The sequence below is a fragment of the Vibrio sp. SCSIO 43135 genome, assembly GCF_023716665.1.
GTDB classification, from domain to species: Bacteria; Pseudomonadota; Gammaproteobacteria; order Enterobacterales; family Vibrionaceae; genus Vibrio; species Vibrio paucivorans.
In genome coordinates this window covers 1,553,785-1,611,455 of record NZ_CP071860.1, presented here as the reverse complement: position 1 = coordinate 1,611,455, position 57,671 = coordinate 1,553,785, and the positions used below count along the sequence as shown (strand labels likewise).

The following is a 57,671-nucleotide window of genomic DNA, read 5'->3' as shown; positions in this document are numbered from 1 at the left end:
ATTTGAGATTTAGCCGTTTGGTGCTCAACGAAAACGGATTTTCCTGAGTCAAACTGCTCGAATGCAAGGTTTACTTGTTCAGTTAGCCACGCATCGTGAGATAATGTTTTTCTTTGTTGTTCAGCGAGTTGCTCAGTAAGCTCACGGCATGCGTCACTAAGAGTGCGACCTTGGCTCTCAGCCATTTGTTGAGCTAGGCGTTTTGTTTCTTCATCAACACGAAATTGAATTCTAGTGTCCATGATGTGCTCCATACATTGTGTGTGTACAAATGTTAGCTCTGGGTTTGTGGTTGGGCAACTTACAATCAATTTATCGGGTGAAGATCACTAACAAACGCTTGGCACTTTATAGCCAAGTGCACATCACCTTAATGCAAATATTTGAACTGAACCCACCATAAATTGGTGGGTTATGTACTTTTAGTTAAAGCGGTATTTAACGCCTAGGCTAGCGCTATCTTCTTCCAAGTTTATTTCGCCAGATTTCATTCCAAACAAGTGGTTGTAGTTACTCTGAACTTGAAACTGTTCATTGATGTTGTATCCAATGGACATGCCCACCTCGGGGCCGAAATCTGCTTTGTGATATGAGTTGTCGGAGTAATCTGCGTAAGTCATTCCAGCTTCAGGGGAAACGTAGAAATTAGACGCTTGGATCGGTATTGGCTTTTCTATAGCTAGGGTGTAGTAGCGATAGTCGATCGAGTTATCTGACAACGTTGCAGCAGCACCTTTGATATTTCCCCAAGGTAATTCGGAAGAAGCTTGAAACCGTGGTCCATTAACATGCGCGGTAGTGTTACCAACCTTTACGTTACTGAATTCGTAACTTAGCCCAACAGTGCTTGATACGGGTTGAGCATAAGATAGAGTTGGCAGCAGACAGGTTATCGCAAGTGAAAGTAGAGTGAGTTTTTTCATATTTGTGGCCCCTTTACAATGGATTTAGCCTATAAAAAAACACTGTTCATATTAAGTTGTATTTTTACAACTTTAGTTGTCAGAATTGTCTTACGGTTTAGGTAAAGTGGTTGCGTCACTCAATATTTAACAGAGCTTAGGCTCCAAGGGGTAAACAATGATTAGTCATATCGATCACCTTGTTCTTACGGTCTCCGACATAGAAAAATCAGTGGATTTTTATAAAAGGGTGCTGTGCATGGAAGAGGTCACTTTTGCAAATGGCCGTAAGGCGGTGAGGTTCGGAAATCAAAAGATTAACTTCCAGCTTTTGGGTCAAGAGCCGCGAAATATTGCCAATGTTGGCTCGGGTGATGTTTGCCTGATCTCTAACTGGCCGCTGGAATCTGTAATAGAACATTTGAGTAAAGAAAATGTGCAAATCATTGAGGGACCTGTCGAAAAGTCGGGGGCCATTGGCCCGATTCAATCAGTTTATTTTTTGGATCTCGATAAAAATTTAATCGAAGTCAGCGTATATCAATAAGCTTTGCGCTCTAATAACTGTTCAAGATTGAAGCCCAGCGCTTGGTATGTTTCCATTCCATTGTTGGGTTTTCTGTTCATTAAGCTTCGGTTTCGTGTAGTAACCGCGCAGTGTACTAACTGGGCGCGATGGCTTAGGAGGAACGGTGGATATTTTAAAAGCAGCAGAACGATTAATGTCTATGGATGAGTGCGCTTGGCAACGGCATTCAAGCCCGTTGAGCGTGTACTCTCGCTTTTCAATTCTTCCTCTTTTGAGTGCGGCTCTCGCGTTCAGAGATTCACTCGGCTGGTGGACGCTACCGGCATTAATTGTGGTAATACTTTGGATTTGGCTAAACCCACGAATATTCCCTGCCCCTAGAAAAACCAATAACTGGGCTTCAATGGGTACGTTTGGGGAACGCATTTATCTAAATCGCCATAAAGAAGACCTAATACCTCCGCATCATTTACGGATGTGCCGCAATATAATGGTACTTCAGGTGTTAGGTGTACCGTTTTGGTGTTTCTCTTTGTATACCCTGAGTTATGACTCAATAATTTTAAGCACGCTTTGGATGATGTTCACAAAGGTGTGGTTTGTAGACAGGATGGTTTGGGTATACCAAGACGTTAAGGATCTTAATCCAGTTTACCAATCTTGGTTGAGGTTATAGCAAGAGACCTCTTCACAGTTTATATGGCTTGGTTTCTCTCACTTTGTATGGCTCTAGATTAATTCCTATGATTAAAAGGTAGGCATAGCGTTTAAAGGAGTCACCAATATGAACCGGCAGCTATTGGTTAAGTATAATGGTGTCGCAGTGTCTCTTATTCCCATTACAATACTTGTTGTAGTGTTATGGTCTTCTTGTCATCGCTTGTTCTACTTCTGTATGCCATCGATTGGTGTGTTTTTCTGTTTCCTTATTTTCCATATTGCCAGCCACTCGCTAGTCGACTACTCCATTAGGGGAGTGCGTAGTGTAATAGGTATTGCTTCAAACTCGCTGCTAACCGTAGGAAGTGTAGGTTTATATTGGGGTGAAGATAAATCGTTTTATTTAATATTGCTTCTGTTTGTATGCTGTCTAAACACTGTTCTGGTATATGGAGGAAAGTCCATAAAATAGGGCATCATATTAGTGTTTATCGCACAATGGGTTAGGTAGGGTGTTATCGTTGCTTACACCTAAATTTCCCTAGACAAATTCGCTACACTTGCCGAACTCAACTCACAGTTTCATCTACGTGATTAAGGCACACTATCTGATTTTGTCGTATCACCTTGTCGCCAGTAAATAAGGCGTTAGGTTCTGTTGGAGTGATTTATGAATCAATGGTTTAGTTGGGTTAAAAGGCTTCAGGCTATCAGTCAAACGGGTCAAGCATACTCGAAAGATAAGTTCGACCTGGAGCGGTTTGATGAACTGGCGAGTATATCTCATCAAATGTTAGCGGCATTAGCCGATGCTCCGGTGTCTAAAGTCGAGAACTTGTTCATTCCTGAATCTGGCTACCCAACGCCCAAAGTGGACTTGCGAGCGGGTGTAATTAAAGACAACAAAATCTTGCTCGTTCGTGAGCGAGAAGACAATTGTTGGACGCTGCCTGGTGGCTGGGCAGATGTGTGCGAAACGCCTTCTCAAGGTATTATTCGAGAGGCGTATGAGGAATCTGGCTTTAACGTAAGTAATCCGAAATTAGTTGCGATTAAAGATAGGGATTCTCATCCCTATGTTCCTAAGTATCCTCAGCATATCTATAAGATGTTTTTCCTTTGTACTTTCGAGTCCGGCGTTCCTACTAGCAACATTGAAATCTCCGATATAGATTTTTTCGATCTCGGTAACCTACCTGAGCTGTCGAAAAGTCGTGTTTTACGTGATGACATTGAGTTAATGTTTAAACACTTTAACAACCCATCCAGTGATGTGTTGGTAGATTAAGAGATTAGATTGTTTAACCAATACCGGAAACGGGCATCACTATTTCTACGGGATAGGTAATGATTATTTGGCCATGCATTTTTAAATTGGACGGTGATTCTGAGCTTATGTTTTTAGGTTCAGAACATCAGCTCAGCATCGAATTGGACGACTTGATTTGGGATGGCTCAGATCGGCTTATCGACAGCGATGGACACTGTTACAGGGTGAGTGAAGAAGGAGGCAGCTACGTGTTTGAACCTGCGGATGTGCAGCTATCTTTGCAAGCTGTCACTCAGTTGATTCAAGAGCATGAATTCGCAAAAGCGGAAATGTGTCTGACCAAAATACAGTTCTCATCCATACAAGAAGCTATACAGTCGATATCGTAAAACTTAAGCATCTAGCGGCTTACTTGAAACGCCTTTTTAAACTAACTATTAAAGAACCCTTTCCCCTAATGCTGCCCGAGTCGTTAGGGGGGGGGGAATCTGTTAACTGGAGACTATCAACTTGGTTCAAACATACGGTTCTGAAAAGACAAAGGCGTTCTGCTGTAATTGCAAGCAGGTGACGCTGCACAAGTATGAAAGCTTCTCTAAACCTAAAGAATCTAATGAGACTGAAGTTAAGGGCTTCTTTTCTGGTTTGTTGGCCGGAATAGCAAGTGCGTTAATGGAAGGCGAGCCTACGGGTGATTACAAATGTACCGTTTGTGGAACGAACCTGCATACACCAGATTATCTTGATTAAGACCAGAACGGATTCGAGAGGCGTGTGCGGTTACTTTCGTCTAGGCAGGGAATTGACAACAACTTCGATTTATATGAAAGTGGCTGTATGAAATTTAATCTATCGCAACTAAACAACCGAATTATCATCATTCCATAGGAATGGTGGGATTTTTTGTATGCGTTAGATAAATCGAACCCACCCTAAAAGGTGGGTTTTCTGTTTCTACCTTTTAGGATTTCATCTCTAGGAGGGATTTAAATGAAAAAGGTAGCCGTTTTTGGAAAGCCGGGCAGTGGAAAATCGACGGTAAGCAAAGCACTAGCTCAAGCAAGTGGTTTGCCACTGCATCAACTCGATTCCATCGTTTATAAGCCCAATGGTGAGTTCGTCTCACGGGAAGAGTTTGATGCTGCGCACAAGGGGATTCTTCAATCCGAGTCATGGATCGTTGATGGTTTTGGTGGCCCTATCAGCTCCTTTAACGAGCGTTTAGAAGCTGCCGACACGCTTGTTTATATCGATTTGCCTTACTCGGTGAGTTACTGGTTTGTCACTAAACGCTTTCTGAAGGGGCTGTTTGTGAAACCAGAAGGCTGGCCAGACGGAAGCTCAATCTTGAAAGGCACACTGAACAGTTATAAGACGCTCAAGTTGTGTCCTAAATTCTGGAATGATGACTTTTCATCTCGATTGCGGGAATACTCGAGTAGTAAACAAGTCCACATAATTAAGACTGTGTCGGAGTTGAATGATTTCGCCTTGTCTCAAATTCAATAAGGAAGAACAGATATCAGGAGGATGATCATGAAACTGAATACATTAAGGATCCCGTGTGCAGACTTGAATGAGTCTGAAGTTTTCTATACGGAGAAGCTTGGGCTGACAAAGGTTTTTGGATCTGTCGCTGATGGGTTTATTGGCTATCAGCTTGAAAATGTACAAGTGATTATAGAGCCAGAGGAAAGTGGTGAGTTCGAGAGCGGTCGTTACCTTGGTTTCAGTATTGAGGTAGAAAACCTAGCGGACTTTTATGCTCGGTTAAGTGAGTGTGGTGTTGAATTTACTGGTGAACCAGAGCCTCAGTTTTGGGGCGGTTTAATGACACATGTTATCGACCCAAGTAAGAACACATTTTCAGTTGTGCAAATGACACCTGATGACTGACAAATCATTTGTTGAACTAGGAACCTGATCTGACGTACAAATTTTGCAGATGCGTTTGATGCTACTGAGGTTTTTAGTAAGTATGCCAGTAATCTTAATTCCTTTTTTCTGGGGGCTGAAATGAGTACAAGGTTTTGTGAAAGGTGCGAAAAAGAAACCGAGCATCGCGAGGCTATGAAGCAAAAGCCATCAAAATACGGAAAGAGTAAAAAGGAACAGTTTAAAGCTTTTCTAGACGGTTTTTTTAGTGGGCCTGCCGCTGCTTTGCCCGGAGGTGCTTCTTTAGAAGTCACAGACCGATATGTAATTTGCTCAGTCTGTGGCAAAGAAACCTTAGAGAATCATGGAGAAGAATTTCAATAACCAGCTCAGCATATTGCTGGCGCAGTATTCGTTGAGGCTGAGCGCTGAGTGACAAGTGTAATCAAAGATTGGAATGGGAAATGGAAAACCTAAACACGGTAGAAATAAAGTCATTCGTGCCTGCTAAGAACTTTGAAGTGTCTAAGCGTTTTTATCAGTCCCTCGGTTTTGAAATGGCCTCTGAATTTGAGGGCGTAGCGTACTTTAAATCTGGCTCTTGCTCATTTCTACTTCAAGACTTTTACGAACCCGCGCACAGTAACAACTTCATGATGCATCTGTTAGTTGAGGATGCCCAAAGTTGGTACGCGCATATTTGTAAGCTTAAGTTAGCTGAAGAGTTTAGTGTTCAAGTGACTGAGCTCGCTCTGCAGCCATGGGGCATGCTCGAGTTCTGTATCACCGACCCAAGCGGGGTGTTATGGCGCATTGGTGAAAACAAATAGCAGCGTAATGTTTTGTTCTCCATCAATCCTTTCTCCAACAGCTATTTGCCCGACATAAAAGGCCTGAATTGCTCAGGCCTTTTCTCTATTTATTGAAGAGGAACTACTGCCTATTGAAGCGGAATTACTGCAATTGCTCGCGAGTGGATTCAGCAGCGTCGTTACTTAGGTCGGACAGAGTTTGCTGCTCTAAGTCGATAAGGAATCGGTCGCTCGGTTCACCAGTAGAGAACTTCTTCATGATATTGAATAAAGCACTAAAGCGAGTTTTGAACAGCTCTGAAACTTTGATGTCATTGAGCTGATCATCTTGCGCACTGACTTCCACCTCAATTTGAGATAGCTGCTCGGTAAGCACCGAGTAGGATTCTAACCGCACCTCATCGATATCGCGTAGTGCTAGGCCATCGGCATTGCGTAGGCGGAAGAAATCCACAGCCAGTTCTTCAGCAGTCCAGCTCGCGAAATCATCAAGGGTTAGCCCTGCCTCTAGTGCTACAAGCTCAGCTTGCGCCTTAGCCGCTTCCCAATCTTCTTCAAATGTCGATGAGTAATTAGCTGGGTTACATTGCCCTAGTGGGTAACCTAAGTAGTCCGCCAGTTCACACAAGGTTGTGTCGGTTTGCAGCTGAGATAAGATCAGCATGTCGTCACCCGACATCATTTTGATCATCAGCTGCATGTCGAGCGGCCACTCATTGGGTACAAAGTTCAAACGAGTTAGCTCTTTAAGGTGCCAATCGGTGAACTCGTGATAGTTTGCTGAAGAAAGCACATCGATGTTCCAGATACTGTCGCGCTCTTCTGGCGTGCTTGCATTGTCAGTCAGATATTCGTGTTCCATGGTGTAGTAATCGAATAACTCATCGAAGCGAGGTACCTCATCAACGACCACCGTTTCGACTTCAATCTGGCTTTGCGGTGAAATGGTTAAGATCTTGTAGGCTGGGATGTACGCCCCAAGCGACGGTGCTTGAATATTGAATAAGGTGTATTGTTGGCCATCAATTTGGTAGCTCTTTTTGCCTGTGTCGTTAAAGTGCATGTGACCGCCAACGTGCACTGCCACACCAGTTTCGGCAAGAGCTCGGCTTACGTCATCTTCGGGCACGCGTGCTAATTGGTTAGACCCTTCACCGAACAAATCTTCCAAATCCTCTGATGCACCTTCATAAAAATCGGTCATCGGGAAATGGCTAAACGAGATAAGGATTTTGCCTTCTTCTTTGGCTCGCGTTGCAACGCTGGTCATCCAGTCAATGATGCGCTTTTTATGCGTGACCATTTTGTTGTAGCCAGCACTGCTCGCCGATCCAAAGGTCATTTGGCCATCTTGCTCACCTTCAGGAATATAAACGTTGGCATCTATCGCCAATACCCATATTCCCTTAATTGGTTCAACTAAGTATGACGTGTCGGCAATGTCGGTACAGTTGGTATAAGAAGATTCTTTATAAATACCTCCACTGCCTTCACTGCAAATCTCGATTTGCCTGTTGTTGAATCTCGATTCAATCAATGCGCGATCATAAGAGTAATCAGTGCGGCTTTCCTGTGAGGAAAAAGGGGTTTCGTAATATAAGTAATCCGGTTGCGGATAGAAGCCATCGTCAGCAAGTACTTCCATGATCCCTTCATAACCGTAGCCGCGAATGTCATCGGTACACACTGTTGGTAGACCGTCGGGTTGATCAACGTAACGAGGTTGGCCTTTGCTTCCATCGCTTTGGGCACATTCGTCTTTTGCTAAGCTTTTGATTTGTTGCTCTTGCCCATTTTCGCCTAGGTAGACGTCTCCAGCAGCTTCTTCGATTGGGTTAATTGGGTCGTGGTTGCCCGGCGCGGCATAAAACCTAAGACCGTGCTTTTCTTTATAGTGATTGATGATCTCTACAAAGCCGCGCATATGTACAGGTTGACCATCGTCGCTGAAGTCACCAGGTAGAGCCACGTGTTTGATACCACGCTCTACAACATCGTCTAGCGCTGCGATCAAAGCAAAGTAGTTTTCATTAAAGAGTCGAGTGGATCCTAGCTGTTCGGCCATTGAACGAATGTAAGCTGGACGTTCGGTACTGCCTGTTAGGCCGGGGTGCTCTGGAAAGTCTTCAAAATCACCGTAGACGTCATGGAAGTGAATGTCTGGCATAAATGCAATTTGTACATCGCTTTCTAAGCTTGGATTTTCTGTGTCGTCGTCACAGCCCATTAATGTCAAAGCAATGCTTGCAGTAAGCAACAATTTTTTCACTGGTTTTCTCTTCCCTAAAATATGGATTAACGAAGCAGAGTGTTAGAGGCTCGTAATATTTCAGAATGAAGAAGGATTTATTAACTTGTAATCTTAAGTAACTGAAAATAAAGGGTTAATTACCACGGTGAATGTTTTTGTTGCTGGGTAATATTGCGGGCTGTATACGATAGATAAGAATGATGAATCTAACTTTATTCATGTTTGCTTTGGTTCTGTCGACTATTCATGGAAAAGCGACGTGAAGGCTTAGATAGCTAACTCGTACATAAATTGTTTTCTGCGCTGAGATACCGCATGTGACCCTGTTCAAACTTCTATCAATTGGTTCATTTCTATCTGACTTGTTACCATTCCTTATTGTGAGTTTGTTTTGTTTTAATATATGTAACACTTATTGTAACAGTGTGATTTTGTTTCTGACTTACATTTGTAGTTTTAATGTGTTTGGCTTTGGTATTGATAATTTGGTGTGACTACACACATGGGGTTGTTAGCTATCTTATTGATATCTAGTGCTTGTGGCACATTTTTTGGTCTGATTAGTCATTTCTTATATTGCTCTTCTATATGTTTTAGTTTGATTGATATTGTAATTTTTATGCCTGTAAACGTTTACAGTGTCGTGAGTTGGATCACGGCCTGATAGAGCGCTAATCGTTAAGATCCTTTCCAGACGATTAAATGTTAGGTCATACCATGTACACAACGAATACCCGTATCTGGGAAACACCAGAAATCACTTCTTTTAATAGGCTAAATGCCCACACGCCTTTATCTAGCTGGCGTGACGAAGCGAGCGCACTTGCAGACCAGCCGAGTTCTTCAGTCAAGAGCTTAGATGGAGAGTGGGATTTTTCTTTATTTGCATCGCCTGAAGCGGTACCGGAAAACTGGGTAGTGGATGGGTTGTCGGATGCGAAGCCAATTACGGTACCGGGCAACTGGCAGTTACAGGGTTTTGATTACCCAATCTACACCAACGTAAAGTACCCATTCCCATGCAACCCTCCGTTTGTGCCACAAGATAACCCAACCGGTTGCTACCAAACCACATTTGAGCTGCCAGAGCAGTGGCAAACTGAATCTCAAACCCGCATTGTGTTCGATGGCGTGAATAGTGCGTTTTACGTGTGGTGTAACGGCGCATTAGTTGGTTACTCACAGGATAGCCGTTTGGCCGCGGAGTTCGATCTTTCCCCTTACCTGAAAGCGGGTGAAAACACTTTATCGGTGAAAGTGCTGCGCTGGTGCGATGGCAGTTACATGGAAGGCCAAGACATGTGGTGGATGAGCGGTATTTTCCGTTCAGTTCAATTGCTGAATAAGCCTGTTCAACACATTAAAGATGTAAGAGTTACCCCAGAACTGGACGCTGATTACCATAACGGTGAGCTGCGTATTGATGTCGATACCGCTAACGGTGAAGGGCTAAAGATCAAAACGGCTTTATTTGAAGGCGACACGCTAGTCGCTAGCCAGACACAAGCAGTTGGCACAGCTCCTGTTGATGAAAAAGGTGGCTACAGTGAGCGTTGCTTTACCACGCTTGAGGTATCGAACCCGAGCAAGTGGAGCGCTGAAGCGCCGAATTTGTACCGCCTAGTGGTCACTCTAATGACAGAAGCGGATGAAGCTCTTGAAAGCGAAGCGTATGACGTAGGCTTTAGAAAGATTGAAGTGCTTAAAGGCCAGTTATGCGTTAACGGCAAAGCGTTGATGATCCGTGGTGTGAATAAGCATGAACACGATCCAACAACAGGCCATGCAGAGAGCTTAGCGCGCGTTGAGCAAGATCTTAAGCTGATGAAGCAGCACAACTTCAATGCAGTCCGCTGCTCGCATTACCCTAACCAACCAGGCTTTTACAAACTGTGTGACCGCTTAGGGTTATATGTAGTGGATGAAGCAAACATCGAAACGCACGGTATGACGCCAATGGGGCGTATCGCTGATGACCCACAGTGGGGCAGTGCATTTCTAGAGCGCATGACTCGAATGGTTGCCCGCGATTTTAACCACCCAAGTATCATTATTTGGTCGCTAGGTAATGAATCGGGTTATGGCAGCAACCACGATGCAATGTATCAATGGACTAAGCGTGTCGACCCATCTCGTTTAGTGCAATATGAAGGTGGCGGCTCAGATACTGCCGCAACCGACATCATCTGCCCAATGTATGCTCGTACTGATGCAGACCAAGAGCAGGGCCACACTGATGAGCCTAAACTTGCGCTGAAAAAGTGGGTAGGTAAAGGCGACGAAAATCGTCCAATCATTCTATGTGAATACGCTCATGCCATGGGTAACAGTCTAGGAGGCTTTGCTGAATACTGGGATGCATTCCGCGCTCACCCTCGTTTACAAGGCGGCTTTATTTGGGATTGGGTAGACCAAGGGTTAGATAAATACTCAGACGACGGCGTTCACTACTGGGCGTACGGCGGTGACTTCGGTGATGAAATTAATGACCGTCAGTTCTGTATTAACGGATTGGTATTCCCAGATAGAACACCGCACCCAACGCTCTTTGAAGCGAAACGTGCGCAGCAGCCATTCGGTATCGAATTGATTTCTTCAACGCCGCTGACAATTAAAGTCACCAGTGAGCACCTGTTTACAGACACACAAGGTCACAGCCTAGATTGGACCGTTATCGATGACCAAGGTCTAGCGCTCAAAACCGGTGAACTTAACCTCGATCTGCAACCATCTCAGAGCGCAGTGATTGAGTTAGATGGCGAGTTCGAACTGGCTAATGTCGACAGCTTCCTGAACGTAGAAATTCGTCTGCAGCAACAAACAGCTTGGTCCGATGCGGGGCATGTTGTCGCGCAGCAACAGATGACACTAGGCAAGCGACTGACATTGAGTGATATCGAGAACCAAACTTTTGTTCCAGCGACATTTGAGCAAGTTGATAGCGGGCTCGTTGTGCGTGGCGGAGATAACCAATGGTTTATCAATGCGACCACTGGTGAAATCGAAAGCTGGAAGAAAGCCAACCAAGAACTGCTGCTTTCACCGATTCGTGACAACTTCTTCCGAGCGCCACTCGACAATGATATCGGTGTGAGTGAAGTCGACCGTCAAGATCCAAATGCTTGGATGGTTCGTTGGCAAAATGCAGGACTGTTCGATTTACAGCACCGTTGTAAAGGCGTTGAAGTGAATGCGGCGATGGGCGAAGTCAGCGTGAAGCACGCGTATTTCTCTCAAGATAAGTTAGTGCTCACTTCTATCTGGAATTACCGTTTTAACAATAACGGTGAAGCAAGCGTCTCCGTTCAAGTTGATGTTGATGATGCAATGCCACCAATGCCAAGAATTGGCGCGATGCTGCAGTTAGTGGATTGCCCAGATAGTGTTGCTTGGCTTGGCCGTGGTCCACACGAAAACTACCCAGATCGAAAACTGAGTGCTGATTTTGGTCGCTGGGCTCAAACGATATCGGCCATGCACACGCCGTACATTTTCCCATCGGATAATGGTTTGCGTTGCGATACTCAACAGCTTCAAGTCGGAGAAATGGAGCTTGAGGGTCACTTCTACTTCAGCGTGAGTCAGTACGGTCAACAGCAACTTGCTGCGGCGAAACATACTCATGAACTGACGCTTCAGGACGGCTTGTTCGTCTACTTTGATGGCTTCCATATGGGAGTGGGCGGCGACGATTCATGGACGCCAAGCGTACGACCTGAATACCGTTTGGTGCGCAATCAGTACCAATGGAATTTCAAACTTAAATAACAAAATGAGCTCACCTCCAATGAGGGGTGAGCCACTTTCTGTATCCCAATTTCGTTGAACACTAAAGGCTAAGGAGCCTTATATGTCTGAAGGTAGTATATCGATAAAAACGAAGTTTTCTTATGGCCTAGGCGCTTTAGGTAAAGACTTTGCGTGCTCCATTATTTACATCTTTCTCATGTTCTATTACACCGACGTAGTGGGTATTTCGGCCGCTTTCGTAGGTACTTTGTTCCTTGTTGCTCGCTTTGTGGATGCGGTGACTGACCCAATCATGGGTATGGTGGTGGATAACACTCGCAGCCGCTTTGGTAAGTTCCGCCCATGGATTGTGATTGGTACGTTGATTAACTCTGTGTTCCTGCTGCTTGTTTTCAATACGCACAACATTGAAGGCAATATGGTGTATGTCTATGCGACGGTAACGTACATCCTGTGGGGCGTGACGTACACCATCATGGATATCCCATACTGGTCGATGATTCCATCGATGTCTTCTAAGCGTGTTGAGCGTGAAAAACTGGTGGTTTGGCCACGACTATTCGCTAGCTGTGCGTGGACCATCATGGGGACATACGGCTTGTATTTAGTTGGCTTCTTCGGTGGTGAAGATAAAGGTTCGGGCTTTATCTACCTGAGTTTAGCGATCATCGTTGCCTTTATTGCTAGTGCGTTAATTACGTTCTTCAATGTGAAAGAGCGCATCAAAAACAAACGCGTGTCTACCGAGAAATTCTCGCTGAAAGACGTCATGGAAATCATCGGCAAGAACGACCAGCTTAAATCTCTGATTGGTGTGGTATTAACGTTCAATATTGCTATTCAGTTAGTCGGTGGCTTTGCGATTTACTACTTCAGCTACGCCATTGGCCGCGAAGACCTATTCCCAATGTTCGCATTGGTGTCGGGTATGGCGGAAATTGCCGGCGTATTCCTATTCCCGAAACTGTGTAACTTAATCAACCGCAAATTCATGTGGCTGGTGGCGTGTGCATTCCCACTACTGTGTAGCTTGATCTTGGCACTAACGGGCATCTTTGCGCCAGAAAACGGCATTTTGGTGGGTATTGCAGGGGCGGCATTGAAGTTTGGCGGTGGTTTATCGAATGGTCTATCGACCGTTATGTTGGCGGATGTTGTGGATTACGGCGAATACAAAACGGGTCATCGCAGTGAAAGCATCATCTTCTCTATTCAAACCATGCTGGTGAAATTTGCTGGCGCATTGTCTGGCTTCTTTGTGGGTATCGGATTAACCGCAGTGGGCTATGTGCCAAATATCGAGCAAAGCGAAGAAACCATATTAGGCCTGCGAGCGCTAATGATCGGTATTCCAACATTATTAGTTCTACTCAGTGCATATATCTATAAGAAAACGTATCGCCTCAACGGTGAATACCAAAATATGGTTTTAAAAGAAATTTCTTCTACATAATTACATCCAATAATAAAGGTCTAAAATGAAATTAAATAATAAGGCATCCTATTTGGCATGTGCAGCGTTAGCATTCTCGTCATCTACCCTTGCTGGATATATCGAGTTTGCCAATGAATACGAAGATTGGGGTGATCAAGAGCAGCGTTCTAATACCATGCCGTATGTTGCGTTTGAATTTAACCCAATTGAAGATTCATCGATGTTTCTTTACGCGAACTTCAGTTACCGCCACATGATTGAAAGCGACGAGCGCACATGGAACAACCGTGCGAGGCAAGATGTTGCTATTGGTTGGTCGGAAGGGTACAAGGATTTTTGGTGGGGACCAAAATTCCAAATCCGTAACGAAATGTACGCTAACGACACGCGCCGTACCGAATATCGTTTCTACAACAACATGGCCTACTACCTAACGGAAGATCACGACCTGATCTTAGACGGCTTCATTGCTCCCGTTGGTGTGCGTAATCGCCCACGTGGCGGAGACTGTGTAGGTGACAATGGTTGTCAGTCGGATGAAAACAACGATCTAAGAACCAACTACACCGATTACTACCACGAGATTGATTTTGGCCTACGTACTCGCCTTGCTTACGATAAAACGTTGCAAACCACTCTATACAGCGAAGTGAGTAAACAAAATGGCTACGATGGTGACAACCGTGCGTGGGAAGAAGAGAAGCGTGTGGAGTGGCAGGTTCGTGTTAACTATACGCAAACTTTCAACGACTTAACGGTAACACCATTTGTGCGTTACACCTTCTACCGCAACGCAGACAGTGTGGGTTACGGTGAAAAAGATGAGTTACGAATCCGTGCTGGTTTATGGGGCGATTATAAATTAGATGATAAATCTAAAATTGTATTCGAAACGTATTATCAAACCGAAGATAAAGAAAACTTTGAGCAAGACTGGAACCAGCAAACTTGGACCGATGATTATTTCTTCGTCAAGCTTGGCTACCGCCTATCGTTCTAATTTTATTTAAATACAGTTCGAGTTCTTTTCGATAATTCAACTATTAGTATCGAGATACAAAATGAAAAAAATATTATTATCTATGGCAGTAGCCTCTGTGCTGTCAGCCCCAAGTTTTGCCCAAACATTAGATGTTGAAATTAATAATACCAAGCAAACTATTCATAGTTTTGGTGCGTCTGATGCATGGTCGATTAACCCAACGATTAATAAATGGCAAAAAGAGGGCGACCAACAAGCGATTGAAAATCTGGCCGACTTACTGTTTTCCACTGACAACGGCATTGGTTTAACGGCTTGGCGTTTTAACATTGGTGCAGGTAGTACAGAACAAGGGGATGGCAGTTTCATCCGCGATCCGTTGCGCCGTGCTGAATTGCTTGTCCCAGAACGTGGCGGTGACATCGACCCAACGAAGCAACAGGGTCAGATTCGTTTTATGCAGGAAGCGCATCAGCGTGGTGTAGAAAACTTTGTCGCGTTTTCTAATAGTCCTCCGCACTACTTAACTAAAAATGGTTTAACGCATCCAACCGCTGCCGACGATTTAGGGTCAACCAACTTAAACCCTGATAATGTTGATGCATTCTCGGAGTTCCTCGTCAAAGTACTTGCGTACCTACGTAGTGACGAAGTGGGTGTGCCAGTGAATTACATCAGTCCAATTAACGAACCAACATGGGAGTGGGAAGGCCAGACTCAAGAAGGCAACCGCTACAACATGCAGGAAGTGAAAGCGGTTTATCGCAGCTTGGACAAGAAGTTGACTGAAGCGGGCATGCGTGAAGACATCCATATTGATGGCGGTGAAGTGGTTGAGTTTACGGCCGCTCTACGCGATTCGTATAAGCGTAATTTTGATGGCTCATCTCAAACCAACGGCATGAACTCTCGTGGGGTTGGACTTTACCGTAATTACATTGATGAGCTTCTCGGTGACCCTGAAATGCGCGATATCATCGGCAACCAAATCTCAGTGCACGGCTACTTCTCTGATGCGTGGCCAGATCGCTTAGGTAAGCTGCGAGATATGACTTGGGGCAACCTGCAGTCGGTCTCTCCGGGTGCTGAAATCTGGATGAGTGAGATGAGTATCCTTGGTGGTGCGGGCTATTCTCGTGACTTTGACGGCCATGGGTTTGACGTTAACGATATGGATTATGCACTGCATGTTGGCCGTATTATGCACCGCGACCTAACGCGCCTGAATGCATCGGCATGGCACTGGTGGTTAGGTCTAACACCATACGACTACAAGGATGGCATGATTAAGATCGCACCATCGCTAGACGCAGACACAGTTCAAGATTCGAAGATGATGTGGACAGTCGGTAACTACAGCCGCTTTATTCGCCCTGGTTACCAGCGTGTTGAGCTTGATGGCGTAGACAATCTAGATGGCTTGATGGCATCGGCGTATGTTAGCCCGGAACAAGACAAAGTCGTGATTGTTGCGGTGAATACTGGCGATGAGATTGAGAATGTCGAAATCAATCTAGAAGGTGCGAACGCAGCGGAATACACCGCGCACATCACTAATGCAGAGCACAACCTTGAAGTGATTGAGCTTGAGCGCGATGAGCAAGATTATCTGATTCCACCACGCTCTACGGTGACGTTTGTTGGTTCACTGTAACGAGTAAACTCACTAAAGAGCAAAGCAAAAGCCCCATGCCATCAGGTATGGGGCTTTTTTTATTTGTTTGGGGAGCGTTAGTTTTGCTGGTTCGGCGCTTTCACTGAGTCGCGCGCGACTAGAGTAGGCAAGTACAAATTACCACTGTGCTCGTAAGGGGAGGCTTCGGCTAAGTGAATGGCTAAACGCGCCGCTTGGCTTGCCATAATCTGTATTGGGTAGCGCACGGTGGTGAGCGTTGGGTGCAGATAGCTTGCGATGGCCGCATCATCAAAACCGATGACGGACACCTCTTCAGGCACACGGATATTGTTCTCTTTTAGAACCGAAATAGCGCCTGCAGCCATTAAATCGTTGTAGGTCGCGACGGCGGTAAAGGGCACGTTTTTCGCCAGCAAATTTCGCATCGCTTCCGCGCCACCAAGTTCGTTCGGCTCTCCAGACACCACAAGGCTTTCCGAGTAGCTTAGCTGGTGCTTCTCAAGCTCTGCACGGTAGCCGAGCTTGCGGTCTATTGAGTCATCGATGTTGTGTGAAGACGCAAGGTAGCCAATCTTCTGGTGGCCAAAGCGCAGCAAATGGTTCAGCGCAATGCTGCTGCCGCGCGTGTTGTCGAGAGCGATACAGCGCTCTGCGATGTCAGGAATAAATCGGTTGATAACCACTAGGCCGGGGATCTCTTTAGAAAACTTGATCAGTTCCTGATCGGTTAGGCCTTTACTGTGAATGACTAGCGCTTCACAGCGGTTATTGATCAGCAATTCAATCGCTTCCCGCTCGAACACCTCGTTGTGGTAGCCGTGGGTGATCAAAATATGCTTTTTGTACTCACGTGCTACCTCATCAATCGCTTGAACCATAGCACCGTAAAACGGGTTGGATACATCGGCAACCAACACCCCGATGGATGGAGAAGACTTATTCACCAAAGCGCGAGCGTTGGCATTTGGGCGATAATTCAGTTTCTCCATGGCGGCGTGAACGGCTTCGATAGCAGCGTCACTGGTATGAGGTAACTTATTGATTACGCGGGATACTGTTGCAACGGATACATTGGCTTCTTTAGCTACGTCTCGGATGTTGGCCATGGTTATCTTTATCGTGAGTGGCTGACGATGCCCGCCTTACATAGGACGTGTTCATCAGCGTAGTAATTGGAGTCAATGAATATGACAGTAAACTAAACGCAAAGTTTAGCTTACTGTCGATTTGAATGGAATGTAACTTAGTACCCCATCAGCTGCAGAAGGTTTTCTGCGGTGCGGATGGCCTCTTTGCGGTTGGCAATATTGAGTTTTTGGTACAAGTTGCGGATGTGCGTTTTGATGGTGGTACCTGCTACATCCAGTTCTTGTGCGATTTGCTCGTTACTAAAGCCAGAATAGATGAGGCCAAGTACTTGCCACTCACGTTGCGTAAGCGGGCTGGTACGAACCAACTCTGGGATATTTGGGTGATTCACTAGCTTTTCTACGAACTCTTCGTCGAAGTGTACAGAGCGGCTACGCTGAGTCGTTGAAATGTCCTTCATCAACTGTTGCGCACGGTGGCGCTCTAAGTCACCAAGTTCAGACTTGTTAGTTAACTTCTCTAATAAGTGACCAATCTTGCCGCCATCTACCAAAAAGTTCCCTAAAATGCCTGTTTGGTTGGTCATTTCAAGAGCTTGCTTGAGTAGTGTACGTGCTGACTCTTCATCGCCTTTGCTTACTGCCAATACTGCCTGCACGATCAAGTTACGATTTTGGTCGGTGATCAGGTTATTGGTATATGCCTCGGACTGCATAAAGTCGAGGGTTTCCGTCGCTTTATCGAACTCACCCAAATTAATGTAGGCACGAGCAATGTTACGCCACTGAAGTTGAGTAAAGTGGTTACACGCCTTTTCTGGGCGGGTAGTGGTTTCAAGCCACTGCTGAATCGACTCCATGTCGCCACGCGCTTGCCAGAATAGGATCAGAGAAAGCGAGGCATTCGCTGTCCAATCTACGTGGTAGCTTGACTGTTTCATCAAATGGACGATTTGGTCGATAAACTTAGACGCTTTATCCAGTTCGCCACGGCCAATGGTAATACGAGCCAGCATCGAGTAGCTGTGAAGGTGCATGCTTGAATAGTCTTTACCCAACACATCAAGGCCTTTGTAAGCACACTCTTCCGCTTCATCTAGGCGGTTCCAGCACCATAGGATCTGTGCGCGGATACGCAGTAGAAACTCGTGCATTGGCACTTGGTGTAGCTGCTGCTCTTCAATCAGTTTAAATGCGTTGTCTTGTACTTCGAAGGCGGCTTGCACGTAACCTTGAGCGATAAGGATTTCGCTCTGTTGCAGCATTGCCCACAGTGCTTGATGGTAAACCTGATACTGGCGAGCCAGTTTCTCAGTTTGCTGCATCATCGGTAGTGCGCGGCTTAGATGCCCAAGCACGTGATTGACCTCACCAACGACGGAAGTAGCCACAATTCGGCTGCGGTACACGGTGTGGTCGAGCTGGCTCAGCGCCAATTCTGCAAGTTCCAGTGCTTTTTCAGGTTCGTTCTGGTTAATCGCTACCTGAGCTCTTAACGCATTAAACTCACCTTGTTCGCGGCTGGTCGGCTTGATATTGAGCAACTTCATTTGCTCATCGGCGGTCGCCAATAGATCGCCGACGTCGTCATATCTGTGTTGGCTTTGCGCTAGCCATGCCTGCAGCATACAAAGTTTTGGCTCACTGTAGAGCTGTTTTGGCTCGAGCTTATGGATCGCCGTTTCTAGGCTGTCGAGTTCGCCTTGGTTAAACATCTTCCAGCCAAACTCAGTAAGAATGTTCGCGATCAGCTGAGTATCATGAGCAAGCTGAGCGTGTCTCAAAGCCTGATGCGGGGTATTCAAATCCAACCAAGCGAGCGCCGCTGAATAATGCAGCTCTTGCTCTTTTTGTGGGATACGCGCCATGCGTTCATGCGCAAGGAACTCGGCAAACAGGTTGTGGAAGCGATACCAGTTTTGCTCGCCCTCTAGCGGGTAAATAAACAAGCCAAAGCGATTGAGTGATTCAATCATACTGAGCGCGTCATCACGCTTGGTCAGAGTGGCAACCAGCGAGTCGTTGAAATGATCGAGAATCGAACATTGCAGCAGGAACTGGCGTGTCTCTTGATCGAGCAGATCAAAGACCTCTTCGACCAGATAATCCCACAAGTGAGCGTGATTAAACTGAGATACCGATTCGGCTGATTGCGCCAAAGTACGTTTTTGATGCTGGGCTTGCAGAGCGATCAATTGCAGCGCAGACGGCCAGCCTTCAACGTAAGTTCGTAGGCTGTTGGCTGTATCGTCATCAATACCATCAGCGACCCGTTGATTAAAGAATCGAGTGGTCTCTTCCGTATCAAACGCGAGTAATTCGTTACCGATTTCAATCATCAAATCGCGCACGCGTAAATTGGCGGTTCCAAGAGGAGGTGCAGCGCGGCTAGTGACCACGAGAGTGAGGTTATCAGGCATGTGCTTGAGGAAGAAACGCATTGCCTCGTGGATTTCGTCATCCGAGATTAAGTGGTAATCATCCAGAACCAAGTAGCATTCTTGGTGAAAGCTCGACATTTCGGCAAACACTTCACTAAACAAAGAATGCAGTGAAGAGAACTGGCGTTTTTCAGCCAACTTCTGCGAATTTGGGCAAGTATTATGCGTAGCTTTGTTAAGTGCTTGCAGCAAATAGTTCATGAAGCGAAACGGGTCGTTGTCGCTTTCATCTATGCTGTACCAACCAACATTGGGTTTGTCTGACAGCCATTGCGCGGCCATGGTGGTTTTACCGTAACCGGCAGGTGAGCGAAATAGCACTAACTTGTAGCAAGGTGCTTGTTGTAAGAGATCTAAAACTCTTGGACGTACGATTGCGTTATGCAAACGACCCGGACGAGTTAATTTCGAAGGAATCCACATCTTAGTAACCTGTTCCCCGTTTGTACATTTATTGGCCAAATGACCTTATGTCGCAGATGTTACTTTAAGAGCGGATATGCAGTTATTGATCAACCGCCAGTTTTTCGCTTGTTTCACATTTTGGCAGTATCTACGCCCTGTAATTGTGATTCTTGTCACCTTATGGTGTACTTAAAACTTTGCTATCAATGCTTTTTACACCAAATGTACTGAAATATATGCAACAAGTTAAATTCTTGTGTGATCTGACGTGCATATTCATCATTTGTTAATTCGCGCTTCCACATAAGTTTCATACAACAGAATTAGCGTGTAGAGGTGGGTGGTGTGATCTGACTCACGAGGGAAATGCCCGATGGGATGAGATATGAGAGTTTGATCACTGAGTGTCCTGTCGCTACTCCTCTACGCCCTCACTCCTCCTCCTAATAAGCCCCTTAAGTAGGAGGATGTTTTGCAAACCCTGTGCATGCACGATATGTCACAGATGGATTAAAACCAATAAGTGAGATTTCTCTAATGAAACCTACGCAACAGAAACAGTTTGATAAAGCTTCATTCCAAGAAAGCGTTAAAAAGCATTTGTCGGCGACTTACGCTACGACAGTAGAAAATGCAGATAGCCGAGCATGGTACCTAGCTATGGGGCGTGCACTGGCAGAAATTACTACTTTTGATCTGCTTGAAACAGAGCAAGATGAAAAGATCAAAAACGCGAAAAGCGTTAACTACCTATCTCTAGAATTTTTGATTGGTCGCCTAACAGGTAACAACCTGATCAGCCTTGGTTTGTACGAGCAAATCACCCAAGCGATGGAAGAACTAGGCCAAAACCTTACCGACCTTCTTGAAGAAGAGCGTGACCCATCACTAGGTAACGGTGGTTTAGGCCGACTAGCGGCGTGTTTCATGGACTCATGTGCTGCGCAAGAATTCCCAACAGTAGGTTACGGCCTGCACTACGAATATGGCTTGTTCAAGCAGTCTTTCCAAGAAGGTCACCAGCAAGAAGCACCAGACGCATGGCGTGGTGTAGAGGGTTACCCTTGGGAAGTTGCGCGCCCTGAACTGGCGCAAGAAATTGGTTTCTACGGCCACGTTGAGGTGTACCACGAAGAAGGCAAAGAAAAACGCCGCTGGGTACCGGGCATGCAAGTAAAAGCAATGCCATGGGATTTACCAATCGTAGGTTATGAGAGCGACACTGTTTACCCACTTCGTTTGTGGGAGTGTCAAGCAATTGCACCGTTTTCGCTAGCAAGCTTTAACAACGGTGATTACTTTGAAGCGCAGCACGCGTTGATCGATGCGGGTAACATCACTAAGGTTCTATACCCGAACGACAACCACGAAAAAGGTAAGACTCTGCGCCTGATGCAGCAGTACTTCCACAGTGCAGCATCGGTTCGCGATATTCTTCGTCGTCACGAAGAAGCAGGCCACACGCTAGCTTCACTACCAAAATACGAAACAATTCAGCTAAACGATACGCACCCAACGATCGCGATTCCTGAACTGATGCGTATTCTTATCGATGAAAAAGGCTTAGGTTGGGATGAAGCTTGGGACATCAGTTCTAAGACATTCGCTTACACTAACCACACTCTACTGCCAGAAGCATTAGAGACGTGGAGCGAGTCTTTGATTCAGCGTCTACTGCCTCGTCATATGGAAATTATTTACCATATCAACCATTTGTTCTTGCAAGAAGTTCGTGAGAAGTGGCCTGGAGACGTCGCTAAGCAGCAGAAGCTTTCTATCATCCAAGAAGGTTTCCACCGCATGGTACGCATGGCGAACCTATGTGTGGTTGGTTCATACGCGGTGAACGGCGTAGCAGCGTTGCACTCAGAACTAGTAAAACGCGACCTATTCCCAGAGTTCGATGAGCTATACCCAACGCGTCTACACAACGTGACAAACGGTATTACGCCTCGTCGTTGGTTGAAATTCTGTAACCCAGCTTTATCTGCTCTGATTTCTGAAAAGATTGGTACAGAGTGGCCAGCTCAGTTAGATCAGCTAGAAGCGATTGCACAGTACGCTGACGATGCTAAGTTCCAAAAGGAATTCATGGCTGTTAAGAAGCTGAACAAACAGCGTCTAGCAGACTGGGTATCTGAGAACATGGGTATCGAGCTAGACACTAACGCTATCTTCGACGTTCAAATCAAGCGTCTACACGAGTACAAGCGTCAGCACCTAAACATGCTGCACATTCTGTCTCTGTACCACCGTTTGCTGAACGATCCTGATTTCGATATGGCGCCGCGCGTTGTGTTCTTCGCAGCGAAAGCAGCACCGGGCTACCACCTAGCGAAAGAAATCATCTACGCAATCAACAAGATCGCAGAGAAAGTGAATAACGATCCACGCATCGGCAACAAGCTGAAAGTGGTCTTTATCCCTGACTACCGCGTGAGCATGGCAGAAATCATCATTCCTGCTGCTGACGTGTCAGAGCAAATCTCAACAGCAGGTAAAGAAGCATCTGGTACCGGCAACATGAAGATGGCACTAAACGGTGCATTGACTATCGGTACTATGGATGGTGCGAACGTAGAAATTCGTGAAGAAGTGGGCGATGAAAACATCTACATCTTCGGTTTAGAAGTGGATGGCGTTGAAGCAACTCGCGCTCGTGGTTACAACCCATTCGATTACTACAATGCAGACCCACTACTGAAAGCATCTCTAGATCTTCTACTGGGTGATGAGTTCACGCCGGGTGAGCACGGTAAACTTCGCGCGACGTTCGACAGCCTACTTGATGGCGGCGACCCGTACCTATGTCTTGCAGATTTCGCTTCTTACGTGAAAGCGCATGAAGACATGGACAAGCAGTACCGCGACCAAGCGGGTTGGGCGAAGAAAGCGATTCTGAACACCGCATTAGTGGGCAAGTTCAGCTCCGACCGCAGTATTCGCGACTACGTGAACAACATCTGGAAACTAGAAGCAGTAAAACGCTAATTCCATAAAAAGCCAAGGTACTTAGTACCTTGGCTGATTTGATTATAACTCTATATTAACCCTACATTTTGAAGGTTTAAGCAGTCCTTCGGAGAGAGCGATGAAAGACAATAACGCATTAAAACAAGTCGCTGAAATGGCCAAGTTGGCCGACAGCTATGTAAGCGCATGGGGAGATGAAGCAAAAGTTTCAGATGAGACATTGCTTCGCTTATTAGCGTCACTAGGTTATGACACAAGTAATGATCAGGCTTTACTTAAATCCGCAGAGAAAAAGCATAAGAAAGACGTACTAGACCCGGTTCTCGTATTGCGTGAAGGTGAACCCGCTGAAGTCGCCCTAAACCTTGGTGTGAGCGCTCGAGAGAGTGAATTCAGCTGGCGTTTAGAAACAGAGCAAGGAGAGGTACTTGAAGGCTATCTTCAATCTCAAATCGTTCGTGATGAACGTGCCGAGGGTGGCCCTTTAGTGTTTACATTGCCAAACGACTTGGCATGGGGTTATCACAAGCTGATCATTTCGCGTAAGCGTCGTAAAGCGCCATACGAAATGACACTGATTGTGACGCCAAAAGCGTGTTTCAAGCAGTCTGCAATGGAGCAGGGCAAAAAGATGTGGGGTCCGAGCGTCCAGCTTTACACTCTGCGTACTCAACATAACTGGGGCATCGGAGATTTTGGTGATCTGAAACAGTTGGTAGCAGATGTTGCATCACGTGGTGGTGACTTTGTTGGCCTAAACCCGATTCACTCACTGTTCCCAGCGAACCCTGAAGGTGCAAGCCCGTACAGCCCGTCTTCTCGTCGCTGGCTAAATATCTTATACATTGATGTAAGTTCAGTTCCTGAATTTGCATTAAGCGCAGAAGCGCAGCAAAAAGTAGGCAGTGCGGAGTTCCAGCAGCGTTTACAAAAAGCGCGTGATTCACACTGGGTGAATTACTCAGAAGTGGCAGAGCTGAAAAACAGCGTATTGCCGATGCTGTTTACGGAATTCAAAAAACGCCACTTAGACAAAAATACCGATCGAGCTCAAGCGTTCCTTAACTTTGTTGAACAAGGCGGTGATAGCTTAGTTCATCAAGCCGCTTTTGACGCACTGCACATCGACTTGCACTCACAAGATTCTAACGTGTGGGGCTGGCCTGTATTCCCTGAAAAATACCGTCGTTTCGATAACGCGGCGGTACAAAAGTACATTGAAGAACACCAAGACCAAGTGCACCTATACATGTACTTGCAATGGGTTGCCGATACTCAGATCAATGAAGCGCAAGAGCTGGCTGAAGAGAAAGGAATGTCGGTAGGCTTATACCGCGACCTAGCCGTTGGTGTAGCAGACTCTGGTGCAGAAACATGGGCTGATGATGGCAGCTTGGTTCTGGATGCAAGCATTGGTGCTCCACCAGATATTCTTGGCCCACTAGGTCAGAACTGGGGCTTACCACCACTCAACCCACAAGTGCTGCAAGCGACGGGTTACGATGCTTACATCAAGCTATTACGCGCGAACATGAAGCATTGTGGTTCACTGCGTATCGACCACGTTTTAGGTCTACTTCGCTTATGGTGGATTCCAAAAGGTGAAGATGCAACGCAAGGGGCGTACATCTACTACCCAGTTGAAGACATGCTAGCGATCTTGGCTCTAGAATCGCATCGTCACCAGTGTAGTGTGATTGGTGAAGATTTAGGAACTGTACCTGATGAGATTGTAGATATCTTGCGTGATGCCGGTGTTCACTCATACAAGGTGTTCTTCTTTGAAACATCTGAAGACGATGGTGGTTACATATCGCCTGCACATTACGCTGAGCAATCTATGTCGGCACTGTGTACGCACGATATGCCAACTTTGCGCGGTTTCTGGCACTGTGATGACCTGAAAATGGGCCGTGAAATTGGTCTGTACCCAGACGAAAAACAGCTAGAAGCACTGTTTGACGACCGTTTGAAGAGTAAGCAAGGGATTCTAGATTCTGTGGCATGGCATGGTTACTTACCTGAAGGGGTAGGTCGAGACGCGAGCCAAGTGCCAATGGATTCTTACCTGAGTGAAGCACTTCAACTGCATGTCGCGGCGGGCTCTTCTACCTTGCTCAGTGTTCAGTTGGAAGACTGGCTAGAAATGGACAAGCCGGTCAATATTCCAGGTACGGTTAATGAGTACCCGAACTGGCGACGTAAACTGTCGATGAACTTGGATGAAATCTTTGCTCAAGAATACGTAAACCGAATTGCTAAACGCTTAACTGAAGTGAGGTTGAAAGCGAGCAAGTAAGGTGCGGGGAATTATCGAGCTGGATTACTCCAGTTGCATAAAAAAGTTTAGACTCGGTCACTCTAAGTGTGGCCGGAGTCCGGTAAACTTAACAAGCTAATTTTGGGCCCGCTTTTTAGCGGGCTTTTTTGCTTGTAAATTATAAATTTAGAGAAGTAGGCTAGGGAGAGATAAGGTTGAAAAATACAGGGCTTAAAACAATAACGCAGGCGTATAGTCAGCTGTCACATGCGTCATTTTCCGACCCATTCTCGTTTATAGGTCCATTTATTCCATCGGAACAAGGAGCGTTGCGAGTATGGATGCCGGGAGCCGACAAAGTCGAGTTAGTGATTGATGGCGAAGCGCGTATCGAACTGGAGCGTGAATTCGACTCTGGGTTTATCTTGAAGCAAGAACGCGATCTTCGTTTTACTCATTATCAGCTGGCGGTAGATTGGAATGGTACCGAGCAGTTGTTGGATGACCCATACCAGTATCACGGTTTGTACGCAGAGTATGATGACCTTCATACACCTAAAGACATGTACCATCACATGGGATCGCAGTTTGTTACGATTGAGCGCGATGGTAAGGCAATTTCTGGTACTCGCTTCCTAGTGTATGCTCCACACGCATCGGCGTGTAGCCTTGTGGGTAACTTCAATAGCTGGGATGGTCGTCGTCATCCTATGCAGCGTCTCGACTATGGTATTTGGGGACTGTTTATTCCAAACCTTGAAGAAGGCGCGCAATATAAATTTGAGTTGAAAGGTCCTGATGGTGAAGGGCTACCGCATAAAGCTGACCCTTGGGGCTTCTACAGCGAACAGTATCCATCTTTCTCTTCTGTGACTTATGATCACAGTCGTTACCAGTGGCAAGACCAAGAGTGGCAAGGCCGCCCAGTTACCGAAAAGCGTAAAGAGGCGTTGTCGTTCTATGAACTTCATGCTGGCTCATGGAAACGCGATGCTAACGGCGATTTTCTAAATTACCGTGATTTAGCGGATCAGTTAGTACCTTACCTGGTCGATCTTGGCTACACCCACGTTGAACTGATGCCAGTTTCAGAGCATCCATTCTACGGTTCATGGGGTTATCAACCTGTTGGTTTGTTTGCACCAACTAGCCGATTTGGTTCGCCAGATGATTTCAAATATTTCGTTGAGCAGTGTCACCTAGCTGGAATTGGTGTTGTATTGGATTGGGTACCAGCACACTTCCCATCAGATGATCACGGTTTAGCGAATTTCGATGGTACACCACTGTTCCACGACCCGGATCCTCGTCGTGGTTGGCATCAAGACTGGAACTCGTACATTTACGATTTAGGGCGTGAGCATGTACGCCGTTTCCTAGTCTCCAATGCGTTGTATTGGTTTGAACAGTTCCATATCGATGGCATTCGTGTTGATGCGGTTGCGTCGATGCTGTATCTCGATTACTCACGTAGCCACGATCAATGGATTCCAAATGTGGACGGTGGTAACGAGAACTACGATGCAATCGCGACATTGAAGTGGATGAATGAGGAAGTGTACAAATACTTCCCGAATGCGATGACTATTGCAGAAGAATCAACCGCTTTCCCAGGGGTATCTGCTCCCACCTTTATGGGTGGTTTAGGTTTTGGCTTCAAATGGAACATGGGTTGGATGCACGATAGCTTGTCTTACATTAAAGAAGACCCTGTCCACCGTAAGTACCATCACGACACCATTACATTCCCGTTAGTGTATGCCCACAGCGAAAACTATGTGTTGTCGCTATCGCATGATGAAGTCGTTTACGGTAAAGGTTCCATCCACAATAAAATGCCTGGCGATGAGTGGCAGCAAACGGCGAACCTTCGTGCTTACATGGGTTACATGTATGGTCAGCCGGGTAAAAAGCTCAACTTTATGGGGGCGGAAATTGGTCAGACGGCAGAATGGAATCATGACGATCAGTTGCAGTGGTTCTTACTTGAGTTCGAACGTCACCAAGGTGTTCAGTCGCTTACTCGTGATTTGAACCAACTGTACCGTAATGAGCGCGCGTTGCATGAGCTTGATAGTGAACCGCGTGGGTTTGAGTGGAGACTACAAGACGCTTCTGAAGCGAGTATCTTAGCCCACGAAAGGATTAGTGATAACGGTGAGCGTGTGCTGGTGGTGACCAACTTTACTCCAGTGCCTCACGATGAATTTGTCCTTGGTGTCCCATTTGAAGGCGAGTATCAATTGCTGCTTAATACCGATGACGGGAAATACAATGGCAGCGACTATGAGGCCTATTCAGCAGCCAAGACACAATCAGTAGAGAGCCAAGGGTTATCGCAGTCGATTTCCTTACGCTTACCTCCTTTGAGCACGGTATTCTACAAGCTAAGCTGATTTACAGTGTGAATTGAAAGGGAGCCGATGGCTCCCTTTTAGTTTTTACTCATTATCAGCGGTTTTACCCACCGACCAAGCGTACAGCAATTCAAGTGCGATGGTGGCCCCTGCTAACGCGGTAACATCGCTTTGGTCGTACGGTGGGGCAACTTCAACCACATCCATGCCAACAATATTAACGCCGGCTAAACCGCGTAGGATTTTCAGCACTTTGTCGGAGTTCAACCCACCGCAAACCGGTGTTCCGGTTCCTGGTGCGAATGCTGGATCCAGACAGTCGATGTCGAACGTAACATACACTGGTTTATCACCAATGATGTCCTTTATTTGCGCGACAATTTCTTCTGCGCTTAGGTCATTGGCTTGCATCGCATTAATAACATTAAAGCCATGGTCTTCTTGCTCGTACTCAGTACGAATACCAATTTGAACCGAGTGCTTCGCTGAAATTAGCCCTTCGTTTGGCGCATGATAGAACATAGTGCCATGGTCATACGCACTGCCATTAGCATACGTGTCGGTATGGGCATCGAAGTGAATCAATGCCATCTCGCCATGGTGCTTAGCATAAGCGCGCAATATTGGCAGGGTAATGAAGTGATCACCACCTAGCGCCAACATGGTTTTACCGCTCTTTAGAATTTCAGACGTTGCTGCTTCTAATCGATAAGTAAAATCTTCTGCATCGCCACAGTCGAATACCAAATCGCCCGCATCAATCACGTTCGCGCGTTCGAATACGTTAAAGTCCCAAGGGAATTTTTTGCCTTCCCAAGCGAGGTTAACCGAAGCGCGGCGAATCGCATCTGGCCCCATACGAGCGCCAGGGCGTCCCGATGTCGCCATATCAAGCGGTACACCGAGCACTACTACATCGGCGTCGGCACTTACTGGATTTTTCACGTAAGGGCGGCGCACAAATGTCATTGCATTTGAGTACAGTGAATAATCAGTTTTGCTAAACAAATCATTCATTTAGAAATCCTCTAAATAAGTATAACCACTTAAGCCTTGCTCAAGTTCATCGAGCACGTTTTGTTGCTCTTCAATCGCAACTCGTTGGCTTACGAGCTCACGGTAATTGGTGCGAATTTTATCTACGTCAATGTGAACGTAGCGCATCATATCTTCAACCGAATCGCCTTCATTAATGGATTCGATCACTGCTTTACCGCTTTCATCGACGTTGACTACTGCGCTATGGGTGTCACCAAATAGGTTGTGCATGTCACCCAAGATCTCTTGGTATGCGCCCACTAGGAAAAAGCCCATCAGATACGGTTTGTCTTTATCAAACGCGGGTACTGGCAATGTGGTTTCGATGCCTTGACCTTCAACGTACTGCTCAATCGCACCATCTGAATCACACGTAATGTCGAGCATTACAGCGCGTCGGTCTTCTACGTTTTCCAAACCGGACAGAGGCAATACAGGGAATACCTGATCGATACCCCATGCATCTGGCAGTGATTGGAATAGCGAAAAATTCACAAAGAATTTATCGGCTAGTCGCTCGTTCAACTCATCCAAAATCGGTCGATGAAAACGATTTTTGTTGCTCATTTGGCGGCTGAGCTCGAAGTAGATACGCAGAGACAATTGCTCTGCCCACGCTCGTTGCTGGAGGTTTAGCAGCCCCATCGCAAACTGCGAGTGCACTTCGGCTAAGTCGCTTTGTGTATCGTTGTAAATCTCTATCAATGCACGAGCGTCAGTCCCGTCTTGTAAGTTTTCCCAATTGCGCCACATGTTTTGCAACAGCGTAGGAGCAGCTTGCTCTGGAGCAATCATTTCTTCTGGATGGTACGCTTCGTTACCAATCACATTGGTGATCAACACCGCATGATGAGCAGTAATAGAGCGACCCGATTCCGAGATAATGACCGGCATTGGCTGTTCATATTGCTGACACACATCGCCCACAGTGGAAACAATGTTTCTGGCGTACTCGGCGAGCCCATAGTTCATCGAGTTCGAAGACTGGCTGCGCGTACCGTCGTAATCGACGGCCAAGCCGCCACCAATGTCGAAGAAATCAATATTGGCGCCCATACCGCGCAGCTCACAGTAGAAGCGAGCTGACTCATTCACACCATTGCGCACATCGCGAATATTGGCCATTTGCGAACCTAGGTGGAAATGCACCAATTGCATCGCATCCAATTGTTCTTCACGCTTTAAACGTTCAATGACAGTTAGAACCTGAGACGCCGATAAACCGAACTTCGATTTTTCGCCACCACTGGCTTGCCATTTACCAGCGCCTTGAGAAGCAAGTCGGATTCGAATACCCAAGCGTGGTTTAACACCAAGGTTTTTCGCTTCTTTTAGCACTAAGTCCAGCTCAGATAGCTTTTCTAAAACGATGAATACTTTGTGTCCTAGCTTTTCACCGATTAACGCTAGGCGAATGTACTCTCTGTCTTTGTAGCCGTTACATACAATAACGGAGCTGGCTTGCTGAGCTAACGCTAGTACTGCGAGTAGTTCAGGTTTGCTGCCGGCCTCTAGCCCAAGCTGTTTGGTTTCAAGCTTTGCTTGGCTAGCTAAGATCTCGTCAACGACTTCTTTCTGCTGGTTTACTTTAATTGGGTAAACCAACAAGTAGTTGTTCTGGTACTGGTACTCTTCAATCGCTTGGTTAAATGCTTGGCAAACGTTATGCACTCGCTGGTGCAGAATCTGCGGGAAGCGAACCAGAACTGGTAGGTTTAGTTGACGCTCTTCCAGTTGATTGACGATGTTGCTAAAAGGCACTTGGTGCGTTTTGTCGCTGGTCGGTGATACATACACTTCACCGTTGTCATCAATACCGTAGAAGCCTTGGCTCCAGTGTTGAACATTGTAATCAGCGCGAACGCGGTCTAGTTTGGATACTTGTTCCACAGCTTATCTCGCAAGAACAGAGAGAAAAATCTGAGTTCAGAATGTTCTGAAATCACACCTGTTTTGGGCTAGGACAGCCTCAAAAGTCAGGCGCATTAACGGATAAAATGGGTGTGTAGTCTAATGAAAAATATTTGTCGTGACGATTAACGTAGAGCAATGAATCGGGTGGGGTAAGTCAGTGAGTTTGAATTGATGCTAACTCACTGACTTTAAAGGATTATGCGGCCATCATGTGAGCCGCCAAATCACGGCCATGCCCCTTAAATTGCTCGATGGTGTCGACAAATGAAGGTGGCACATTGAGTAGCCTTGCGTCGGGGTGTTGAGCCAAATACAGGCTTTTTTGTTGGGTGCTGGGTAACTCGTCCCAATGGGTATTGATGGTGCGAGCGAAATGCAAAATAACCGCAATTTGCGGTGACAGCTCTGCTTCTCTTGGTTCATTGAAATGCTCGATGGCATCGACCATTTCTTCGGGGAACTGCCAGCTTCGAGCCAACAAGGCACCCAGCGATGGCGCTGAAATATCAAGAACTTGTTCTTGCGCCGCGATAGGGTCTACGCCTTGTTCTATCAGTTGTTCGATCTTTACCGCTTCATCGGGGACTAGGGTGTGGATCATCAGCTCGCCAATATTGTGCAAAATACCAATGGTAAAGACCGCGTTAGGATCCAGCCCTGAAATACCGGCGAGTTTGCTCGAAAGTACCGACACTTCAAAAGTATTGGCCCAATACTCATCAAGGTTGAGTGTTTTCACGTTAGGGAACGTGCTTGTGAGTACAGATACCACGACTAAGGTTCGAACTGGCCCAATGCCTACCCTTGAAATAGCATCGTGGGCTGAAGATACTTGTCTCACTCCCCCAAAGTAAGCAGAGTTCGCCATACGAAGTAGTCGAGCGCTGAGCACTTGGTCCATTGAGATCTTGTTTGCCAAAGCGACAAAATTGACTTCTTCCTGATTGACCATATCCAGCAGTTCTTGCAGTACGCTTTCAATTCGCGGCAGCTCATTTAAGCGTGAAATAAGTGTAGATTGACTCATCCTTTGTCTCTCTTGTTATTGGTGAATTCACTTCCCACTGTGATATTCATATTTTCTGGTGACGAGCTTGCTTTAGCCGTCGCCAACTTTTCGTTGTGATATTTAACTATAGGCAATGATCGCCATTGAGCCCAAAGTCACGCTGAAATTGCGATGGGTAGCCAGAAACTAAATGACACAATGTAATGGCCTGGCTCGGAGCTGACTTCATAGCAGCGGAGCGCGGGCAATACCGTGATTTTTCCTCAAATTGACAGCAAATTGAAACTGTTAGGGTTGTGCTCAGATAAGATGCATCATCCCTAAATTGCTGTGTTGCGAATTCTTTAAATGACTGTGTTAAAACATAAAAACAAAGGTTTGGCTTTGCTGGTGGTATTGCTTGTGCTTATCGCACCTATGGTAATTTTTACCCCAAGCTCAGATTTGTTGTCACCTGTGACAGACACGACAGGTTTGTTTTTTACACTGCTTACTGATTCCGCTGGCAGTAAAGGCTTTTTGATCACTTTAGCTGTGCTTTGTGCGTTTATGCTGCACTTGAAGCTACCGGCTGATCAATTGCTGACGAAGTTGTTTCAGCTTGGCGTGATTTTGGTGATTGGTTTTGCAAGCAAAACTGGGTTGAAGCACATGACGGAAAGCCCAAGACCGTACACAGAATTGATTGCACAGCAGCTAATCATTCCTGAGCCCGCTCATTTCTATCGTCTAGATGATAAGCAAAGAGAGCAAGTCATTGACCGCATTTCTGACAATGTCAGTGAATGGCGCACCAGACACTGGCAAGGTGAGAAAGACTACTCGTTCCCTTCTGGCCACACGATCTTTGTCGCAATCTGTATCGCATTTTTTGGTGGGCTATTCCTACAACATAAACGTTACGTTTTGACCGCTGGGCTGTTGATTTGGGCGCTAGGGGTCGCATACAGCCGATTATGGCTTGGTATGCACCGACCAATAGACCTCATTGGATCGGTTCTGTTTATCTTTGTTGTATATGCGTTGCTGCCTAGCTTTAGTGTGGTGGGTACAAAACTGTTAGAAAAACTTCCGGAACGAGTCAGACATAGTCTATAACTATAATAAGTTGCTCTTAGAATAAGCATTTCTCAATGAAGACAGCGGGTTGGCTTACGGGTTTATCATTTATCAGTGTGGTTTTTATTTCAGGGTGTGCTCCTGAAGTGGAACACGCCCAGCCTAAACACTCTATCTGTCTACAATATTCGAAAAATCAGCCTGTTGCGGTTCTAGGCCATAGCCCACAATTAGAAGGCGAGTGGTATGCCGATTGGTCTTATCAACTGAATCAGTTTGCGGCTAACCACCCTGAAATCACCATTGTATCGAGCAGTGAGATAGACACGCTTAACGTGCCTGATTACACCTTGATTATGGCCAAACGTGGCTATGATGAATTTTGGCTGCAAGAGGCAGTGGAAACCCCTTACTACGATTTTGTAGTTGCCACCTATACTGATGCACCGATTGAAGGTGTCCTTCAGCACTTCACGCTAGAGCCAGCGCCAAATCAGCTTATTAGTGATTACTGCCAATAAATGTTTTAGCTCGCCGACAACAATCCATCGATTTCTTTAATTGCGATCGTAAGAATGTCTTGGCCTTGCTGGGCCACAAGTTTCTCGGCATCGGAGAGTTGGTGGAAGGCATTGTCTAGTTCAGTTTGATCAAGGCTATCTTGATGTAGCAGCACTTCTTTATAAGTCATCAATCGACGTTGACTCATCATCAGCTGGCTTTTGGGCGTGGACGTTGCAAGTGCTGAGTTAACGCAAGGTGTGGCTGCAATTAGGCGGCGAATTATTCTCATATTGGTATTGAGGCGTTCGCATTCTGCAACGGACAAATCCTGCGCTTTTTTCATGATTTGAAAACCCTTTGAAATTTAAGCTCTTTTTAAGCGGGCGACATCTTATATAAAGTTCATATAACGTAAATACCTGTAGGAAAACATGGACCGCTTTTTGCGTGATAAAGGACAAGCTTGTCCTGAGAGGAGAGATCTATGTCACATGAACCTATTGTGGGCGTATTGATTAAGCGGCGTAAACAAGCGGGCATTTCACGTGAAAAAATCGCATCAATTGCGGGTATGAGTGAAAAAACTTATCAGCGAATTGAGCGTGGTGAAGCGGATATGCGGTTGTCCCAGTACCGAGCAATCCTGCGCGCGTTGGAAATGACAGACCTTGATGTCGCGCTCGACATGATGGACGTGCAGCAGGTCAGTACCGAAGATGTTGCGTCTGCGAGTCGGATGCTTAACAACGAAGCTCGGCAGTTGTTGGTTAAGCTTATGGTGATGATATTTCTTGATAGGCAAGTGGACAAAAGCTAATTGGAAGTTGGGGTCGCACAGGAAACGATACAATAAAGGCCCGCAGAAACGGGCCTTAACGTCGTCTTATTAGAGATCGCGCATAAGGGTCTCGAATTCCTCATTTGCTTCTTGAATAAGGTGGTTGAGCTCGTCGGCATCTTGGCTTGCTAGGGTGACCTGCCAAGGTTTGGCTTGTTTGGCATCTCGACCCACCAATAGAGTCCTGCTCCCAGAGCGTTTGAACGACAGATTTTCAAAGTCGGTGTGGTGGTGCTTGTGTGTTTCTACAATTTCAACGTCAAGCTCTCCAATAGGGTTCACTTGAACCAACGCGTGGAGATTGGTTTTTCCTTGAACGATGTAGTTCCTTTGCTTTGCTAACATAACGCCTCCCTTACTGATTGAGTTCCCGCCAGCAATGAGTGTAGAACAAGGAATAATGTTCAAGCCTAAAATAATTAGTGGATTTGATGTTAAGCAAAAGAGTGGTGAAAAAACAGTAAAAAGCCCAGCGAAATCGCTGGGCTTTTTTGTTTGTGTGTGGCCGTTTTTAGCCAAACATAAAGCTGTAAAGGAAGCCTGCACCGATCGCCATGCTGAGAATCACAGTGAGGAACGCAGCAATCATTTGGTTCTTAAAGATGGATTTAAGTAAAATCACCTCAGTTAAACTCGCGCCCGCACTACCGATGATCAGCGCCATGACAGATCCAAGTGCCATCCCTTTTTGTACTAAAGCGGCGCTTAGAGGAATCACGGCTTCCGCACGAATGTACAGAGGGATACCAATAATAGCTGCGACAGGGATTGCATACCATTTGCCAGCGCCTGCATACTCTGCAATCAGATCCGTTGGTATAAATCCGTAGATGAAAGAACCAATGGCGATACCTAACATCAAGTATGGGAATACTTGTTTAAAGTCTTTCCATGTCGATAGCCAAATGCGCATCCAACGGCTTGGTTCTTTTTTCTCTACGATTGTCGCTGTAGCGCTACCGTCTGATGAGCAGCAAGAGACTTCTACGGTTTCCGATTTTTCGCCACAGCTAGATTCTTTAGCCATTGCTGGTTTTGCTTCTCCGCAGCTTGACGTCGCGCAACTGCTGGTTGCTTTCTCTACAGGTTTGCTGTCGCCACAGCTGGTGCCACAACTTGATGCTTCAGCGGCTTGGTATGCTTCTGGTTTAACGTAGCGTTCGAAGCCAAGTTTCTCTAATACATAGCCTGCTGCAACCGATACGAACATAGCAATTGCAAAGTAGAATACCGCAACCTTCCAGCCAAAGGTGATCACAAATAAACCAATGATCACTGGGTTGAGCAATGGGCTACCGAATAGAAACACCATCATAGGCCCAAACCCAGCTCGCGCTCTTAGCAAGCCCTTTAGGAATGGGATAGTAGAGCATGAACAAAACGGTGTTATTGCACCCAGTAAAGCCGCAACCACATATCCTTTACCGTTTCGAGAGCTCAAGATAGATTGGATTTTTTCCGGCGTTAGGAATTCTTGCAAAATCCCCACAATGTAGCTGATCGCAAGGAATAGGATAATCAGTTCTGTGGCCAAGAACGCAAACATGTCGAGCGCGTCTGTAGCCATGGTCATTAGTTCGTTACTCATAGTGTTACTCCAATTCGATACACTGAGATGATTGAAAGTGCTCTTGTGTTAGATCATCTCAGCGGCTAAGAAATGATTTTTCATTTCGACTTTTCTCGAATTATAGAAATGTTCACGAGTTGGTCAAGAAATTATTTCGATAAAATTCGAAATAATTTGTACATTCATTATAAATCAAAGTGTTAGTTAGGGAGGGTGAGAAAAATTTGTTTTAGTTATATATTTCGACTATTATCGAATTATTGATTCAAGAGGTAATGTATGGAACTGGAAACTGTCGCGAAGGCGCTGAAAGAACTGGGTCACCCAATCCGGCTTTCAATATACAAAAGCGTGGTGAAAGCGGGCTATCAAGGCACGGCAGTAGGACGCTTGCAAGAGCAGCTTGGAATTCCTGGCTCAACGCTTTCCCATCATATTTCGAGCTTGGCTTCTGCTGGGCTGATCAGTCAACGTCGAGAAGGACGCACCCTATACTGTGTCGCGGAATATCAGTGTCTCGAGGGTGTGATTGGTTTTCTACAAGATGAGTGCTGCGCTGATGAAAGCTGCTGATCCTATCCAATTAGAACAAGTTTGGGGCGAGTATCAGCAGTCGTTGAAGTCGTTCCTGTACTCTAAAGTGAACCACCATGAAGATGTAGAGGATTTACTGCAAGAGATACTTATCAAGACTTATCAAAACCTGTCTACGTTGAAAGATGCAGACAGTATCAAATCGTGGCTATTTCAGGTCGCTAACCGAACCATTATCGACTTTTACCGTAAGCGAGCGCGCAACCAGCGTGATCAAGAATTAGAAACCGATGACTTGTGGTTTGAAAATGGTGAACGAGAACTGGAACAAGAGATGTCTGCGTGCATCGCTCCATTTATTCAGGCATTACCGGAATCTAATGCGAGTTTGCTGTCAGCGGTCGATTTAGAAGGGCAAAGTCAGAAAGCGTTAGCGGAAGCTGAGGGGATAAGCTACTCCACGCTTAAATCTCGTGTACAGAAAAGCCGTGGTGAGCTGAAAGCCTTGTTTGAGGATTGTTGCCATTTCTCTTTGGACAAAAATGGCAGCGTCGTCGACTATGAACGGAAAGACGACGGCAAGTGTCGTCAGTGCTAAGCGGATTTAAATATATAGAGTGACACTCTGTTATTTTAGCGAGCTTTATTATTTGTAATGAGTTGTAAAAATACGGCTCAAACGGCTTTTATTGCAATTGGTTGTTTAAGCCTTATTTATATATTGTCCAAGGTCAAAATCCATTCGCTTTATTTCTTAGAAAATACCTTTAGTAAATTCACTTAGAGATAAAAAGGGAGCGATTATGGAGAGAGTGATCAATACCATCGGTTTAGGTGTGATTGCGAGTAAGTACACCATTGTCCTACTGTTTGCTGGGATTACCTTTAGCACAGGCGTTTTCGCAGCAGAGTTGCTCTGTACGGGGGTGGATGCATCAGAATAAAAATTAGGGGTTAAGCAAACGAAACAATAAATTGATGGGTATTAAAATTATTGAAGCGATTTAATGTCGTTATCCATTTTAATGAATATATTTTCTATAGCGTACTTTTATAATTATATATCCATCAATCTAAGCATGTGATTCTAACGAGAATAATAAACTTATCACCCGCGCTTTTTCTCATTTCATTTATCCTCAAACGGGAATGATCTCTCGATCTCGGTATTTTGTCATTGAACTCTCTAGTAAACGCATTCAGACTGATTGGGCGTTAACCACAAGGAGTTAAGATGACGTTATTTGCAAAATTCTGGGTTGCTCTAGCCGTTCTTTTGGCGGGATGTACCACTTCGACTCAAACGCCGTTACCTATCGATTTTGGTATTGTCGTCAGTGGTGACGAAGCCTCCTTTGCGGGTAGTCGCACATTTGCTTGGCACGAGAAATCAGGCGTGATTTCTGTAAAGAACAAACAACGCGCTCAACAAGCCTCTCAGCTGTATCATGCCTTGGTCGAACAGCAGCTTCTTAGTAAAGGTTACCAATTAGTTTCGACACCAGCTGAAGCTGATTTACTTGTCGGCATTGCCATTGCTCAACAATCACAGCTCAACGATAAAGATATTTTTGCTCAGACTCTACTTTCGACGGGCATTGAAGCGGTAGACAGCGATGGTGATACGGTGGAAAAAGGGTCGTTATATATCGCTATTTACCAACATCGTGTGGAACTCCCAATATGGAAAGCGCTTGCGCAGCGTCCATTAGACAGTGATGTTGATGAGGAGACACGCCAGTCGCTCGCAACTGACTTGGTTAAACGTATGATGAACTCTGTGCCAACTCAGCAGTAACTTATCGTTCTTGTTTACCTGTAAGCCACAGCATTTATGCTGTGGCTTTTTAATTGGTCGACCATACGTTACGAATGTCTGGCCAGCCCCAGTTGGTTAACGCAACGTCTTTGAGCACACCGTGAAAACGTAGCGTTTGCCTATGATGAAACAGTGGTGTGAGGTGATGCTCAGAAATTAAGGTACAAGCAATAGGCTCCAGCGCGTGTAAATACTCTTCTAGTGGCGTAGATGCCCGCAATGATTCTAACGATTCGGATAACCACTGTTGAGCTTGATCGCCAATCGCGTAATGCAGTACATCGTTACTAAACAGGCTCCCAAACGCCGATGCATGTCGGTTGTCGTCTAGGTTGATATTGGTGATGATTAAATCTTCGCTTAACTCTTTACGCTGCGCTTTACCTACCAAATCGCGATAGGAGTAGATATTGACTTCAACTTCGACGCCTTGTGTTTCCAAAAGAGTCTGAACGCATAAGGCGCAGTTGATGCCTGCAATGTAATCGTAGGTCGCAATGGAAAGCGACTTAGGTAAGGGAGCGACTTGGCTAAAGGGGCGCAAAACCTTATGCCAAATTGGTAGTAGATTACCGGCGAGCTCGCACCCAAACAGTCGACCTTGTTGATGCAACTGGTGGTGAATAGCCTCAGGTGAAAGCAAACTCGCTAGGTAGCGTCGCTGCTCTAAATTGGTCGGTGAGCTGCTTTGCTGGTTGAAGAGCACGAACATACAACCATCTTCGACATGGCTATGTTTGATATCGGAGTCGTGCTGTTGCTCACCTTCTTTGGCGATAAAGTGATTGCACCCCGTATCTAAGCCAGCGCCGGGCTGATTCGTTGTGATCAGCTGCTGTTTGTCTTTTTCCTTAAATAGCCAAATCGATACTTCATCGGTCAATGCTCGGCATTCGTAGTATCGGTCGAACGCTTGTAATTTAAGTCGCGATTCGGAGTGCTCGGCGACGGAAAAAGGCCCGCTGCCAATCACACTTAACGTTTGGGCGTTATTTACTTGGCTGGTTGGTTGAATCGAATAGCGAACCCCGGAGATGAGTCCACCAAAACCAAAATCTGGCTTTGATAGTGAAAACACAACCTTTAGAGGATTAGGTGCTGATACATTGCTTAAATGTCCTAGTTCAACTTGGTACTCCGGCAGGCTAGAAAGCTTGGCAAATAGACTGACTATGGCATCTGCATCAATAGCTGCACCATTGTGAAACGTTAGTCCTGGGCGTAAATAAAAGCTCCACTGGGTTGCTGATTCATCATGCTGCCAGTGATGAGCGAGTTGAGGGCACAATTGACCACGTTTGTTGCTTTGGACTAAGCAGCAATAGATTTGCCTCATTAGGTAGCGCTCACTGCTGCGATGCAACTGGTGAGGAACAAGACGTTCAAAAGAGCGTTTATAGGTGAGCTGTAAGTGCAAACGACCTTCGCGAAGCGAGGTTCCCGATGTATTTTGCAGCAGTCGACCAAATTCGGTTTCATCGTTGTCGAGTATTGCCAGCGCTTTCTCGTATTTACCTGCTGTGATGCGTTTTGTGGCCAAGTGGTGCTTGAGTTCAACCAAATCGTAGTTAAGCACTAAGCTTGAACGTTTATTACGGCCGACTTGTGGAGACCACGCAAGCCACTCCATATCATGCATTTGATTCATTAAGTTGCGCGCATGACGCAGGCTGGTAAATAGAAGCTCTGAAATGTCGGTAAGAGAGGTTTTGATCTCTTCGCCAACCCCTAGTGGGGTAAGTCGAGTGTAGTAACGCAGTAAATTTAAATCAGACATATATTGAGCCTCAACCAGCCTAGTATTGCTATTTTACCTCAATTTGCAGCAATAAATGCAGAAGTGATTGGATATGGATTGTTCCTCTTTTAGCTTAGGGGTGTCGTTATCAAGGGCTTACAAAGGGGTTTGGTAATATTGAGGAAGGTATTTTGATGTCTTTGTCTCAAGCTTGTTCCTTATTTAATGTTGGTCACTTTCCCCCAAATGTTAAATTCAATTTAGTGAATCTCTATAATTAAAACTGTCAATTAACTCATGGACTACCTAATGGTTGAATGTGAGTTCTCAGTGAGGTGATCGATACCACCAAGCAATCAGATCGCAATTTCAGATTTTGCTCCCAATAATTGTGTAACAAAGCATTTAAGTTTATCTAACACTTTCCTATACTGAATTCCTTCATAATTTTGGTCTAGGTATTATGCTTACTTTTGCTTTTGTCGTTATATCGATCTATATCGGCTCAATTGTTTTTATCCGTATCCGCAATAAGGACCGTTTTGGTTTAAAACGTCAGATGTCGGACTTTTCCACCTTTATGGTGCCGATGAATGTTCCTCTTTACTTGCTCTCTAAAGTTCCATTGACCCCTTTTGTCGATCGTAAACACTTTCCGGAACTGGATATTTTGCAAGACAATTGGGAAGTGATCAGAGAAGAAGCGCTTGCTCTGTATGAAAATGGGCATATCGCGATTAAAAATGATCTACCTGCCAGTAGCTTCTACAAAGACAACCGTTGGACTAGCTTTTATTTGAAAGTCTACGATTGTGATATACCATCCGCTCGAGAACTTGCACCAAAAACGATGGAGTTGATTGAGCAAGTACCAGGCATGAACCTAGCATTATTTGCGTGTTTGAACCCGGGTAAACGCCTAGGTAAACACCACGACCCATTTGCTTTGAGCTTGCGTTACTCTCTTGGCTTAAGTACACCGAAATCGGAAGATTGCGCTATTTCAGTCGATGGGCAGTGGCACACTTGGAACGACGGTGAGTCAATTTTGTTCGATGAAACTTATGCCCACCATACGCATAATGACAGCGACAAACCTCGAATCATATTGATGTCTGATATTGATCGCCCGTTAAGAAGTAAGCTAATCCAAAAAATGTATTACTACTTCGCGAAAACATTTAACAGCTTGTTTTTTGTAGATAATATCGATTCAACCAAGACTGGGCTTGGCAATAAGATTACCCCTGTCCATAAGAGTTACCGCACCAACATGAGAAAGTTTAAGGCTTGGAACAAACCACTTTACGTGACGTTTAAGTTTTGTGCTTTGGGACTGGTTTTATTTGGCTTCTACAATGCGTTCTAGGGCACAAAAGCGTCGCTCCAATCTGCTATAAAGCACCTACCTCCTCCTTAATGGGGGAGGTGATACCCCATTAATACTGCTCACCTTCTTCTACCTTCTTCAATCTTATATTTTGTTTTTCGACACTCTTATATGTCTAATCTTACCTTCTATATTTTACTAGATTTAATGTATTAAACCTTAAATTAGGTTTTTACTATCAAATAATTAAAAATCTAGTTTACTAAATGAACTTATATTCTCTCTGTTGTTATGGTTCTGTCTGAATTTAATAACAATGGAAGTGTGAATGATGAAAAATTGTAATGTGGTCAATAATTCAAGAATAATTACCGGATCTTCAGTCATATTTGGTTCCAGTGTGGGGATAGGCTTGATTATTCTTCCTATTCTGGCTGCCAAAGTCTGGTTTTCAGGTGTTCTAATATTGCTAATTATGACTATGTATATTAGCTATGAAGCTAGTCGGCACCAGTTATTGTTGATAGAAGCGAACCCTAAATCAGACTTACGTGCAATCATAAAATCTAACCTAGGTATCCAAGCTTTGAGGGTGGTGGATGGCTTAGTTGTTTTTTCTTTGATACTGCTTATTTACGCGTTTACTTCGATTATCTCCAGTTCGGTGGTGGGCATATTGGATATCGGTGGGCAGCAATGGTGGTTCGCATTCATTTTATGTGTGGGGTTCGCCTGTTTATTGTGGGTAGACGAGAGGTGTATAAGTTGGTTGATGCGCAGTGCTAACCTGATTTTGTTTGGCACAATGCTTTACTTAATGATTAATGAGCGCCCTAGTATTGAGTTAATGATGAGATCATCGCTCGATATTCAGCCGTTGGCTTTGATTGAGTTAGTTCCTGTTTTCTTTGCCGTGGGCTTTGGCTTTCAACAGGTGCTATTCAATATCACCCGATTGCACAAGTGCTGCTGCTATTCGACACTCAAATCAATTCAGATAGGCGTTATGCTCATTTTCGTCATCAATCTAGCCTGGATCTTTTTCGTTTTTGTCTCCTTAGGTCAAAGCAGTCTTCTCGAGTTGATGAACCAGAGCGTATCTCCGGAAAGCTTTGTTTCTCAACTGTTTCAAGATGCAGGTATCGGTCATCAAGTTGCTTACTTGTTCTTACTTTCGCTGCTGTTGCCTCCTTTGTATGGAGTGAGTAAAGGGCTACTGGACTATTTATTTAGCCATATTGTATATGCCAAACAAACGCGAACTTTTCCGGCGATGTTAAGAGCCAGTTTTATCATTTTTTTTCCGCCGCTATTGTTTATCGCGATAGACCCTAAGGGGTACGTCTTTGCCATCAGTAGTGTGTCGATTTTGTTCGGTTCGGTATGGTGTGTAGTGGTTCCTTGGATGTGCCACACAGACTCCAAGATCTTCCGTCGCCCTAGTCGCATTAGGGGGAGTTTGGTGGCATGTTATTGGGTGGCCATGAGCTCTTCCTTTGCTTATTTATCCTTTTACTAGTCATTTCGAGTGCCATTTACTTCGCCTGTCAGGAAGAACCATAATGAATCCGTTGTGGTTTTTTCCTTAAGATAAAGCCTTTATTTCTTACTGTAACTAGCTCGTAACTGGTTACCTGCAGTACACGGCGCAGTTCGTGGATCAGAACCGGGAGGCTACTTGGCCCGACTGTAATACCTTGCCATATGTGCGTTTCTAGCTCATCCCTCGAGATAACAATGTCTTTATTTTGGCTCAAATAGCAAAGTGCCCTAACAATATTGTTCCCGCATAAAAAGCTGCCGGATTGGGTATGCAGGTATACTTTCCCTTCAATGACTTCAAATCGTTCATATGGGGTATTTAGTTCCAGCCATTGTGGTATTTTCTGCAATATATTGCAGAGGAAACAAGGGATTTCAGGGCAGTCTTTATTCGTTAACATAAATTAATCCTAACTACTGGGGGAGTAATTAAATATTTAAATGTTTTTTAATTTATGTTCAATAACATTATTAGAGCTATTGCTTTGTGAGGTTGATAATTAATTCTTTTCTTTAACTAAGTTGGTGTTTATAAATCAGTGTCTTAGGTTGATTTGTTTGTAATTGATTAAATCTCGGTTTTTTTGATTTTATTTTGTTTTCTGTGTGTTTGTTCATATAAGAATTTTAAATGTTCGGATAATAAAATTTAATACCTTAATTGTTAGGTTGGGTGAATATTAGAATGAATATCTGTAGCGAAATAATAGTTTGGACTCTAAAAGCTGCAGTGTCCCTATCTCGTAACAATAAGGAAAGTTAGAATGACAACGATAAATCTACCTACAAGTAAGTTTGCATATAAGATTAAAGCGGTTGAAAAAATTCACCAATTGACACGGAAAGAGCGTGAAAAAGCGCTGAAACTTTCAGGCTACAACCCGTTTTCATTATCCAGCAGTCAAGTATACATCGACCTTCACACCGACTCAGGCACCAGCGCGTTGAGTCAAGAGCAATGGGCGGCTCTAATGACGGGCGATGAATCTTACGCAGGAAGCAGCAGTTACGAAAAGCTGTGTCATAGCGTTGAAGATATTTTTGGTTACCGCCAGTGCATACCCACTCATCAGGGAAGAGGTGCAGAGCAGATATTGCTACCGCTTCTACTTGAGAGAAATTTGGGTAAAGGGTCGCCTAATAGCTCACTTGATAACAAAGTGTTTGTATCTAATTTTCATTTCGATACCACAGCAGCTCACGTTGAGTTGACCGGTTCAACTGCCGTTAATTTGGTGATTGAGGATGCGTATAAGACTGATGTTTCCCACCCGTGGAAAGGTAACATCGATATCGAAAAGTTGACGCTGGAAATTGAGCAGCGAGGCGCCCATAACGTTGTTGCGCTTATTATGACGGTGACCTGCAACAGTATGGGTGGGCAACCTGTTTCGATGGAGAACCTTAGGTTAGCGTATGAGGTCGCTCATCGACATGAAATTCCCGTTGTGATGGATGCGGCTCGTTTTGCGGAAAATGCTTGGTTTATAAAAAGGCGTGACCCGAATTATGCCAATCACTCTATCAAAGACATTGTGTTCGAGATGTTCAAATACGCCGACATGATGGTGATGTCAGCCAAAAAAGACGCCATGGTTAATATTGGTGGTCTTTGTGCCATCAAAGATGACCCCGCTCTGTACCGAGAGGTCCAAGTAGGTTGTGTGGTTCGCGAAGGATTTCCTAGTTATGGCGGCCTAGCTGGGCGGGATGTTAATTGTTTAGCGGTAGGCCTATATGAAGCACTGGATGAAGACTATCTTACCGCTCGAATCGAACAAGTTATTCAACTGGGGCTATGGCTGCTTGATGAGGGAATTCCCATCCAGTATCCGGTTGGTGGGCACGCCGTGTTTATTGATGCGGGTAAATTGTTCCCACACATTCCTAGCAGCCAATTTCCAGGCCAAGCATTAGCTAATGAGTTGTATTTGGAAGGGGGCATACGCTGCGCTGAAATTGGTTCTTTCTTGTTGGGCCGAGATCCGGATACCGGTATTCAAAAAGATTCAGCGGTAGAACTGACTCGTTTAGCGATACCGCGTCGAGTGTATAGCAACGATCAACTTCGCTATGTGGTTGAGTGTATGGTCGCGATTAAAAACCGCGCGCAACAAGTCCATGGTTACGGCTTTGTGTATGAACCTCCGGTACTAAGACACTTCTTAGCGCACCTAGAGCCGATCATCGCGCCTTAGTGACTCCATTTGGCGAAGGGGCAGACTCTCCCACCCACCCCTAGTCCTTTTGGACAACTGCCTCTTCGCCTTTTTAATCTCTGTCCTTGGGATCTTGTCAAACCTTTAAGGAGGAAAAATGAAATTGCTTGTCGTAGCGGCCATAGTGATACTCAATGGCTGCACCAATTTAGAAGAAGCTTGTGAAGAGCCACAAGCGGATTGTACGGATTTCGAATGGGTGTGTTTCCCTGCTGAAGATTATATCGAACCAGTCGATCGCGAAGAGGTCGAGTAACAGGCTCTAGTAAGTAAGGATATTTTGGACACTGTGTGTTCCTGTTTTCTTTATCACAGTGACCAAAATCTTTTCATTTCAAATTATTTCTCGTTAATACGGAACATATTCGCGGCAAGTTCGACTGTTTTTCCCTCCTGATAACTTGAGCATACTAATAGGGTACTCAAGAGAAAGGAGGTGTGTGATGAGCTTACCTAAATCCGATTCACCGATGGTTGATTACTATCAGCAAAGATTGCAACACGCAAAAAGTTGGTGGGAGCGAGCCATGCTTTTGTCTCTTATCGAGCTTTGTAATTGGCAACCAAAATAAACTTAGTAGCATTGGGTGGCACATGCTCCAAGCACCCCCACAATTCCGCCGCCTGATGCTGCTTTCCTTTCTGTAATATCGCTAGCCCAGCTATTCTCATTGTCCAATTTTTGTTTCAGTTCTTAGGAGCATATCAAGTAATTTGTTATGTGTTCGTGTGCTTATTGGTGTGTATGCTTAAATTAACAAACTTAATCATATTTATGAATGGCGACAAAAGGATTGATTTATGCCACTTACGTTAGACCAAGCTGCTCAGCTAATGAATCAAGATTTAGAACAATTTTTGCTGCGTTGTCCTCTGTCCATCAGTAGTGCAGGGAAGCAAAAAGGTGAAGTCAGATTTTACTTATATGGTTTGGGTGACACTGCAATGGGACGTCATCAAGGAATGCCAGTGAAAGAAGGACGATTACGTTTATCTACTACTGCGCTTTCGACGACTGCAAAAGCAATTCAATGTATTCATATTCCTGTTTCTCAGTTCGAACAACTCAAGCCTGAATCTATTTCTAAGGTCACTCACTACGATACGGCCAAATTCTTGGTCACGACTCAACTAACAGGCTGTACTTTTGCTATACGCCCGGGCAAGGGCGGTGGGTTAGAGTTTTTACATATCCAGCCTAATGGCGACTTTGATGGTAAAAAAGTCCAGCAAGCCGTCGGCAAAGAGTTTCAAGTGTCGTTTGGTCGAGGCTCGCAAAATGACGGTAGCACCTACGATGACAATTCTCGTGTCACCGTGATGGGGGTTCGAGTGAACAATCTATGGAAAGTGTACGCGCAGTACCAAGATGGTGATGGCAACATTCTTGGTGTGGAATGTATCTACCAAGAGCCTAGCTCAGTCGCTTACGTTTAGTTTGCTCCAAAACTTTCCTATCGAAAAAGCACCTGTCCGGTGCTTTTTTGTTATCTGGGAAAAGAAAATGAGCGTTCAACGCTATATCTGGTGAGGTGTCAGCTATGGTAACTTGGCACTATCATGAGTGTAGGGTTAAGTAGAAGGTACACCAATAAAGTGATTACGTGGAAACGACAACTAGAGCCGATCAAACATTTGGTGGACTGGGTTTGGTATCTTAAAGTCGAGCAAGATGAACCGATTGACCATCCCCCTCAGTTGATACCGAATGTGAATGCTCACTACATTATCTCGCCACCTGAGCAACGCTTTTGTTACTACACCCCTTCTCTACAATACCAAGGTAAAGGGACTCATTTACTCACACCAAACACACATACCCTCACGCTCGATGATAGCGCCCCTTTGACACGCTTAGGGCTACGGCTAACACCGACGGCGTTGTATCGACTTGGGCTTAATGAAGCCGGCCAACTGAATCAATGTCGGCAAGACTCCTGGCTTGATGGTCTGTTCCGATTTAAGGACTATCAAGCCTTGCTGATAAAAGGGGATGAGTCCAATATTTTGCAGCAAGTCGCCAAAGATTTAGCGCCTTTGCTTGATAAAGAAACTAGCGACAGCGCTGCCCAGTTGGCGGACAAAGCGGTGACGGCTATTGAGCTAAGCCAAGGAATGCAAACGAGCGAGCAGTTGGCGCTTAAGTGCCACACCACAAAGCGAACGCTGGAACGAGCTTTCTCCAAGGTGATTGGTATGAGCATTAAGCAGTATCAAACGATAGTGAAGTGTGAGGCTCTGTTTATGCATTTGTATCAACATCCAAATGAAACGGACTGGGCGACATTGGCGCAGCAATTTGGTTTCAGCGATCAACCTCACTTGATACGACAGGTGAAGAAGCTGTTGGGGGTAACGCCGGGTAAATACCTTAGCATTCGCGACTTGGTGATTGATGTCTATGGGGACTTCGAATAGTTACGCTTTCACGTATCAGCGGTTGGGTGAGTGGGAATCTCCACGCGTTGCAAATATTGTCGCAATTATTCAATTCTGATTGCTTTGGCTTAGGTATATTTCGCTTCAAGTCAGGCGCGTAATGAACGTGACCTAACAAGCCTAATCATAATCCTAACAAGAGACTCATAATTTAGAAGGTAACGCCGGTGTCAATTGCACAATTTAAATCAGGGCAGTCTGTTCCATTGATTAACTCGTTTAGCATTAGCTTGATCAAAGCGGATGATCTCATCGACATCATAGAGATGTTTGATAATCCAAATGTTAGTAAATACCTTTTCTTCGCCCCTGCTCCACGCGAAGTGTACGAAGGCTTTTTCAATCCAATCATTGCTAACACAGAGCAAGCGATAGCAACTGGTGAGTGGCCAGACAATCCAACCGCAGTCATTCGTGATGCACAAGGGCAGTTTATGGGCATGACAGGGTTAACTGCGGTGATGTTTTTACAGGGCAATTATGAGGTTGGATATCAATTGCCTGAACATGCGTGGAGACAAGGCATCGCATCCGCTGCCGGGCGATTTATGACCTCAATCGCCTTTAATGAGCTCGAAGCCCATAAAGTGACCGCAGACTGTTACCAAAGTAACACTGGCTCTTACAAAGTGATGGAGTCATGTGGTTTCGTTCAAGAGGGAAGACAGGCTGGTTACTACAAGATGGAACACGGCTTTGATGACCGTGTTCATTACGGAATCACCAAAGCGCAGTTTGAAGCTCTCTAACTTTTAGACATGAGTTTGGTATGAACTCGCAGCAAGTTTGGTAATGCAAGGTAAGACACAACAGGGACAATGATTCCCACTGATACCAACGTCACTGCGAGAGGATGTGCGGAAATATACTGAGTAACCCAGGGTGGAATCCAATACACCAAGGGTAACAAAATGATAAAAGTGTAAAACGCCACCCAATGTTTGTTGGGTGGCGAACTTTTTTGTTCGCCACTCATATTCTTAGCCTCGCGCAAAGTAACTGTTCATCACATAGCCGTACTTGGTGGTGTGGTCGGCCAATACTTTACCTAGCACTTCACCGTAATCACTGCGCCAATCATTCATCAGTTCTGCCAGTACGGAAGCCCATGTGGTGACTTTTACTCCAGCTTGAGTTAAGCGAGCTATCGTGACTTCTTGAACGGTTTTGTTCCACGTACCTGAAGCATCGATCACCGCATACACATCGTAACCTTCTTCGATGGCGGATAGAGCAGGAAACAGCAGGCAAACGTCGGTCACAATACCGGCCATGATGATTTTCTTGCGCCCTGTTTTTTCAATAGCTTGTTTGAATGCTAGGCTATCCCATGCGTTGATCTGACCTTCACGCTCAATCACTTCTGTTCCCAAAATCTCTGGAATCTCAGGCATGACTGGCCCGTTTGGCCCCTCTGGTAAGCTCGCGGTGATAACAGACGGAAGGTTAATCGCCTTGGCCATTTTGCTCAGTGCCACAATGTTGTTTTTCAGCACGGTTGGGTGTTCGTCTCCTAATCCAACCATTAAGCCTGTTTGGTGGTCGATCATCGCAAGTACTGCGTTTTCCGGCGTTAAGAATTCTGAGAATGGTTTTGAGTTGGTCATAGTGTATCCCTCACTGATTTTTGCGGTTTGTCTCTACCCAAATAAACAATTGGGCAGAGAGGGTTTATGGGTAAATAAAGTTATTCGGTATAGATCAAAATGAGCTGGCTTTCGCTGGTGGCCGTGAACGTTAAGTCATCGGTACGAACCAACGTGCCTGCTTCTATGTTTTGTCCATTCACTTGAGCTGTTCCAACGCTAAGATAGGCGAGTACTTCTCCTGCATGAGTTGTCGCTTGGCCTTCTTGCGCTAGTAACACGTCGATGACGGTGTGGCTGGCAAAGGTATCTTGCTCTGAATCGTGGCCACCGTAGACGCGAGTGCGCTCTCCTGGTGTAGGTTGATACACCTTGTAACCTGCTGGTTGCCCTTTGGTTTCTGGTAGAACCCACAGTTGAATCATTTGGTTGGGTTTGTCGTCGGGGTTAACTTCGTTATGAGAAAAACCTTCTCCGCCAGCGCGCTGTACTTGAACATTGCCAGCGCTAAGCCCCTGCCCATGTTCAAGCGAACCGGCATGCTCGATTCGCCCTTTTGCCATCACGCTGATCACGTCGATTTCATGGTGTGGGTGCATACCCGTTTCGCCATAAGGCTGAAAGTTTGCATCGGCCAGATAGACAAAGTGGCCAATACCGTTAAAGGACGCGGCGTTTTTACGAGCGCCAAACACACGTTGGTCCATCACTAGCTGCTTTTCTTTAAGACCAGCAAAGCCACCTTGGGGTAGTTGAGAAAGAGTAAGCAATTCCATATCAAGCTCCAGTGTTTTGATTCGTTGTCGATGGAGTTAGATTAGTTTGTTGCTATAGATTGATATATAAGTGCATTGATATAACATTGTTCTAAAAATGGTAACAATAAAGTGGGAAGCCTCAGTAAGGTGGAGGAAAGAATGGACGCGAAGAGATACGATATTAACGACATGATGGTATTCGCTACTGTCGTTGAAACTGGCAGCTTTACTGCAGCGGCAGAATCGATGGGGTTACCTAAATCGAACATCAGCCGTAAAGTGTCGCGTTTGGAGTCGGAATTAGGTGTGCGCTTGCTTGAACGCTCTACGCGTAGCCAACATCTTACTGAAGTGGGTGAGCGGTACTATGCATACTGTCAGAGAATCAAAGAGGAACTAGAAGCTTCCCGACTTGCGGTGGAAACCTTACTCGAAAAGCCACAAGGTCGGTTGAAAGTGTGCGCATCTGTGGCAATCGGGCAGGGGATGTTGGCCCCATTGTTGGCTCATTACTATCAACAATACCCAGATGTACAAGTGGATTTGGACCTGACCAATCGACGTGTTGACGTGCTTGAAGAAGGCTACGATGTGGTGATTCGCGTCGGGGAGCTGCCGAGTTCGAACTTGATTGCGAAAAAGCTATGTCAGTTAAAGTTAGCGTTGTACTGTGCTCCGTCTTACGTTGAGCAGGCTGGGCTGCCAGTTCAGCCGGGCGATCTCACTCAGCACCAGTGTTTGCTTATGAGTGCCAAAGAGCGCAAACCGGTTTGGCAGCTATTTTCACCGCTCGACACAACCTCCTTAGTTTCTAATCAATCAAGCCCGTCGGTTTCTGTGGCGTTTGCTCCTGTTCTGGAATGCGATGATTTTTCGGTACTCAAACAGCTTGCACTGGATGGAATGGGGATCACCGAGCTTCCACAATACCTAGCTAACGGCTCTGTTGAATGTGGTGATTTGGTGGAAGTGCTGCCTGAATGGCAATTTTCTCCGGTCGATTTATACGCGATTTACCCAAGCCACCGTGGGGCGACACCCAAAGTGCGCTCTTTTCTCGATTTTGTTCATGACAAACTGTCGCCTTTTCGTGGCGAAATAGGCAGTTCTCGCTAACATTAGTAGTGAAACCCGGAAAAACTAGATATAACAACATCAGGGTGGTTGGCTATGGAAAAGGTTGTGGACTTAAATCGTTGGCATAAAGAGCACGTGAAAACCGCGCAAGATCTCCAAGAAGTGTTTACCGAGATCCAGATGCGTTATCAAACGGATCCGTTTCCAGATTACGCTCATCGTGTGGAAAAGCTGCAAAAGCTCAAGCAAGCGTTAAAGGCGCATCAAACAGAGCTAATTCAAGCCATCAGCGAAGATTATGGCTATCGAAGTGAGTTCGATAGTTTGATTTGCGATATTCTCCCGGCCGTCAACCATATTCACTATACCTTATCTCACCTACGTAAATGGATGCGGCCAAAGCGCCGTTCTTCTGGGTTACTGCTCGCTCCATCTCAGACCACAGTTCATTTTCAACCGCTTGGTGTGGTTGGTGTCATCGTGCCTTGGAACTTTCCTATCGTATTGAGCTTGGCTCCGATTGTGACAGCCATAGCAGCCGGTAACCGAGTTATGGTGAAGTTAAGTGAGCATACGCCGAAAGCCAATCGAGTATTAAGTGATGTGTTTGCGTGTTTAAGTGACGACATTCAGCCAGTTGAAGGGGAGGCTGAAATCTCGGCGCTATTTAGCCAGTTGCCGTTCGATCATATCCTGTTTACCGGGTCGACCGCAGTTGGTCGTTTGGTAGCACAGGAAGCGGCTAAAAACCTTACTCCAGTTACCTTAGAGCTCGGGGGGAAATCACCGGCCATCGTTGCTAAAGATGCCGATATCACTTCAGCGGTCGATGCGATTATGCTGGGGAAAAGCATTAATGCGGGGCAAATTTGTGTCGCTCCCGACTATGTTTTTGTTCCCGAAGGCAAAGAGCATTCTTTCATCAACACTTACTTGAAACGCTTCGATTCAGCGTTTGCTAAGCGCAACCAGCAGCGAGAAGTGACCCATATTGTGAACAATGGCCAATATCAACGTTTACAGAGTTATTTATCGGATGCGCGAAGTAAAGGGGCCAAAATTCACACCATTGAAGCAGAACCCAGCACAGGGAGACAAATGCTGCCTCACTTGGTCAGTAACGTTACCTTCGACATGCGCTTAATGCAGGAAGAGATCTTTGGCCCGATACTTCCAGTCGTTACCTACCGCCACATCAACGAAGTTACCAGCTATATTAATAGCCGCCCAAGGCCACTGGCACTTTATTTGATGAGTGGAAGTAAGACGCTGCAACAACAGATCTTGCAGCAAACGCATAGTGGTGGCGTGTGCTTCAACGATACACTTCTGCACCTTGCCGCAGACGATGCGCCGTTTGGTGGGATTGGAGAGTCAGGAATGGGGCAATACCATGGTATTGAAGGGTTCAGAACTTTTTCCAAAGCTAAGACGGTGCTTACCACACCACAATGGTTACCACGTAGTCGAATTATCTTACGCTGGCGAAATCTTGCTCAAAAAGCCCTGTCTACGTTGTTTATTCGCTAGTTTCTAGAGGTCTGCCCTTTTTTCACCGATGAGAAAGGGCTACTATCCACCTGCCTGTTTGGGCAAAGTAATACCTAGGCCAACAATTATGTTGGTACTTTAATTTTTATTCTCAGGGCGGGGCGGAATTCCCCACCGGCGGTATATCCATTTATTGGATCAGCCCGCGAGCGCTCGATTCGTCGAGGTCAGCAGATCTGGTGAGAAGCCAGAGCCGACGGTTATAGTCCGGATGAGAGAGAATGGAAACACACTCACCTGCATCGTGTCAGGAGGGTGCATTTCGTTTTGGATTTTATATCCCTCATACAGCCCTGATTCTGGTGATATTTAGGAGTTTAACCATGAATCAGTCTTCTCTACTTGCCGAGTTCGGCGATCCAATCACTCGTGTTGAAAATGCACTGTCTGCTTTAAAAGAAGGCCGTGGTGTTTTGTTGTTAGACGATGAAGATCGTGAAAATGAAGGCGACATCATCTACTCGGTAGAGCATCTAACTAATGCGCAAATGGCACTGATGATCCGCGAATGTAGCGGCATCGTGTGTCTATGTCTGACGGACGAGCAAGCGACCAAGCTTGACCTTCCACCAATGGTCGTAAATAACAACAGCGCAAACCAAACCGCGTTTACCGTTTCAATTGAAGCGAAAGTTGGCGTGACAACGGGTGTTTCAGCGCAAGATCGTGTGACAACGATTAAAACGGCAGCTAACCCGACTGCTAAACCTGAAGATTTGGCAAGACCTGGTCACGTATTCCCACTACGTGCTCGTGCTGGTGGTGTATTGACTCGTCGTGGTCATACCGAAGGAACCGTGGATCTGATGCAAATGGCTGGCTTACAACCTGCTGGCGTTCTATGTGAAGTGACTAATCCAGATGGCACAATGGCAAAAGCGCCTGAAATTGTGGCGTTCGGTAAGCTGCACAACATGCCAGTGCTGACGATTGAAGATATGGTTCAGTACCGCACAGAGTTCGATCTTAAGCTCGCTTAAGCGTTCTGCATTACTGCGAAAATAAAGACACGCAGATATACGTACTAATAAAAAATGGCCAGCATATGCTGGCCATTTTTTGTTTAGGTTAAGGGGTTAGGCTTGTTGAGGCTCGGCGTTTGTCTCGCCTGATTGCCCTTTCTTGCCTAGGATTCGGCTGGTAATGGTGCCGGCTGTCATCGCACCCGATACGTTCAGTGCCGTACGCGCCATGTCGATAAGAGGTTCGATCGAGATAAGCAGCGCTGCGATGGTCACAGGTAGCCCCATTGCTGGAAGTACGATAAGCGCAGCAAAGGTTGCGCCGCCACCAACGCCAGCAATACCGAATGAGCTAATGGTAATGATTGCGATAAGTGACAAAATGAAATTGATGTCAGTCGGGTCGATACCTACCGATGGCGCGACCATCACTGCCAGCATGGCTGGGTAGATACCCGCACAGCCGTTCTGACCAATGGTGGCACCAAATGAAGCTGACAAGTTAGCGATCGCTGGCGGTACATTCAGCTTAGTGATTTGCGCTTCTACGTTAAGTGGAATAGTTGCTGCTGAACTGCGTGACGTAAAGGCGAAAGTGAGCACTGGCCAGATTTTCTGAAAGTACTCTTTCGGGCTGACGCCAACAAAAGAGACCAAAATGCCATGTACGACAAACATCAGCGCAATGGCGACATAAGATGCAACGATAAAGCCGAGCAAGTTTAATATGTCAGACGCACTTGAAGTCGCAACCACTTTTGCCATCAGCGCAGCGATACCATAAGGCGTTAGCGCCATGATCATTTTTACTAAACGCATTACGATAGATTGGCTTGCTTCAACAAAGGTGCGAATCGGAGATTCCAGTTCTTCTTTTTCCGCCATGACTTTACGTGCAGCAATGCCCGTTAGCACGCCAAAAATAACCACAGCGATAATCGAAGTAGAGCGAGATCCCGTTAGGTCGGCAAATGGGTTGGTTGGAATAAATGATACCAGCATTTGAGGAATGGTCAGGTCGCTGACTGAGCCAGCGCGATTCTCGAGCACTGCAATACGTGCTGTTTCACGCGCACCTTCTGTGAGCCCTTCAGCCGAAAGACCAAATGCTTGTGTGACCACAATACCGATAATGGCTGAAATTGCAGTCGTGGCTAACAGTACCGAGATGGTCAGCCCTGAAATCTTGCCAAGTGAGCCGCCTTTTTCTAGCTTCACTACGGCTGCAATCATCGATACCAATACCAACGGCATGATGATCATTTTCAGTAAGCCGACATAGCCTCGGCCGACAATATTCACCCATTCTAGAGTTTGAGCGACGACGGTACTGCCTTCTCCAAATAGAAGTTGTAGCGCAAGGCCAAAGCCACTACCTGTGACTAGCCCAAGTAGTACCAAGCGTGAGAGTGTGTTCCCTTTCTTCTGCTGTCCATAGAGGAAGACGAGGATAAATGAAAATACCGCCAGCGAAGCGATAACAGCAATAAGCATTATTGATTGTCCTTGTTATTTATTCTGAATTGATAATTTATGTGAATGTTTTATGGGTTGTTATTCTGTAAAGGTACAAATTATGTTGTTTGGTATGAAATGAAAAAAAGGTATGAAATATAAGAAAAAGGCATTAAATGACTTGGATTCAATTTGATGAGTGAATCGAGGTTGCGAAATGTTTCATTGGTTTAAAAAGGGGCCACCATAAATAGGTGACCCAAGCAGTGAATGAAGAGCACTAGAATCAAGGCCCTAGTGTGCCGTTGCTAATGAGGGTGAGTCGACTCTCTGGCCAAGGCGCATCATCCATGTGGCGGCAACAAGAACGATGATGCCAACGATAACAAAGCCATACTGTGTGGTGTCGGTGTGCGCTAAAAAAGCGATCAGCACGTAGCTTAAACTCTGGACTAGAGTAGAAAACATCACTAGCCCTCCATCGACACGACCTCTCTGCTCCATAGCAATGGTATGGTGCATCCAGTTGGTGCGGGCAATGCGGTTAAGTGCATTGAAAAAGCCAAAACCTAGCGTCAGTAACACGATATACAAAGGTTCTACCATTCCTCCCATCGCCAGCAGCAAACCTGCAAGTACTAACATTGAATATTGCATTATGCGTAGATGAGAGCCTGTGGAGAGGATTTTAGATACCATCAAACCTGTGATCAGCGAACCGAGTCCAAATGCAATGTTATACCACGCGACCCAAGAGCCGGAGACCTGTTGCTCGGCAAACCAAATAGGGACCAGTTTGCCCAAAAACGTCAGAACTGGATAAGACAAGCATGACACAAGCAACACGGCGTAAAACGCAGGTTGTTGGCTGAAAATAGTCTTTATTTCGGTGACTTGCGCCATAAATGGTGTTTTTTGAGAGCGACGGATTTTTTGTGCATAGGGAGTGACCACATAGCTCATCGTTGCAATACCAGAAGCAATGGCGGCGAACAGTGCAAATTCAAACATGCCCCACATCTCGAGTAATACGATGCCCAATGCGCCGGCACCCAGTGTAGTTCCTTGCATCACCACTTCTTGATAGCCGGATATTTTCGCGTATTCCGATTGCTGGTAGTTCTCTTGGGTAAACGCATTATTGGCATTCCAAGCCACGTTACTGGATACCCAAAACACCAACTGGGATGCGGCCAGTATCCATATCGAGCCACTACCAAAAAGGTAACTCAGCATAACAATCAGTGCGGTTGTTGATTGCAGTGCCTGAACGGCGATAAGAACCTGTTTACGTGAATGACGATCGATGAGTGTTGAGAAAAACGGTGTGGTCATAAACGAAATTGCGGTACAAGCAAGCGCCACTAATGCGACAAACGTTCCCATATTAGGTTGCTGCAGCATTAGCCAAGGCAGTGCCATCATAAACAAGCCGGAGCTGATGCCATCAAAGAAGCGTGCTATGAGATATGGAGTTGATTTGTGCTGAGTACTTACCACCCAGCGATTCTTGGCTTGCTGCCCTGTTAGTAGTTTAACCATCGTTGCTTTTCTCCGTGCAATCCAACTGACTGGCTGCTACTCTAATACCTAAAGTTAACTTGAGGTAAAGTGCTATTTTCACTTTTTTGAAAGAATACTGATTCGAGGGGGTAACAATGGAAATGAGTGTTGGGGAAGTCGCTAAACGCGCGGGTGTCGCGGTTTCTGCGTTGCATTTTTATGAGCAAAAAGGCTTGATCACAAGTTGGCGTAATCAAGGCAATCAAAGGCGTTATCACAGTAGCGTGCTCAGAAGAGTAGCGGTGATCAAAGCTGCTCAGCAGGTTGGCTTAACCTTAGAAGAGATCTCTGATGCCATGTCGCACTTGCCACTGAATCAAGCACCCAATAAGCAGCAGTGGGAAGAGATGGCGACAAGTTGGCACGATTTGCTCGAACAGCGAATTGAGCGCCTGCAATCACTGCAAAGTAACCTCAGTGGGTGCATTGGCTGTGGTTGTTTGTCGCTGGAAAACTGCAGCCTGCGTAACCCTGATGATGTGCTAGGAGAGAAAGACACGGGGTCAGTATTGCTGCCTTAATTTTCAGAATGCTTTAGCAGTGACGTTATGGTTGAAAATAACCAACTGTTGAGTGGCGACTCTCTTTTAGCGCGGCGACAGGACATGACATAAGTCACTTCTAACCCTTCTAAGTGACTAGTATCAACCACGCGGCAGCCTTTCGGGACATTGTGCATAAGCGTTAACCCGAAATGGTCTGACTGCAAAACAATATTGTGGCTCATAACCGGATTTTCTACTTCCACGGCTGGAGAGATGTGGTAACCAATATGTTTGAGCCTATCTAGCATTCGATATTTATGATCGTTCCAGCCAGGCGTTTGCAGCACTACCATTGGGTACGCTATTAGTTGTTCCAAAGTTTGCGCGGGATGATCATTTCTAACAAAGAATACTGCCCTATCTGTAGTGATGGTTCGTTGGTACAGAGATTGGGGCATAGAGTCGTCCAACGCATGTATCGCAATGCAGTTTTCTCCCTCTAATAACTGTCTTTTGGGTTCCTCCCCCCAACGTAAGAACGAAAATTTTGCATGTGGTGCTTGTGCTTGTAGTGCTAGGTATAGACGGTCGCCAAAACGACTCCAGAACAATGTGTTGGCATAGATGGTGATGTGTTCTGACAGCGTACTCGGTGAAAACTGCTGGTGCTGAATGGCGTCGGCGCTTCTTAAAATGGCATCAAAGTGATGGATATTGGCATCCATAAAGCTAGTCGGCTCGAAGCCACTCTTAGTTTGGACAAACAGCGGATCATCAAGTTGGCTTTTTAGCTTAGACAATGTTTTGCTAATAGCCCCGCTCGTTTTGCCCATCGCTTCAGCAACCAGCCCAACATTTTTTAGCTGGTACATCTTTGTGAGTACAACAATGTTTTGAATATCTAGATTCATAATGATTCCGCTGTCATCTACTGGCAATTATAGTAGCGCAAGCCTCATCAGAGACACCATGACTTATACCCAATATTGCGAAGGGTGCTAATGGATTTCCGGATCGGAAATCTTGGTTTTCCTCGTGGTGGCAGGGGAGTTGGC

Annotated in this window: 53 protein-coding genes and 1 riboswitch (1 of these 54 running past the window's edge); of the genes, 35 read left to right on the top strand and 18 right to left on the bottom strand. The window is 45.6% G+C overall.

Translation table 11 applies throughout. The features are described 5' to 3' along the window. A protein-coding gene (locus J4N42_RS21795) for a type II toxin-antitoxin system TacA family antitoxin (RefSeq protein ID WP_252032406.1) crosses the window boundary here: on the bottom strand, positions 1-242 show its 5' portion. The gene continues 43 nt to the left of window position 1, outside the view; 242 of the gene's 285 nt are visible here — the first part of the coding sequence; the start codon lies at positions 240-242; the stop codon falls past the left edge of the window. Between the two features lie 180 nt (positions 243-422). After that, positions 423-923, bottom strand: a complete 501-nt coding sequence (locus J4N42_RS21790) for an outer membrane beta-barrel protein (protein WP_252032403.1) — start codon at positions 921-923, stop codon at positions 423-425. A 157-nt stretch (positions 924-1,080) separates the two neighbouring features. Here J4N42_RS21790 and J4N42_RS21785 point away from each other — a divergent pair, with 157 nt between their 5' ends. The 9 genes from J4N42_RS21785 (at position 1,081) to J4N42_RS21745 (ending at position 6,066) form a co-directional block, all read left to right on the top strand. Beyond that, positions 1,081-1,449 carry a VOC family protein gene (locus J4N42_RS21785; protein ID WP_252032400.1) on the top strand — a complete coding sequence of 123 codons (369 nt, stop codon included), beginning with the start codon at positions 1,081-1,083 and terminating at the stop codon, positions 1,447-1,449. 175 nt (positions 1,450-1,624) lie between these two features. After that, positions 1,625-2,107 carry a DUF6653 family protein gene (locus J4N42_RS22655; protein ID WP_353505402.1) on the top strand — a complete coding sequence of 161 codons (483 nt, stop codon included), beginning with the start codon at positions 1,625-1,627 and terminating at the stop codon, positions 2,105-2,107. A gap of 654 nt (positions 2,108-2,761) precedes the next feature. After that, entirely contained in the window at positions 2,762-3,379 is a 618-nt protein-coding gene (locus J4N42_RS21775; protein ID WP_252032395.1) for an NUDIX hydrolase, read from the top strand. A gap of 59 nt (positions 3,380-3,438) precedes the next feature. Then, the gene (locus J4N42_RS21770; protein WP_252032391.1) at positions 3,439-3,750 is read left to right on the top strand and encodes a DUF4144 family protein; all 312 of its coding nucleotides are present in this window, start codon (positions 3,439-3,441) and stop codon (positions 3,748-3,750) included. Positions 3,751-3,871: 121 nt separating this feature from the next. Further along, the gene (locus J4N42_RS21765; RefSeq protein WP_252032388.1) at positions 3,872-4,111 is read left to right on the top strand and encodes a hypothetical protein; all 240 of its coding nucleotides are present in this window, start codon (positions 3,872-3,874) and stop codon (positions 4,109-4,111) included. 240 nt (positions 4,112-4,351) lie between these two features. Then, on the top strand, positions 4,352-4,870 hold the full coding sequence (locus tag J4N42_RS21760) for a P-loop NTPase family protein (protein ID WP_252032386.1): 519 nt from the start codon (positions 4,352-4,354) through the stop codon (positions 4,868-4,870). Positions 4,871-4,897: 27 nt separating this feature from the next. After that, positions 4,898-5,257 carry a VOC family protein gene (locus J4N42_RS21755; protein WP_252032383.1) on the top strand — a complete coding sequence of 120 codons (360 nt, stop codon included), beginning with the start codon at positions 4,898-4,900 and terminating at the stop codon, positions 5,255-5,257. Between the two features lie 120 nt (positions 5,258-5,377). Then, a complete protein-coding gene (locus J4N42_RS21750) occupies positions 5,378-5,620 on the top strand; it encodes a hypothetical protein (RefSeq protein WP_252032380.1) in 243 nt (80 codons plus the stop codon). Positions 5,621-5,700: 80 nt separating this feature from the next. Beyond that, positions 5,701-6,066, top strand: a complete 366-nt coding sequence (locus J4N42_RS21745; protein ID WP_252032377.1) for a VOC family protein — start codon at positions 5,701-5,703, stop codon at positions 6,064-6,066. Between the two features lie 124 nt (positions 6,067-6,190). Here J4N42_RS21745 and J4N42_RS21740 read toward each other — a convergent pair whose 3' ends face one another. Further along, positions 6,191-8,317 (bottom strand): metallophosphoesterase, encoded by a 2,127-nt coding sequence (locus J4N42_RS21740; protein ID WP_503035102.1) that lies wholly within the window; start codon positions 8,315-8,317, stop codon positions 6,191-6,193. A 699-nt stretch (positions 8,318-9,016) separates the two neighbouring features. Here J4N42_RS21740 and J4N42_RS21735 point away from each other — a divergent pair. The 4 genes from J4N42_RS21735 to J4N42_RS21720 all read left to right on the top strand — a co-directional run bounded on the left by J4N42_RS21735 (position 9,017) and on the right by J4N42_RS21720 (position 16,120). Then, a complete protein-coding gene (locus J4N42_RS21735; RefSeq protein WP_252032374.1) occupies positions 9,017-12,067 on the top strand; it encodes a beta-galactosidase in 3,051 nt (1,016 codons plus the stop codon). 82 nt (positions 12,068-12,149) lie between these two features. After that, complete coding sequence (gene melB, locus J4N42_RS21730; RefSeq protein WP_252032371.1) at positions 12,150-13,502, top strand: melibiose:sodium transporter MelB; 1,353 nt, start codon at positions 12,150-12,152, stop codon at positions 13,500-13,502. Between the two features lie 25 nt (positions 13,503-13,527). After that, positions 13,528-14,484 (top strand): hypothetical protein, encoded by a 957-nt coding sequence (locus J4N42_RS21725; protein WP_252032368.1) that lies wholly within the window; start codon positions 13,528-13,530, stop codon positions 14,482-14,484. A 61-nt stretch (positions 14,485-14,545) separates the two neighbouring features. Then, positions 14,546-16,120, top strand: a complete 1,575-nt coding sequence (locus J4N42_RS21720) for a glycoside hydrolase (RefSeq protein WP_252032365.1) — start codon at positions 14,546-14,548, stop codon at positions 16,118-16,120. 77 nt (positions 16,121-16,197) lie between these two features. Here J4N42_RS21720 and J4N42_RS21715 read toward each other — a convergent pair whose 3' ends face one another. Together J4N42_RS21715 and malT are read right to left on the bottom strand one after the other, a co-directional pair. Further along, the gene (locus tag J4N42_RS21715) at positions 16,198-17,208 is read right to left on the bottom strand and encodes a substrate-binding domain-containing protein (protein ID WP_252032362.1); all 1,011 of its coding nucleotides are present in this window, start codon (positions 17,206-17,208) and stop codon (positions 16,198-16,200) included. Between the two features lie 137 nt (positions 17,209-17,345). Continuing rightward, positions 17,346-20,054, bottom strand: coding sequence for an HTH-type transcriptional regulator MalT (malT, locus tag J4N42_RS21710; protein WP_252032359.1), 2,709 nt, complete (start codon positions 20,052-20,054; stop codon positions 17,346-17,348). A 519-nt stretch (positions 20,055-20,573) separates the two neighbouring features. On the opposite strand from malT, the gene J4N42_RS21705 reads away from it, so the two are divergent. The 3 genes from J4N42_RS21705 (at position 20,574) to glgB (ending at position 27,665) form a co-directional block, all read left to right on the top strand. Further along, entirely contained in the window at positions 20,574-23,027 is a 2,454-nt protein-coding gene (locus tag J4N42_RS21705; protein WP_252032356.1) for a glycogen/starch/alpha-glucan phosphorylase, read from the top strand. A gap of 100 nt (positions 23,028-23,127) precedes the next feature. Beyond that, positions 23,128-25,308, top strand: a complete 2,181-nt coding sequence (malQ, locus tag J4N42_RS21700; protein ID WP_252032353.1) for a 4-alpha-glucanotransferase — start codon at positions 23,128-23,130, stop codon at positions 25,306-25,308. Positions 25,309-25,484: 176 nt separating this feature from the next. Further along, a complete protein-coding gene (glgB, locus tag J4N42_RS21695; protein ID WP_252032349.1) occupies positions 25,485-27,665 on the top strand; it encodes a 1,4-alpha-glucan branching protein GlgB in 2,181 nt (726 codons plus the stop codon). 45 nt (positions 27,666-27,710) lie between these two features. Here the strand turns inward: glgB and speB are convergent, their stop codons facing one another. The 3 genes from speB to J4N42_RS21680 form a co-directional block, all read right to left on the bottom strand. Continuing rightward, positions 27,711-28,643, bottom strand: a complete 933-nt coding sequence (gene speB, locus J4N42_RS21690; RefSeq protein ID WP_252032347.1) for an agmatinase — start codon at positions 28,641-28,643, stop codon at positions 27,711-27,713. After that, positions 28,644-30,554, bottom strand: a complete 1,911-nt coding sequence (speA, locus tag J4N42_RS21685; protein ID WP_252032344.1) for an arginine decarboxylase — start codon at positions 30,552-30,554, stop codon at positions 28,644-28,646. Positions 30,555-30,774: 220 nt separating this feature from the next. Then, positions 30,775-31,605 (bottom strand): HDOD domain-containing protein, encoded by an 831-nt coding sequence (locus J4N42_RS21680; RefSeq protein ID WP_252032341.1) that lies wholly within the window; start codon positions 31,603-31,605, stop codon positions 30,775-30,777. Between the two features lie 330 nt (positions 31,606-31,935). Here J4N42_RS21680 and J4N42_RS21675 point away from each other — a divergent pair, with 330 nt between their 5' ends. Then, positions 31,936-32,685 carry a phosphatase PAP2 family protein gene (locus tag J4N42_RS21675; protein ID WP_252032338.1) on the top strand — a complete coding sequence of 250 codons (750 nt, stop codon included), beginning with the start codon at positions 31,936-31,938 and terminating at the stop codon, positions 32,683-32,685. A gap of 35 nt (positions 32,686-32,720) precedes the next feature. After that, positions 32,721-33,167 carry a hypothetical protein gene (locus J4N42_RS21670; RefSeq protein ID WP_252032335.1) on the top strand — a complete coding sequence of 149 codons (447 nt, stop codon included), beginning with the start codon at positions 32,721-32,723 and terminating at the stop codon, positions 33,165-33,167. A gap of 5 nt (positions 33,168-33,172) precedes the next feature. Here J4N42_RS21670 and J4N42_RS21665 read toward each other — a convergent pair whose 3' ends face one another. Continuing rightward, positions 33,173-33,493 (bottom strand): hypothetical protein, encoded by a 321-nt coding sequence (locus J4N42_RS21665; RefSeq protein ID WP_252032332.1) that lies wholly within the window; start codon positions 33,491-33,493, stop codon positions 33,173-33,175. A 141-nt stretch (positions 33,494-33,634) separates the two neighbouring features. Between J4N42_RS21665 and J4N42_RS21660 the strand changes: the two genes are divergently transcribed. After that, complete coding sequence (locus J4N42_RS21660) at positions 33,635-33,967, top strand: helix-turn-helix domain-containing protein (protein WP_252032329.1); 333 nt, start codon at positions 33,635-33,637, stop codon at positions 33,965-33,967. Between the two features lie 69 nt (positions 33,968-34,036). On the opposite strand, the gene J4N42_RS21655 is transcribed toward J4N42_RS21660, so the two are convergent. Next, positions 34,037-34,333, bottom strand: coding sequence for a hypothetical protein (locus tag J4N42_RS21655; protein ID WP_252032326.1), 297 nt, complete (start codon positions 34,331-34,333; stop codon positions 34,037-34,039). Positions 34,334-34,499: 166 nt separating this feature from the next. Further along, positions 34,500-35,576, bottom strand: coding sequence for a permease (locus J4N42_RS21650; protein WP_252032323.1), 1,077 nt, complete (start codon positions 35,574-35,576; stop codon positions 34,500-34,502). A gap of 261 nt (positions 35,577-35,837) precedes the next feature. Between J4N42_RS21650 and J4N42_RS21645 the strand changes: the two genes are divergently transcribed. From J4N42_RS21645 to J4N42_RS21630, 4 genes are all read left to right on the top strand, one after another. Next, positions 35,838-36,131, top strand: coding sequence for an ArsR/SmtB family transcription factor (locus J4N42_RS21645; RefSeq protein ID WP_252032320.1), 294 nt, complete (start codon positions 35,838-35,840; stop codon positions 36,129-36,131). Beyond that, positions 36,103-36,690, top strand: coding sequence for an RNA polymerase sigma factor SigZ (gene sigZ / locus J4N42_RS21640; RefSeq protein WP_252032317.1), 588 nt, complete (start codon positions 36,103-36,105; stop codon positions 36,688-36,690). The genes J4N42_RS21645 and sigZ overlap by 29 nt, the downstream gene beginning before the upstream one ends. Before the next feature lie 205 nt (positions 36,691-36,895). Continuing rightward, the gene (locus J4N42_RS21635; protein ID WP_252032314.1) at positions 36,896-37,036 is read left to right on the top strand and encodes a hypothetical protein; all 141 of its coding nucleotides are present in this window, start codon (positions 36,896-36,898) and stop codon (positions 37,034-37,036) included. 290 nt (positions 37,037-37,326) lie between these two features. Then, the gene (locus J4N42_RS21630; protein WP_252032311.1) at positions 37,327-37,890 is read left to right on the top strand and encodes a DUF4136 domain-containing protein; all 564 of its coding nucleotides are present in this window, start codon (positions 37,327-37,329) and stop codon (positions 37,888-37,890) included. Between the two features lie 49 nt (positions 37,891-37,939). On the opposite strand, the gene J4N42_RS21625 is transcribed toward J4N42_RS21630, so the two are convergent. Next, the gene (locus J4N42_RS21625; RefSeq protein WP_252032307.1) at positions 37,940-39,688 is read right to left on the bottom strand and encodes an SgrR family transcriptional regulator; all 1,749 of its coding nucleotides are present in this window, start codon (positions 39,686-39,688) and stop codon (positions 37,940-37,942) included. A 424-nt stretch (positions 39,689-40,112) separates the two neighbouring features. Between J4N42_RS21625 and J4N42_RS21620 the strand changes: the two genes are divergently transcribed. Further along, complete coding sequence (locus J4N42_RS21620) at positions 40,113-41,018, top strand: aspartyl/asparaginyl beta-hydroxylase domain-containing protein (protein WP_252032305.1); 906 nt, start codon at positions 40,113-40,115, stop codon at positions 41,016-41,018. Positions 41,019-41,307: 289 nt separating this feature from the next. Further along, on the top strand, positions 41,308-42,498 hold the full coding sequence (locus tag J4N42_RS21615; RefSeq protein WP_252032303.1) for an aromatic amino acid transport family protein: 1,191 nt from the start codon (positions 41,308-41,310) through the stop codon (positions 42,496-42,498). Between the two features lie 28 nt (positions 42,499-42,526). Here the strand turns inward: J4N42_RS21615 and J4N42_RS21610 are convergent, their stop codons facing one another. After that, on the bottom strand, positions 42,527-42,922 hold the full coding sequence (locus tag J4N42_RS21610; RefSeq protein WP_252032300.1) for a winged helix-turn-helix domain-containing protein: 396 nt from the start codon (positions 42,920-42,922) through the stop codon (positions 42,527-42,529). 363 nt (positions 42,923-43,285) lie between these two features. Here J4N42_RS21610 and J4N42_RS21605 point away from each other — a divergent pair, with 363 nt between their 5' ends. From J4N42_RS21605 to J4N42_RS21585, 6 genes are all read left to right on the top strand, one after another. Then, positions 43,286-44,719, top strand: a complete 1,434-nt coding sequence (locus tag J4N42_RS21605) for a tryptophanase (protein ID WP_252032297.1) — start codon at positions 43,286-43,288, stop codon at positions 44,717-44,719. A gap of 118 nt (positions 44,720-44,837) precedes the next feature. Further along, the gene (locus tag J4N42_RS21600) at positions 44,838-44,996 is read left to right on the top strand and encodes a hypothetical protein (protein WP_252032294.1); all 159 of its coding nucleotides are present in this window, start codon (positions 44,838-44,840) and stop codon (positions 44,994-44,996) included. Positions 44,997-45,183: 187 nt separating this feature from the next. After that, complete coding sequence (locus J4N42_RS22640) at positions 45,184-45,312, top strand: hypothetical protein (RefSeq protein ID WP_286036690.1); 129 nt, start codon at positions 45,184-45,186, stop codon at positions 45,310-45,312. Positions 45,313-45,541: 229 nt separating this feature from the next. Then, on the top strand, positions 45,542-46,177 hold the full coding sequence (locus J4N42_RS21595) for a hypothetical protein (protein ID WP_252032291.1): 636 nt from the start codon (positions 45,542-45,544) through the stop codon (positions 46,175-46,177). 123 nt (positions 46,178-46,300) lie between these two features. Then, the gene (locus J4N42_RS21590; RefSeq protein ID WP_252032288.1) at positions 46,301-47,158 is read left to right on the top strand and encodes a helix-turn-helix domain-containing protein; all 858 of its coding nucleotides are present in this window, start codon (positions 46,301-46,303) and stop codon (positions 47,156-47,158) included. A gap of 188 nt (positions 47,159-47,346) precedes the next feature. Further along, the gene (locus J4N42_RS21585) at positions 47,347-47,928 is read left to right on the top strand and encodes a GNAT family N-acetyltransferase (RefSeq protein ID WP_252032286.1); all 582 of its coding nucleotides are present in this window, start codon (positions 47,347-47,349) and stop codon (positions 47,926-47,928) included. A gap of 231 nt (positions 47,929-48,159) precedes the next feature. Here the strand turns inward: J4N42_RS21585 and J4N42_RS21580 are convergent, their stop codons facing one another. After that, positions 48,160-48,786, bottom strand: a complete 627-nt coding sequence (locus J4N42_RS21580; RefSeq protein WP_252032284.1) for an isochorismatase family protein — start codon at positions 48,784-48,786, stop codon at positions 48,160-48,162. 80 nt (positions 48,787-48,866) lie between these two features. Then, positions 48,867-49,541, bottom strand: a complete 675-nt coding sequence (locus tag J4N42_RS21575; RefSeq protein WP_252032283.1) for a pirin family protein — start codon at positions 49,539-49,541, stop codon at positions 48,867-48,869. A gap of 141 nt (positions 49,542-49,682) precedes the next feature. Between J4N42_RS21575 and J4N42_RS21570 the strand changes: the two genes are divergently transcribed. The 3 genes from J4N42_RS21570 (at position 49,683) to ribB (ending at position 53,131) form a co-directional block, all read left to right on the top strand. Then, positions 49,683-50,639: a LysR family transcriptional regulator gene (locus tag J4N42_RS21570; protein ID WP_252032281.1), complete on the top strand. Its 957-nt coding sequence runs from the start codon at positions 49,683-49,685 to the stop codon at positions 50,637-50,639. Between the two features lie 54 nt (positions 50,640-50,693). After that, a complete protein-coding gene (locus J4N42_RS21565) occupies positions 50,694-52,130 on the top strand; it encodes a coniferyl aldehyde dehydrogenase (RefSeq protein WP_252032279.1) in 1,437 nt (478 codons plus the stop codon). Positions 52,131-52,234: 104 nt separating this feature from the next. Further along, positions 52,235-52,378: riboswitch (FMN riboswitch) on the top strand. Between the two features lie 96 nt (positions 52,379-52,474). Continuing rightward, positions 52,475-53,131 (top strand): 3,4-dihydroxy-2-butanone-4-phosphate synthase, encoded by a 657-nt coding sequence (ribB, locus tag J4N42_RS21560; protein ID WP_252032276.1) that lies wholly within the window; start codon positions 52,475-52,477, stop codon positions 53,129-53,131. A gap of 96 nt (positions 53,132-53,227) precedes the next feature. On the opposite strand, the gene J4N42_RS21555 is transcribed toward ribB, so the two are convergent. Together J4N42_RS21555 and J4N42_RS21550 are read right to left on the bottom strand one after the other, a co-directional pair. Beyond that, positions 53,228-54,607, bottom strand: a complete 1,380-nt coding sequence (locus J4N42_RS21555) for an L-cystine transporter (protein ID WP_252032274.1) — start codon at positions 54,605-54,607, stop codon at positions 53,228-53,230. 255 nt (positions 54,608-54,862) lie between these two features. Then, positions 54,863-56,110 carry an MFS transporter gene (locus J4N42_RS21550; protein WP_252032271.1) on the bottom strand — a complete coding sequence of 416 codons (1,248 nt, stop codon included), beginning with the start codon at positions 56,108-56,110 and terminating at the stop codon, positions 54,863-54,865. 116 nt (positions 56,111-56,226) lie between these two features. Between J4N42_RS21550 and soxR the strand changes: the two genes are divergently transcribed. Continuing rightward, positions 56,227-56,652: a redox-sensitive transcriptional activator SoxR gene (gene soxR / locus J4N42_RS21545; RefSeq protein ID WP_252032268.1), complete on the top strand. Its 426-nt coding sequence runs from the start codon at positions 56,227-56,229 to the stop codon at positions 56,650-56,652. Here the strand turns inward: soxR and J4N42_RS21540 are convergent. Then, positions 56,649-57,533 carry a LysR substrate-binding domain-containing protein gene (locus J4N42_RS21540; protein ID WP_252034130.1) on the bottom strand — a complete coding sequence of 295 codons (885 nt, stop codon included), beginning with the start codon at positions 57,531-57,533 and terminating at the stop codon, positions 56,649-56,651. The genes soxR and J4N42_RS21540 overlap by 4 nt on opposite strands. Positions 57,534-57,671: the final 138 nt, after the last annotated feature.

Excerpts from the sequence above, each read along its gene's own strand:
- J4N42_RS21565 (WP_252032279.1), top strand. The coding sequence starts at position 50,694 with ATGGAAAAGGTTGTGGACTTAAATCGTTGGCATAAAGAGCACGTGAAA.
- J4N42_RS21775 (WP_252032395.1), top strand. The coding sequence starts at position 2,762 with ATGAATCAATGGTTTAGTTGGGTTAAAAGGCTTCAGGCTATCAGTCAA.
- speB (WP_252032347.1), bottom strand. The coding sequence starts at position 28,643 with ATGAATGATTTGTTTAGCAAAACTGATTATTCACTGTACTCAAATGCA.
- J4N42_RS21715 (WP_252032362.1), bottom strand. The coding sequence starts at position 17,208 with ATGGCCAACATCCGAGACGTAGCTAAAGAAGCCAATGTATCCGTTGCA.
- J4N42_RS21725 (WP_252032368.1), top strand. The coding sequence starts at position 13,528 with ATGAAATTAAATAATAAGGCATCCTATTTGGCATGTGCAGCGTTAGCA.
- J4N42_RS21680 (WP_252032341.1), bottom strand. The coding sequence starts at position 31,605 with ATGAGTCAATCTACACTTATTTCACGCTTAAATGAGCTGCCGCGAATT.
- J4N42_RS21650 (WP_252032323.1), bottom strand. The coding sequence starts at position 35,576 with ATGAGTAACGAACTAATGACCATGGCTACAGACGCGCTCGACATGTTT.
- J4N42_RS21620 (WP_252032305.1), top strand. The coding sequence starts at position 40,113 with ATGCTTACTTTTGCTTTTGTCGTTATATCGATCTATATCGGCTCAATT.
- J4N42_RS21785 (WP_252032400.1), top strand. The coding sequence starts at position 1,081 with ATGATTAGTCATATCGATCACCTTGTTCTTACGGTCTCCGACATAGAA.
- ribB (WP_252032276.1), top strand. The coding sequence starts at position 52,475 with ATGAATCAGTCTTCTCTACTTGCCGAGTTCGGCGATCCAATCACTCGT.
- J4N42_RS21625 (WP_252032307.1), bottom strand. The coding sequence starts at position 39,688 with ATGTCTGATTTAAATTTACTGCGTTACTACACTCGACTTACCCCACTA.
- J4N42_RS21595 (WP_252032291.1), top strand. The coding sequence starts at position 45,542 with ATGCCACTTACGTTAGACCAAGCTGCTCAGCTAATGAATCAAGATTTA.
- sigZ (WP_252032317.1), top strand. The coding sequence starts at position 36,103 with ATGAGTGCTGCGCTGATGAAAGCTGCTGATCCTATCCAATTAGAACAA.
- J4N42_RS21575 (WP_252032283.1), bottom strand. The coding sequence starts at position 49,541 with ATGGAATTGCTTACTCTTTCTCAACTACCCCAAGGTGGCTTTGCTGGT.
- J4N42_RS21790 (WP_252032403.1), bottom strand. The coding sequence starts at position 923 with ATGAAAAAACTCACTCTACTTTCACTTGCGATAACCTGTCTGCTGCCA.
- J4N42_RS21705 (WP_252032356.1), top strand. The coding sequence starts at position 20,574 with ATGAAACCTACGCAACAGAAACAGTTTGATAAAGCTTCATTCCAAGAA.
- melB (WP_252032371.1), top strand. The coding sequence starts at position 12,150 with ATGTCTGAAGGTAGTATATCGATAAAAACGAAGTTTTCTTATGGCCTA.
- J4N42_RS21655 (WP_252032326.1), bottom strand. The coding sequence starts at position 34,333 with ATGTTAGCAAAGCAAAGGAACTACATCGTTCAAGGAAAAACCAATCTC.
- J4N42_RS21555 (WP_252032274.1), bottom strand. The coding sequence starts at position 54,607 with ATGCTTATTGCTGTTATCGCTTCGCTGGCGGTATTTTCATTTATCCTC.
- J4N42_RS22655 (WP_353505402.1), top strand. The coding sequence starts at position 1,625 with ATGTCTATGGATGAGTGCGCTTGGCAACGGCATTCAAGCCCGTTGAGC.
- J4N42_RS21590 (WP_252032288.1), top strand. The coding sequence starts at position 46,301 with ATGAGTGTAGGGTTAAGTAGAAGGTACACCAATAAAGTGATTACGTGG.
- J4N42_RS21670 (WP_252032335.1), top strand. The coding sequence starts at position 32,721 with ATGAAGACAGCGGGTTGGCTTACGGGTTTATCATTTATCAGTGTGGTT.
- J4N42_RS21615 (WP_252032303.1), top strand. The coding sequence starts at position 41,308 with ATGATGAAAAATTGTAATGTGGTCAATAATTCAAGAATAATTACCGGA.
- J4N42_RS21665 (WP_252032332.1), bottom strand. The coding sequence starts at position 33,493 with ATGAAAAAAGCGCAGGATTTGTCCGTTGCAGAATGCGAACGCCTCAAT.
- J4N42_RS21630 (WP_252032311.1), top strand. The coding sequence starts at position 37,327 with ATGACGTTATTTGCAAAATTCTGGGTTGCTCTAGCCGTTCTTTTGGCG.
- J4N42_RS21645 (WP_252032320.1), top strand. The coding sequence starts at position 35,838 with ATGGAACTGGAAACTGTCGCGAAGGCGCTGAAAGAACTGGGTCACCCA.
- J4N42_RS21660 (WP_252032329.1), top strand. The coding sequence starts at position 33,635 with ATGTCACATGAACCTATTGTGGGCGTATTGATTAAGCGGCGTAAACAA.
- malQ (WP_252032353.1), top strand. The coding sequence starts at position 23,128 with ATGAAAGACAATAACGCATTAAAACAAGTCGCTGAAATGGCCAAGTTG.
- J4N42_RS21760 (WP_252032386.1), top strand. The coding sequence starts at position 4,352 with ATGAAAAAGGTAGCCGTTTTTGGAAAGCCGGGCAGTGGAAAATCGACG.
- J4N42_RS21635 (WP_252032314.1), top strand. The coding sequence starts at position 36,896 with ATGGAGAGAGTGATCAATACCATCGGTTTAGGTGTGATTGCGAGTAAG.
- J4N42_RS21675 (WP_252032338.1), top strand. The coding sequence starts at position 31,936 with ATGACTGTGTTAAAACATAAAAACAAAGGTTTGGCTTTGCTGGTGGTA.
- J4N42_RS21570 (WP_252032281.1), top strand. The coding sequence starts at position 49,683 with ATGGACGCGAAGAGATACGATATTAACGACATGATGGTATTCGCTACT.
- J4N42_RS21600 (WP_252032294.1), top strand. The coding sequence starts at position 44,838 with ATGAAATTGCTTGTCGTAGCGGCCATAGTGATACTCAATGGCTGCACC.
- J4N42_RS21745 (WP_252032377.1), top strand. The coding sequence starts at position 5,701 with ATGGAAAACCTAAACACGGTAGAAATAAAGTCATTCGTGCCTGCTAAG.
- J4N42_RS21755 (WP_252032383.1), top strand. The coding sequence starts at position 4,898 with ATGAAACTGAATACATTAAGGATCCCGTGTGCAGACTTGAATGAGTCT.
- J4N42_RS22640 (WP_286036690.1), top strand. The coding sequence starts at position 45,184 with ATGAGCTTACCTAAATCCGATTCACCGATGGTTGATTACTATCAGCAA.
- J4N42_RS21580 (WP_252032284.1), bottom strand. The coding sequence starts at position 48,786 with ATGACCAACTCAAAACCATTCTCAGAATTCTTAACGCCGGAAAACGCA.
- soxR (WP_252032268.1), top strand. The coding sequence starts at position 56,227 with ATGGAAATGAGTGTTGGGGAAGTCGCTAAACGCGCGGGTGTCGCGGTT.
- J4N42_RS21750 (WP_252032380.1), top strand. The coding sequence starts at position 5,378 with ATGAGTACAAGGTTTTGTGAAAGGTGCGAAAAAGAAACCGAGCATCGC.
- J4N42_RS21550 (WP_252032271.1), bottom strand. The coding sequence starts at position 56,110 with ATGGTTAAACTACTAACAGGGCAGCAAGCCAAGAATCGCTGGGTGGTA.
- J4N42_RS21770 (WP_252032391.1), top strand. The coding sequence starts at position 3,439 with ATGATTATTTGGCCATGCATTTTTAAATTGGACGGTGATTCTGAGCTT.
- J4N42_RS21610 (WP_252032300.1), bottom strand. The coding sequence starts at position 42,922 with ATGTTAACGAATAAAGACTGCCCTGAAATCCCTTGTTTCCTCTGCAAT.
- J4N42_RS21605 (WP_252032297.1), top strand. The coding sequence starts at position 43,286 with ATGACAACGATAAATCTACCTACAAGTAAGTTTGCATATAAGATTAAA.
- malT (WP_252032359.1), bottom strand. The coding sequence starts at position 20,054 with ATGTGGATTCCTTCGAAATTAACTCGTCCGGGTCGTTTGCATAACGCA.
- J4N42_RS21735 (WP_252032374.1), top strand. The coding sequence starts at position 9,017 with ATGTACACAACGAATACCCGTATCTGGGAAACACCAGAAATCACTTCT.
- J4N42_RS21720 (WP_252032365.1), top strand. The coding sequence starts at position 14,546 with ATGAAAAAAATATTATTATCTATGGCAGTAGCCTCTGTGCTGTCAGCC.